Source organism: Streptomyces sp. L-9-10 (assembly GCF_004151105.1).
GTDB lineage: Bacteria > Actinomycetota > Actinomycetes > Streptomycetales > Streptomycetaceae > Streptomyces.
Window position 1 is genome coordinate 1 of record NZ_PHRF01000096.1, and the last position, 56464, is coordinate 56464.

Below are 56464 nucleotides of genomic sequence, written 5' to 3' on the forward strand. Positions count from 1 at the left end.
GGCCCGAGGCCGCCGGGCCCGAGGCCGCCGGGCCCGAGGCCGCCGGGCCCGAGGCCGCCGGGCCCGAGGCCGCCGGGCCCGAGGCCGCCGGGCCCGAGATCTTCGAGTCCGTGAGGGAGGAGGGGCGCGACCCCGGCCACGGTCCTGCCGCCTCGGCGCGCTCGGCGGCGCGGCGGCAGCGCGGGCAGTCGTCGACGTGCCGGACCAGCTCGCGCCGGAGCGCGGCGGAGAGCAGCACCTGATGGTCGCCGGTGAGCCGGGCGACGGACGGGCAGCCGCCGGTGTCGACGACGGCGAGCGCGGCGCGGGTGCGTTCCACCTCGCAGGCGGCGGAGGCGAGCAGCTCACGGGCCGCCGTCGGCTCCATGGACAGCACGGCGGCGACCTCCACCGGGCCCAGCTGGTGGCGTACGGCCAGCTCCAGGATCTCGCGCTGCTCGGGCGTCGTGCCGGCGGCTTCCGGCCAGGCCAGCAGGGCGAGTTCACGCCGTCGGCGCTCGGCGGTCTCCGGCGGGAGCGCCTCCGCCGGGGCGGGCTCGGGCTCGCGCTGGGCCGAATGCGCCCCCAGCCGGCTGCGGCGCTGCTCGGTGAGTCTGCGCAGACAGGACCAGCGGGCGAGCGCGTACAGCCAGGCCTTGCGCTCCCCGGCACCCGAGGGGCAACGGCCGTACTGCCGCTCGGAGATGGACAGCACCTCGCCGAGCACCTCGGTCGCGACGTCGTGGTCGCACAGCACGGAGAGGCAGTAGGTGAACAGACCGTCGAGGTACGGCTCGTAACGTGCGGCCTGGCGGTGCGGCACCGGATGGGGCGCACGACGGGGCGCGCGGTGTGCGCCGGTGGTGTGCGTGGAGGTGTCGGGGCTGCTGCTCATCACCCGGCGACGTTAGACAGAGGGACCCACAGCCTTCACACCTCTTGAGCACATTTAATCCTTACGGGTGAAGGTATCCCTCAAAAGGGGACAGGAATCGCACGCTCCGATGAACTCCCCCCGCTCCCGGGCCGCTGCCTCCCGTGGTCGGCGCTGTCGGTGGGCCCCTATACGGTGACGCCATGGCTGCCCGTACGAAATCCGCCAAGGACAGGCCGTCCTACCGCTGCACCGAGTGCGGTTGGACGACCGCCAAGTGGCTCGGCCGCTGCCCCGAATGCCAGGCGTGGGGCACGGTCGAGGAGTACGGCGCGCCCGCGGTACGGACCACTGCGGCGGGCCGGGTCTCCACCGCCGCGCTGCCGATCGGCCAGGTCGACGCCCGTACGGCCACCGCGCGCTCCACCGGCGTGGACGAGCTGGACCGGGTGCTCGGCGGCGGGCTGGTGCCGGGCGCCGTCGTGCTGGTCGCGGGCGAGCCGGGCGTGGGCAAGTCGACGCTGCTGCTCGACGTCGCGGCGAAGTCGGCCAGCGACGAGCACCGCACGCTCTATGTGACGGGCGAGGAGTCCACCAGCCAGGTGCGGCTGCGCGCCGACCGGATCAAGGCCATCGACGACCATCTCTATCTGGCCGCGGAGACGGATCTCTCCGCGGTCCTCGGTCACCTCGACGCGGTCAAGCCGTCGCTGCTGATCCTGGACTCCGTCCAGACCGTCGCCTCGCCGGAGATCGAGGGCGCGCCGGGCGGTATGGCCCAGGTCCGCGAGGTCGCGGGCGCGCTCATCCGGGCGTCCAAGGAGCGCGCCATGTCGACGCTCCTGGTGGGGCATGTCACCAAGGACGGCGCGATCGCGGGGCCGCGGCTGCTCGAACACCTTGTGGATGTCGTGCTGTCGTTCGAGGGCGACCGGCACGCCAGGCTGAGGCTCGTCCGGGGGATCAAGAACCGCTACGGGACGACCGACGAGGTCGGCTGTTTCGAGCTGCACGACGAGGGGATCACCGGTCTCGCCGACCCGTCCGGACTGTTCCTCACCCGGCGCGACGAGCCCGTCCCCGGCACCTGCCTGACCGTCACGCTGGAGGGGCGCCGGCCGCTCGTCGCCGAGGTGCAGGCGCTGACGGTCGACTCGCAGATCCCCTCGCCGCGGCGCACCACCTCCGGCCTGGAGACCTCCCGGGTGTCGATGATGCTCGCCGTGCTGGAGCAGCGCGGCCGGATCAGCGCGCTCGGCAAGCGCGACATCTACAGCGCGACGGTCGGCGGGGTGAAGCTCACCGAGCCCGCCGCCGATCTCGCGATCGCCCTCGCGCTGGCGTCCGCGGCCAGCGATACGCCCCTGCCGAAGAACCTGGTCGCGATCGGGGAGGTCGGGCTCGCGGGCGAGGTCAGACGGGTTACGGGCGTCCAGCGGCGGCTGGCCGAGGCGCACCGTCTCGGCTTCACGCAGGCGCTTGTTCCCACCGATCCGGGGAAGATCCCGGCCGGTATGAAGGTCACGGAAGTCGCCGACATGGGTGATGCTCTCAGGGTGCTGCCGCGCCGCGGTCGTGCGGACGCCCCACGGGAAGACAACGCTCGCCGGTAGACTTTGCCCTGGTCTCGCCCATCCGTACGAGCCGGAGGAGTGCAGTGGCAGCCAACGACCGGGCATCAGCGCCCGGAAAGTCCGGCGCGGGCTCCGGCAACGAAGCGCTGATGCGCGCCTCCCTGAGCGCTGTCGCGCCGGGCATGGCGCTGCGCGACGGCCTGGAGCGGATCCTGCGCGGCAACACCGGAGGTCTGATCGTCCTGGGCATGGACAAGACCGTCGAGTCGATGTGCACGGGCGGTTTCGTGCTGGACGTGGAGTTCACCGCGACCCGCCTGCGCGAGCTGTGCAAACTCGACGGCGCGCTCATCCTGGACAAGGACATCACCAAGATCCTGCGGGCCGGCGTCCAGCTGGTCCCCGAGTCGTCCATCCCCACGGAGGAGACGGGTACGCGGCACCGCACGGCCGACCGCGTGTCCAAGCAGTGCGGCTTCCCCGTCGTCTCCGTCTCGCAGTCGATGCGGCTGATCGCGCTGTACGTGAACGGGGAGCGCCGGGTCCTGGAGGAGTCGGCGGCGATCCTGTCGCGGGCGAACCAGGCGCTGGCGACCCTGGAGCGGTACAAGCTCCGTCTCGACGAGGTCGCGGGCACGCTCTCCGCGCTGGAGATCGAGGACCTGGTGACGGTCCGGGACGTGACGGCCGTCGCCCAGCGTCTCGAGATGGTGCGCAGGATCGCCACGGAGATCGCCGAGTACGTGGTCGAGCTGGGCACCGACGGCCGGCTTCTCTCTCTCCAGCTGGACGAGTTGATCGCGGGCGTGGAGCCGGAACGGGACCTGGTCGCACGGGACTACGTCCCCGAGCCGACCGCGAAGCGCTCCCGTACGGTCGGCGAGGCGCTCGGCGAGCTGGACTCGCTGAGCCATCCCGAGCTGCTCGAACTGCCCATCGTGGCAAGGGCGCTGGGCTACAGCGGCGCGCCGGAGACGCTCGACTCCGCGGTCTCGCCGCGCGGTTACCGGCTGCTGGCCAAGGTGCCTCGGCTGCCGGGCGCCATCATCGAGCGGCTCGTCGAGCACTTCGGCGGGCTCCAGAAGCTGCTGGCGGCGAGCGTCGACGATCTTCAGACGGTGGACGGCGTCGGCGAGGCGCGGGCCCGCAGCGTGCGCGAGGGGCTCTCGCGGCTGGCGGAGTCCTCGATCCTGGAGCGGTACGTATAGCGGCGTCTGCGCACGGCGTCTGCGCACGGCGCCTTCAGCGGCGTACGTACGTGAGCGACGACGGCACGTGAACGACAGCGGCATGTGAACGACGACGGCGCCCCGGCCCACTCCCGGGCCGGGGCGCCGTCTCATGCGCCGGTGCGGACGGCTGTCAGTCCTTCTCCAGGCGAATGGACGCCTGGCCCTGCTTCACCGAGGCGCGCGAGGTCTTGGCCTCCACCAGGTACGTTCCGGGGCCCACAGCCCGCGCGGGCGGTGTGGCGCAGCCCGGCGCGCTGCGACCGCGGTTCCACTCGATCGTGCGCGTGATCGCTCCGCCCGCCGGGACCTCGTAGAGCACCCCGCCGGTCTTCGGGCAGTGCTCGGACGACCAGACGTCCTCGTCGTCGGCGTCGGCGATCGTCAGCACCACGGCCTTCGGCCCGAAGTCGGCCTTGCAGGCGGTGTTCGAGGTGTTCGTGGCGGTCAGCCGGAACTCGGGCTTCTCGCCGGGCGCGTACGCGACCTTCGTCGTGGTGAGGCGCAGGGTGAGGGCGCTCGGGGGGCAGTTGGGCAGTCCGGAGCCGGCCGGTACCTGCCGGCCGGAGCTGGTGCTTCCGCCGCCGCTGCCCGCGGAACCGCCGCCACTGGCGCCGCCGGTGTCCGCCGCGCCGTCCGTACCGCCGGAACCGGCCCCGCCACCGCCGCCGGTGTCGCCGTTCTTGCCGCCGTCGCCGCCGCCGCCGGTCCCGCCGGTCCCACCGGTCCCGTTGGTCGAGCCCGACTCGTCGCGTCCGCCCGGCTGTTCACTGATGGCCGGTCCTGAACCGGAGGGGCCCGGGGTGATGGACGTCGCGGGATTGGCGCCGTCCGCTGTGTCCCCGCTGTTCTTGCCGTCACCCCCACGGGAGCTGACGACCCATACGACGAGCAACGCGAGCAGCGCGATCAGCGTCGCCGCTACTGCCCTCCGTCGCCAGTAGATGGTGGAGGGAAGCGGCCCGACCGGATTGCGCAAAGATCCCACGGCGCAAACTGTACGAGAGATCGGCGCCAACTCCCGCCCCCCATGCCGCCCGTCTCGCAAGTTTTACGGATCATCATCACGGATCGGCCCGTCGGCGACCGGGACTTCCTTCCTTTCGTCAGGGGTTCACCCCGGCCTTCGGGTGAGGGGAACTCCCGATGATCTCTGTACGTTCTTCCCATGAACAGCAGCGCAACGAGCGATCTCTATCGCGACATCACCGACTTCGCCCGTACGACCCCCTCCTGGTTCCAACACCTGGCAGAGCTATGGACCGAGGCCGGACTGCTGTTGTTCGGCGTGCTCTTCATAGCGGTCTGGTGGTACGCGCGGTCGGCCGGTCCACGCGCCGTGGCCGTGGCGGTCCTCGCCCCGCTCGCGACCGCCGTCGCGTACGTATGCAGTGAACTGACCAAGTCGGCGCTGACCGAGGAGAGGCCGTGCCGGGCGGTCGCCGGAGCCGGGGCCTCGCTCATCCCCTGTCCGCCGGTGGGCGACTGGTCCTTCCCCAGCAACCACGCCACGATCGCCGGAGCGGCGGCGATCGCGCTGGCAATCGCCCGTCCCCTACTCGCCTACCTCACCGTCCCGATGGCGCTGCTGATGGCGTTCTCCCGGGTCTTCGTCGGGGTCCACTATCCGCACGACGTGGCGGTGGGGCTGGTGTTCGGCGGCGTGGTGGCGACGGTCGTGGTCCTGGCGGCGGCACGGCCCGTGGGCACGCTGGTCCGGACGATGCGGACGAGCCGGTCGGGTCTGGCCCTGCTGCTCGCCGGGCCGGGGCGGCCACGCACCGTCGATCACACGGGCGCGACAGAGCGGGCGTGACCGAGCGCGTGGGACCGAGCGCGTGGGACGGGCGGGCGGGGGTGAACAGGGGGCGTGCGCGGGACCGGGCGCGTGACACCTCGGCCCCGCCCGCGCCTGCCGCACCCTCCACGGCCCGGGACATGCCAGGATCGGTGGTGCCATGACTGCTACCTCCGCGCACTCCGCGTCCTCCCCGACCGCCGTCGATCCGGCCGCCCTCCACACCCCCGTCATCGCGTGGTTCGACTCGAACGCGCGCGATCTGCCCTGGCGCCGCCCCGAAGCGGGCGCCTGGGGGGTGATGGTCAGCGAGTTCATGCTCCAGCAGACCCCGGTGAACCGGGTGCTCCCGGTGTACGAGCAGTGGCTCGGCCGCTGGCCGCGCCCCGCCGATCTGGCCGCCGAGGCCCCCGGCGAGGCGGTCCGCGCCTGGGGCCGGCTGGGCTATCCGCGCCGCGCGCTGCGTCTGCACGGCGCCGCGCAGGCGATAACGGAGCGGCACGGAGGTGACGTACCGCGCGAGCACGCGCAGTTGCTCTCACTGCCCGGGATCGGGGAGTACACGGCCGCGGCCGTGGCCTCGTTCGCGTACGGACAGCGGCACGCGGTGCTCGACACGAACGTGCGCCGCGTCTTCGCGCGCGCCGTGGCCGGTGTCCAGTACCCGCCGAACGCGACCACCGCCGCCGAACGCAAACTGGCCCGCGCGCTGCTGCCCGAGGACGCCCCGACCGCGGCCCGCTGGGCGGCGTCCTCCATGGAGCTGGGCGCGCTGATCTGCACCGCGAAGAACGAGGGCTGCGTACGGTGCCCGATCGCCGACCGGTGCGCCTGGCGGCTGGCCGGGAAACCCCGGTACGAGGGCCCCGCGCGGCGCGGCCAGACGTACGCGGGCACGGACCGCCAGGTGCGCGGCAAGCTCCTGGCCGTACTGCGCGAGGCGGTCGCGCCGGTGCCGCAGGGGGTCCTGGACGCGGTCTGGGACGAACCGGTGCAGCGGGCCAGGGCGCTGGACGGGCTGGTCGCCGACGGGCTGGTCGAGCCGATGGAGAACGGGGTCTACCGGCTGCCGCAGAGCCGGGCCGAACCGCGCTGATCCGGCGCCTGCCCCCGCGCCTGCCCCCGCGCCGCGTCACGGCGGCCCGCCCCGGCGGCCGTTACACAACCGATGGACAGCCGTGCGTCCTCCGACGGCTGTCCCGCACAGCCTCGTGACAACCGCTCCGTAATTTCGGTGCCGTAAGCGAACGGCATGGATGGTCACGGGGTGGGAGGCGGTTGTCATGGCGCAGGGTGAGGTGCTCGGCTTCGAGGAGTACGTACGTACCCGGCAGGAGGCCCTGCTGCGGAGCGCCCGGCGCCTCGTGCCCGATCCCGTAGACGCGCAGGACCTGCTCCAGACCGCGCTGGCCCGTACGTTCGGGCGCTGGGACGGCATCGCCGACAAGTCCCTCGCCGACGCCTATCTGCGCCGCGTCATGATCAACACGCGTACGGAGTGGTGGCGCGCCCGCAAGCTCGAAGAGGTCCCCACCGAGCAGCTGCCCGACGCGAGCATCGACGACGGCACCGACCAGCGCGCCGACCGGGCGCTGCTGATGGACATCCTGGGGGTGCTCGCGCCCAAGCAGCGCAGCGTGGTGGTGCTGCGGCACTGGGAGCAGATGAGCACGGAGGAGACGGCTGCCGCGCTCGGCATGTCGGCGGGTACCGTAAAGAGCACGCTGCACCGCGCGCTGGCCCGGCTCCGTCAGGAGCTGGAGAGCCGGGAGCTGGCCGGCCAGGGCCTGGACGTCCACGCGCCGGAGCAGTCGGATCTCCGTCGCGGCAGGAGCGGCGGAAGTAGCGGGAGCGACAGGGGTGACGGCCGGGGCGCTCGCGGCATACGCGGCGGCCACGGCGGTCATGAGGAGCGGGGGCGGGAGAGGTGCGCGGCCTGAAAGACCAGGGGCGGCCGGGAGGCGGACCCTTCGCGGTGGGTACGGCACTGTCCGCGCTCGCCGCCGTCGGCCTGCTCGTGTCCGGCTGTTCGACCGGCGGTACGGGGACCAGGGACGAGGGCGCGGCCGTGACCTCCCCCGTGGAGCGCGGCGCGCCGGCCCCCAGGGTGTCCGCGGAGACCCCCGCCAAGACCGTCAACGCGGTGGCGCTGCTCCGGAAGGACCCCGCGGTCAGCCCGCGGGTCAAGGCGGACCTCAAGCCATGCGGCGAGGACGCGTACCCGGTGGACACGTCGTACGGGAATCTGACCGGCGGTACCGCGCCCGATCTGGTGGTCAACGTGATGACGTGCGGCGACTCGGTGGGCGTCGGGACGTATGTGTACCGCCAGCGGAACGAGGAGTACCAGAACGTCTTCGCGGCGGAGGAGCCCGCCGTCTACGCCACGATCGACCGCGGTGAGCTGGTCGTCACCCAGCAGGTGTACGCGAAGGGCGATCCGCTGTCCTTCCCCTCGGGCGAGGACGTCGTGACGTACAGCTGGGCCGACAGCAAGTTCAGTGAGCGCTACCGCGTGCGCAACGACTACAGCAGAGCGGTGGGCAACGGCGAGGGGTCCTCATCCGTCGTGCCCGCCCCGACGAGCGAGAACTGAGAGCTGAGAACCACGGGATGGCCGAGACCCATGTCCTGTTCGTCGAGGACGACGATGTCATCCGCGAAGCCACCCAGCTGGCGCTGGAGCGCGACGGCTTCGTGGTCACCGCCAGGCCGGACGGACTCTCCGGGCTCGACGCGTTCCGCGCGGACCGTCCTGACATCGCGCTGCTCGATGTGATGGTGCCGGGTCTGGACGGTGTCAGCCTGTGCCGGCGTATCCGTGACGAGTCGACCGTGCCCGTGATCATGCTGTCCGCGCGCGCCGACTCGATCGATGTCGTGCTCGGGCTGGAGGCGGGCGCCGACGACTATGTGACCAAGCCCTTCGACGGCGCGGTGCTGGTCGCCAGGATCCGCGCCGTACTGCGCCGCTTCGGGCACGCGGGCGGGCCCGCCGGGGAGACCGGCGGACCGGGCGGGCCCGATGAGAACGGGGTGCTGACCTTCGGCGATGTGGAGATCGACACGGAGGGCATGGAGGTACGCAGGGCGGGCGCGCCGGTGGCGCTGACGCCGACGGAGATGCGGCTGCTGCTGGAGTTCTCGTCCGCTCCCGGGACCGTGCTCTCCCGCGACAGACTCCTGGAGCGGGTCTGGGACTCCGGGTGGGGCGGCGACACCCGGGTGGTGGACGTCCATGTCCAGCGGCTGCGCACCAAGATCGGCCAGGACCGGATCGACACGGTCCGCGGCTTCGGATACAAGCTCAAGGCATGAAGAGGCTCACCCTGCGCACCGGAGTCCGGTGGAAGATCAGCATCGCGATCGCGGCGGTCGGCGCGCTGGTCGCGGTGGCGCTGAGCCTGGTGGTGCACAACTCGGCGCGGGTCTCGATGCTCGACAACTCGCGCGAGGTGCAGCTGGAGCGGCTGCTGTTCGCGGAGCGGATGTTCGAGTCCACGAAGGAACCCAGGCTCGGTACGAAGCTCAATGACCCCACACTCCCGCGCGATCTGCGCGTGAAGATGAACCAGGGCCGGCGCGCGACCCATGTGCAGGAGAGCGCGAACGGTGTGCCCGACGTGTGGGCCGCCGTCCCGCTGAGCAACGGCACGGTGCTCTCGCTGCACAGCAAGTTCGCCGACTCCACGACGATCATGAAGGATCTGGACCGGTCGCTGATCATCGGTTCGGTCTCGGTGGTCTTCGGGGGCTGCGCCCTGGGTGTGCTGATCGGCGGGCAGCTCTCGCGGCGGCTGCGCAGGGCCGCCGCGGCGGCGGGGCGGGTCGCGCAGGGCAATACGGAGGTGCGCGTCGGGGACGCCGTCGGCGGCGTCGTACGGGACGAGACGGATGAGCTGGCCCGCGCGGTGGACGCGCTGACCGACGCGCTGAACGAGCGCATCGAGGCCGAGCGCCGGGTCACCGCGGACATCGCCCATGAGCTGCGTACGCCGGTGACCGGACTGCTGACCGCCGCCGAGCTGCTGCCGCCGGGCCGCCCCACGGAGCTGGTACGGGACCGGGCCCAGGCCATGCGCACCCTGGTCGAGGACGTGCTGGAGGTCGCGCGGCTCGACAGCGCCTCGGAGCGCGCCGAACTCCAGGAGATCGCTCTCGGCGAGTTCGTCGCGCGGCGGGTGGGGGTGCTGGACCCCGCGATCAAGATCAAGGTCGTGCACGAGTCCTGGGTCAGCACGGATCCCCGCCGGCTGGAACGCATTCTGGGCAATCTGCTGGCCAACGCCGCCAAGCACGGCGGGACGCCCGTCGAGGTCACGGTCGAGGGCCGGGTGGTACGGGTACGGGACCACGGCCCCGGCTTCCCCGACGCCCTGCTGCGGGAGGGCCCGAGCCGCTTCCGTACGGGCGCGACCGACCGCGCGGGCCACGGCCACGGGCTGGGCCTGACCATCGCGGCGGGCCAGGCCCGGGTCCTCGGAGCGCGGCTGACCTTCCGGAACGCGACACCGGAGGGGATCGAGGGCCGGGACGGCTCGGGCGGCGCGATCGCGGTCCTCTGGCTCCCGGAGCACGCCCCGACGACGACCGGCAGCTTCCCGATACTGAGGCTGCCGGGCTGACCGCGCCTGGCCGCTCAACCGGGCCGACCACGCCCGGCTGAACGGCACCCACCGCCCCCGAGTCGGACGTACGCGCTGACACGCACCACTGACAACGGCCCCCGGCGCCGGAGCGCCAGGGGCCGTGAGCCATGCGTCACGCGTCACACGGTCATGCGGTCATGCGGTCATGCGGTCGTACGCCGGGGACTCAGGCCGACTGCGCGACCTTGCCGTCCGCCGCCGGGGCCGAGTCCGGCGCCTGGTCAGCGGCGTCGGCCGGCTTCGGCTCGGCGCCCCGCAGCGGTATCTCCTTGACGAAGAACGCCGCGACGAAGCCGATCACCGCGATCGCCGCGCCCAGCGTGAACGCCGCGTTCGTACCGGTCGACACCGCGTGCTGGTACGCCTCGCGCGCCACGTCCGGCAGCTTCGCCAGGCTCGCCGCGTCCAGCTGTGCCGACTGCTGGGTGGCGCCCGCCCCGCCCGTCCCGGCGCGGGCGGCCATCTCGTCCTGCACCCGGCTGGTGAACAGGGCGCCCATGATGGCGGCGCCGAAGGAGCCGCCGAGCGTACGGAACAGGGTGGTGGTGGACGAGCCGACGCCCATGTCCTTCATCTCGACGCTGTTCTGCGCCACGAGCATGGTGATCTGCATCAGGAAGCCCATGCCCGCGCCGAGGACGGCCATGTAGACGCCGGAGGTCAGCCGCGACGTGTCGGTGTCCATCTGCGCCAGCAGGAACAGGCCGACGACCATCAGCGCGCCGCCCAGGATCGGGAAGATCTTGTACTTGCCGCTGCTGGTGGTGATCCGGCCCGCGATCAGCGAGACGGCCATCATCGACAGGAGCATCGGCAGCAGCAGCAGACCGGAGTTGGTGGCCGAGGCGCCCTGTACTGCCTGCTGGTAGAGCGGCAGGAAGAGCACCGCGCCGAACATCACGAAGCCGGTCAGGAACCCGATCACGGACATCAGCGAGAAGTTGCGGCTGCGGAAGATGTGCAGCGGCATGATCGGCTCGGGGACCCTGGTCTGCACGAAGACGAAGGCGACGAGGGAGACCACGCCGATCGCGATCAGCTCCATGATCATCGCGGAGCTCCAGGCGTACTCCGTACCGCCCCAGGTGGTGACCAGCACGATCGCCGTGATGCCGACGGTCAGCAGCGCGGCACCGAGATAGTCGACCTTGGCCTTCGTCCGGTCCTTGGCGGGCAGGTGCAGGACGGCCGTGATCATCACGAGCGCCAGCGCGCCGAGCGGAAGGTTGATGTAGAAGCTCCAGCGCCAGCCGAGGTGATCGGTGATGGTGCCGCCGACGAGCGGTCCGCCGATCATGGCGAGCGCCATGACACCGGCCATCATGCCCTGGTACTTGCCGCGCTCCCGCGGCGGTATCAGGTCGCCGATGATCGCCATGACGCCGACCATCAGACCGCCGGCGCCCAGGCCCTGGACGGCCCGGAAGCCGATCAGCTGGCCCATGTCCTGGGCCATGCCGCTGAGCGCCGACCCGATCAGGAAGACCACGATCGAGGTGAGGAAGACGCCCTTGCGGCCGTATATGTCGCCGAGCTTGCCCCAGATCGGCGTGGAGGCGGCGGTCGCCAGGGTGTACGCGGTGACCACCCAGGACAGATGCGCGAGGCCGCCCAGCTCACCGACGATGGTCGGCATCGCGGTACCGACGATCATGTTGTCCAGCATCGCCAGGAGCATCGCGATCATGAGCGCGAGCAGCACCACGCGCACACTGCGCGGCTGTGGCGCGGATTTCTCCGCGCTTCCTGCGCTTCCTGGACTCGCTGGGCCTGCTGGACTCCCCGAGCCTTCTGGGCTTCCTGGGCTCTCCAGCTGCTCCGTCTGCTTACCGGTCGGACTCATCGTCCCCACTCCCCTGTACTTCCCCTGGTACTTACTTGCCGCCCGGCAAGTCGACTACAGTGGGACAACGTAGACCTCTACTTGCCGGGCGTCAAGTAAGTTATTTCTCGGGAGAGCACCCATGGGCAGCACACAGCACCCTCGGCGGGGGAACACCCGCCAGCGCATCCAGGACATCGCGCTGGAGCTCTTCGCCGAGCAGGGGTACGAGAAGACGTCGCTACGGGAGATCGCCGAGCGGCTGGATGTCACGAAGGCGGCGCTGTACTACCACTTCAAGACCAAGGAAGACATCCTGATCAGCCTCTTCGAGGATCTGACGCGCCCGCTCGACGACCTGATCACCTGGGGCGGCACACAGCCGCACACCCTGGAGACCAAGCAGGAGATCCTGCGCCGCTACAGCGCGGCGCTGCACGGCGCGGCCCCGCTCTTCCGCTTCATGCAGGAGAACCAGGCGACCGTCCGTGAGCTGAGCATCGGCGAGTCGTTCAAGGGGCGGATGATCGACATGCTCGATCTGATCCAGGATCCGGACGCCTCCATGAAGAACCGGGTCCGCTGCGTCAGCGCGCTCTTCACGATGCACGCGGGCATGATCGCCCTCAGAGACATCGATGGAGACCCCGAGGAGAAGCGCGAAGCCATCCTGGAGGTCTCCACCGAGCTGATGAGCCAGGCTCATCGGGTCACACCGTGACGGTCACACCTTGACGCCCACCGAGCGCAGGAACGGGACCGGGTTGACGCCCGAGCCGTAGTTCGGGGTCGTACGGATCTCGAAGTGCAGGTGCGGGCCGCTGGAGTTACCGGTGTTGCCGGAGAGCCCGATCACCTTGTCGGTCTTGACCTGCTGCCCCACGTACACCTTGACCTGGGACAGGTGCGCGTACTGCGAGTACGTGCCGTTCTTGTGCTTGATCACTATCGCGTTGCCGTACGCGGGGCCGTCACCGGCGCCGTTCGGGCCGGCCTTGACGACGGTGCCGCCGTGGACGGCGTGGACCGGCGTGCCGGTCGGAACCGCGAAGTCCTGGCCGGAGTGCTTGCTCGCCCACATGCCACCGCCGAGGCCGAAGCCGGCGCTGAGCTTGTAGTGCTTGACCGGGTCGGTCCAGGAGACGGCCTTCTTGGCGTTCGCCTTGGCCTTCGCGGCCTTCGCCTTGGCGTCGTCCGCCTTGGAGGCGGGCTTGGCGTGGGCGGCGGCCTGGTGCGCGACAGTCGAGTCGGTGGCCGCGGCGCCGGTGGTCGCGTCACCACCGGTCGCGGCGAAGGCGGCCCCGGTTCCGGCCGCCAACGACACTCCGAGTCCGGCAGCCAGGACACCGGCACGGGTACGAAGGACGGACGGTCGGGACAGACGGGACAGCTTGCGCTGCGACATACGGGTAAACCTCCGGGCATCAAGGGACCCGGCACACGAGCGCCGGGCTGGCCTCACCTTGGTAACCCGGACCCCACCTCATCCCAAAACACCCCATCTACGGCATCACGTCGTAGCGATCCCCCCAGCCCTCCGCCTCTTGACGCCCTCGGCCGGCGCACCACAGACGCGCTTTATAAGACGATTTCAACCTGTTTAACCGCACGTGGAGCACCATGGGACCGGCGACCGGTCCCGGTAAGCGGCGCACCCGACGCCACCCCGCCGAAAGCCCCGCCCGCGACAGGGCCGAACGTCCCCGCCGACGCCCGGCGCCGCCACTACGACGGCTAGTAGGGTCGGAAACGCCTGTGCTGCTTGTCACGGCCACCGGGTAGGAATGCCTTCCGATTCGGGACCAAAGTCCCGGTTACCCCGACCGATCTCCGGCAGGCACCAACGGCCGCGTACGGCGGGAATCCCGCCCCGGGGACACGGCGTATCCGGGCCCGGAGGCGGGTCAGCGAGACGGGCTCGTCCCCTGCCCCGCGAAATCGGCGGCCCGGAGTCCATTTCCCCTCGCGCGTCCGTACACGCCGCACGAAAGCGCTTGTGCGGTCGCCGTTCGCGACGAGCTGGAGCCGATTCCCGGCGGAGGAGTACGCGCTGGAGGTTCCGGCCCGAATACCATTGGCCGGCACGATGCTTCCTCGTGACTGGTGTCGACCAATTGCGGCGCCTTCGCGGACTGCCCGCCATCGAAACTGTTGTGCCCCGCCGGCAGTTGCCACGGGGCACAACTCGGCTCTTTTCTCAAGGGCGTTGCCTTCGGGAGCTGCTCGTCCTCTCCGACGAGAATTGGGACGAGCTGTCGTGACTCCGTGAACTGCCGCGGCTGAACATACGGAGGTTGTCCGCCTGTTCAGCCTGAAAGACCTCTCGGCATTGCGGCTCACCTACGGAGATTCGCCGCTTCCGACCGTGCGCGGCTAAGACAGGGCACGCGCGAAAGGGGCTGCCCCGGACCGTGAAAACACAGTCCGGGGCAGCCCCTTCGGTCACTCACCCCAAGGGCGTGAGTCTCACACGTCCTTCGTCAGGTTCGGGCCGCCGCCGGCCGCCTGCTCGATCGGAGGGACGTCCGGCAGAGGCGACTTCTCCTCGCCGCGGAAGGTGAACTTCTTCGCCTCACCCTCGCCCTCGGTGTCCACGACCACGATGTGACCGGGGCGCAGCTCTCCGAAGAGGATCTTCTCCGAGAGGACGTCCTCGATCTCGCGCTGGATCGTCCGGCGCAGCGGCCGGGCGCCCAGGACCGGGTCGTAACCCTTCTTGGCCAGCAGCGACTTGGCGTTCGGGCTGAGCTCAAGGCCCATGTCCCGGTCCTTCAGCCGCTCGTCCACCTTGTCCACCATGAGGTCGACGATCTGGATGATGTCTTCCTCGGTGAGCTGGTGGAAGACCACCGTGTCGTCGACGCGGTTGAGGAACTCCGGCCGGAAGTGCTGCTTCAGCTCTTCGTTGACCTTGTTCTTCATCCGCTCGTAGTTGGTCTTGGTGTCGCCTTGGGCGGCGAAGCCCAGGTTGAACCCCTTGGAGATGTCCCTGGTCCCGAGGTTGGTCGTCATGATGATGACCGTGTTCTTGAAGTCCACGACCCGGCCCTGGGAGTCGGTCAGCCGACCGTCCTCCAGGATCTGGAGCAGGGAGTTGAAGATGTCGGGGTGGGCCTTCTCGACCTCGTCGAAGAGGACGACGGAGAACGGCTTCCTGCGCACCTTCTCGGTGAGCTGGCCGCCCTCCTCGTACCCCACGTAGCCGGGGGGCGAGCCGAAGAGACGCGAGACCGTGTGCTTCTCGCTGAACTCCGACATGTCGAGCGCGATCAGCGCGTCCTCGTCGCCGAAGAGGAACTCGGCGAGCGTCTTGGACAGCTCCGTCTTACCGACACCGGACGGGCCGGCGAAGATGAACGAGCCACCGGGACGCTTGGGGTCCTTCAGACCCGCTCGCGTACGGCGGATCGCCTGCGAGAGCGCCTTGATGGCGTCCTTCTGGCCGATGACGCGCTTGTGGAGCTCGTCCTCCATGCGGAGCAGCCGCGAGGACTCCTCCTCGGTGAGCTTGAAGACCGGAATGCCCGTGGCCGTCGCCAGGACCTCGGCGATCAGCTCCTCGTCCACCTCGGCGACGACGTCCATGTCGCCGGCCTTCCACTCCTTCTCCCGCTTGGTCTTCGCGGCCAGCAGCTGCTTCTCCTTGTCACGGAGAGACGCCGCCTTCTCGAAGTCCTGGGAGTCGATGGCCGACTCCTTGTCACGGCGGACGCCCGCGATCTTCTCGTCGAACTCGCGGAGGTCCGGCGGAGCGGTCATCCGGCGGATACGCATCCGGGAGCCGGCCTCGTCGATCAGGTCGATCGCCTTGTCCGGCAGGAAGCGGTCCGAGATGTACCGGTCGGCGAGCGTCGCGGCGGCGACCAGGGCGGAGTCCGTGATGGACACGCGGTGGTGCGCCTCGTAACGGTCGCGCAGGCCCTTGAGGATCTCGATCGTGTGCGGCAGCGACGGCTCCGCGACCTGGATGGGCTGGAAGCGGCGCTCCAGGGCCGCGTCCTTCTCCAGGTGCTTGCGGTACTCGTCGAGCGTTGTCGCACCGATGGTCTGGAGCTCGCCACGGGCCAGCATCGGCTTCAGGATGCTCGCCGCGTCGATCGCGCCCTCGGCGGCACCCGCACCCACCAGGGTGTGGAGCTCGTCGATGAACAGGATGATGTCCCCGCGGGTGCGGATCTCCTTCAGGACCTTCTTCAGCCGCTCCTCGAAGTCACCGCGGTAGCGGGAACCGGCGACGAGCGCGCCGAGGTCGAGGGTGTAGAGGTGCTTGTCCTTGAGGGTCTCGGGCACCTCGCCCTTGACGATGGCCTGGGCCAGCCCCTCGACGACCGCCGTCTTACCGACGCCGGGCTCGCCGATGAGCACGGGGTTGTTCTTCGTACGGCGGGACAGCACCTGCATGACCCGCTCGATCTCCTTCTCGCGCCCGATGACCGGGTCGAGCTTGGATTCGCGGGCCGCCTGGGTGAGGTTCCGGCCGAACTGGTCGAGGACCAGGGACGTGGAGGGCGTGCCCTCGGCAGGACCGCCCGCTGTGGCGGCCTCCTTGCCCTGGTATCCGGAGAGCAGCTGGATGACCTGCTGCCGCACCCGGTTGAGATCGGCGCCCAGCTTCACGAGGACCTGGGCGGCGACGCCCTCGCCCTCGCGGATCAGGCCGAGCAGGATGTGCTCCGTGCCGATGTAGTTGTGGCCCAGCTGAAGAGCCTCGCGGAGCGACAGCTCCAGGACCTTCTTGGCACGGGGGGTGAAGGGGATGTGGCCGGACGGGGCCTGCTGCCCCTGCCCGATGATCTCCTCCACCTGCTGGCGGACCGCCTCGAGCGAAATCCCGAGGCTCTCCAGGGCCTTAGCGGCGACACCCTCACCCTCATGGATAAGGCCCAGGAGGATGTGCTCGGTGCCGATGTAGTTGTGGTTGAGCATCCGGGCTTCTTCCTGAGCCAGGACGACAACCCGCCGCGCGCGGTCGGTGAACCTCTCGAACATCGTTAATCGCTCCTCAGAGCGGTCAGGCAGTAAAGGGGTCGGTCCCCTCCCTGTCCTTCCGCAGCTTAGTCCCGCAAGCGGGGACCGCTCATTCCAACTGCCGACTACCTGTCCCAGGCTCCCAGCCCCGAACGCCGGACAACAGCTCCAACCCGATGGTGCGAGACGATGTTCCCGCAGGCCAGGCATATACCCCCACCATCAGTACGCCGATGGCGAACGTGAGACGCCCGGATACCGCGTGTCGCCCCTTCCCACTAGGAATGTCTTACCCGCAAGCAGTGACACTCCATGCGGCGCACCCCGGTTCCCTCCGCTACGGGCGAACACCCTTGCGCTCCCGAACGCGCTCACGCGCCCCCACATCGGGAACTCTCCGCCATCGGACGCGGACCCAGCGTAACTCCGGGCGGGGTTGGGGAGTTGCCCCGGGTATGTCCCTCACCGTTCCGCTCCCCCGCGCCCCGCTCGAAGGGGGCCGCGCGCAGTCGCACGCCCAGGCGCACGACGCGAGGGCGCCCGAGGGGCCTTCCGGGGCGTCGTCCGCGGCGCCGTACGCGGGATCGTTCGCGTGGTGGTACGAGAAAGGGCTGGGCTGGGCGACCGTCGCGGGGCCGCCGGTCCAGCTGCTCACCGGGCTCCGCTTCGACGTGCTGGAGCTGCCCGCGGACGCGGGGGACGCCGTGCTGCGGCGGACGGCCGCGACGGGGCCGGTGGCGCTCCACGGGGAGCGGATGGCGTTTCTGGTGGCCGCGGGGAGCGCCGACGAGGTGCCGGGGCTGCTCGACTGGCTGGAGTGGGGCGGGATCGCCCTGGGCCTGACCGCGTTCGGCGCGGACGGACGGATGCCGGCCCCCGAACCGCCCCGGTGGCCGTGCGCCACGGGAGCCGCCGCGCAGGGGGCCGCTGTCTGGTTGCGGCCCCCCGAGCCCGGACGCGAGGTGGAGCCGACACTGCCGGCGCTCGCACCGTTCGGGTACGAAGGCGGTGACGGGGGCAGCGGTGGGGGTGCCCCCGATCTCGTACGACTCGTGGACGCGGCGGCGACTGAGTGCCACCGGGCCCGTTTGCTGCGCGGAAATACTCTTCGTACGAGAACTCAGCCGTTGGCCTTCTCGTAGGCTTCACGGATCTCGGCGGGAACACGGCCGCGGTCGTTGACGCTGTAGCCGTTCTCCTTCGCCCACTTGCGGATTTCCGCGGTGTCCTTGTTACCGCCGACGGCGACACGGCCCTTGCCACGGCTGCCCGCGGCGCGACCACCGGTGCGCCGGCCACCCTTGGTGTAGGGATCGAGCAGACCCCGCAGCTTGTCCGCATTGGCGGTCGTGAGGTCAATCTCGTAGGTCTTGCCGTCCAGAGCGAACGTCACCGTCTCGTCCGCCTCGCCGCCGTCGAGGTCATCGACAAGAAGGACCTGAACCTTCTGTGCCACCGGATTTCCTTTCATCGAAAATGCAGTACGCGGAAAGGAAACCGCTTTTCTCAGGAAAACACAAACCCCCGGCAGAGGTTCAGTGCAGCGAGAACACGGGAAACGTGCGCGATTCGGACATAGGGTCTGGTGTCTTCCCGGCGATCACAGGTGCAGAAGCATCCGGCTGTTGCCCAAGGTGTTCGGCTTCACCCGTTCGAGACCGAGGAACTCGGCAACACCCTCGTCATAGGAACGCAGCAGCTCTCTGTACACATCTCCGTCGACCGGCGTCTCGCCGATCTCCACGAAGCCGCGCTTCGCGAAGAACTCGACTTCGAAGGTGAGACAGAATACGCGCCGCACTCCGAGCCAGCGGGCGGTCTCCAGCAGCTTGTCCAGTAGTTGATGCCCGGCGCCGGTGCCCCTGACGGCGGGATCCACGGCGAGTGTGCGCACTTCGGCGAGGTCTTCCCACATCACATGCAAGGCACCGCACCCGATGACACTCGCGTCCTCGTCGCGTTCCGCGACCCAGAACTCCTGGATGTCCTCGTAAAGCGTCACCGGCGCTTTGTCGAGCAGGATGCCTTCGCTCACGTAAGGGTCCACGAGACGGCGGACCGCCGGTACATCCCTGGTCCTGGCCCGTCTGACGGTGAGGGCATTTGCTGGGGCATTGGGAAGCGGAACGGCTGACGGCATGACTGGACGCTATCGCCCCGACTCGCGCCCGGCGTCGGCGCCCTCGGCCGGCTCTTCGGACGCGTCCGGCCCTTCCCGCCCTTCCGGTTCTTCGCGGTCTTGTTCCCGGTCTTGTACACCGGCCCCTTCGTTACTGACCGCTTCCGTTTCTGTACTGATCGCTTCCGAATCGGCTTCTTCGGCGGCGACTTCTTCCGCGGGGCCCTCTTCCGTACGGTCGCCTTCCGCACGGTCGCCTTCCGGCCGGTCACCTTCCGGCCGGTCCCGGTTCACCAGGTGGACCGCGTCCTCCAGTGACTGACGCTGCTCGGGCGACATCATGCCGAAGAAGGCGACAAGCGCGGCGGCGGGGTTGTCGCTCTTCGACCAGGCCTCGTTCATCAGGGCCGCGGCGTAGGCGGCGCGGGTGGAGACCGCTGTATATCGATAGGCGCGGCCGTCGACTTCCCTGCGCACCCAGCCCTTCTGATGGAGATTGTCCATTACGGTCATGACGGTGGTGTAGGCGATGGACCGCTCCTGCTGAAGGTCTTCGAGGACTTCCCGGACGGTGACCGGACGGTTCCATTGCCAGACGCGTGTCATGACGGCGTCTTCCAGGTCTCCCAATTGTCGGGGCACAGCGTCACCATAGTGCGAGATGTCCGAATGGCCGGTTATTGACGTAACAAAAAGGACGTACGACTGGAATCAGTCGTACGTCCTGGTCATATGGTGAGCGCCGCGCGTACCTCAGGCTTTGTGCGGACCCGGGGTACCGCCCTGCTGCTGGGCGGCTTCCGCGCGGGCCATCGCCGCGTCGACGGCGGCGTCCTCCTTGGACTTGTTGGGACCACCCTGGCTCTTGACGATCGTCACGACCAGGCCGGTGAAGAAGGCGGCCATCACCACGGGGGGCAGGAGCGCGGATACGTAGTCCATGCCGTCCAGAGTAGCTATCCGGCGGCGCGCTCCTCCGGCGGGGGCGAGGGTCGGCGGCGCGGCGGGAAGACCTCGGACGGCTTGGGCATCGGCCGGTCCTTCTCGGGGCGCTCCGGCCGGCCGGGCCCGCGGGGCTTCTGGGGTTTATGGGGCTCGCGGGGCTCCCGGGCCGGTTCGTCGGCGGCGCGACCGCCGGGGAGCGCGAGGAGGCGGGTGCGGGGCGCGGGGGTCCTGACGGCGGGCACACCTGTCAGTCCCGCACGCGCCGACCGGTCCACGAGCCGCCGGCAGCGGTCGAGCAGGGCCGCCGCGACCGGATTGCCGCGCAGGGCGCGCAGCGCCGCGAGATCGTCGGGCCGGGGGCGGTAGCCGGCCGCCAGGGCGTCCTGGAGCAGCTCCAGATAGCCCGTGAGAGACCCGGGAAGCGCTTCCCGGTACCTGGCGAGGTCGGCCTGGAGAAAGGCCCGCAGGCGCCCGGCCTCGCGCACCGCCTCGTCCACGGACTCGGCGAGGGCCAGGCAGGCCCGGACGTCCTCGTTCGGGAGCGGGGCGGGATGGAGGGCAACGGCGAGGGCACGTCGGAGCACACTCAGCTCGTCCGCACCGAAGGCCATGCCGCCGCGGGATCCGTATGGCGTGGGCATGCGGCGACACTACGCGCCAAAGGGACAAAATCCGCTTAATGCCCCTCTTCTGGCGCGGCCCGCCCGCCGAACGAGGGACGGGCGAACGAGGGACGGCGAACGGGCTACGACGGTGCTCACCGCCCCGTTCAGCGCCCCGCGACCGCCCCGTTCCGCCTCCGGGCGCTCACATACGCGAGACGTTGCGCTCGTACACCAGGCGCAGCCCGATCAGGGTGAGCCAGGGCTCGTGCTCGTCGATCACGGACGCCTCGCCCAGCACCATCGGGGCGAGGCCGCCGGTCGCGATCACCGTGACCTCCTCGGGGTCCTCGGCCAGCTCGCGTGCCATCCGCGCGACCACCCCGTCGACCTGGCCCGCGAAGCCGTACAGGATGCCCGCCTGCATCGCCTCGACCGTGTTCTTGCCGATCACGCTGCGCGGCCGGGCCAGCTCGATCTTGCGGAGCTGCGCGCCCTTGACGCCGAGCGCCTCCACCGAGATCTCGATGCCGGGGGCGATGACACCGCCCGCGTACTCGCCGCGCGCGCTGACCGCGTCGAAGGTCGTCGCCGTACCGAAGTCGACGACGATCGCCGGGCCGCCGTACAGCTCGACCGCCGCGACCGCGTTGATGATGCGGTCCGCGCCGACCTCCTTGGGGTTGTCCATCAGGATCGGCACGCCCGTCTTGATGCCGGGCTCCACGAGGACGGCGGGGACGTCGCCGTAGTAGCGGCGGGTCACCTCGCGCAGTTCGTGCAGGACGGACGGGACCGTCGAGCAGATCGCGATCCCCTCGATGCCGTCGCCCAGTTCGTCGCCGAGCAGCGGGTGCATCCCCATCAGTCCCTGGAGGAGCACGGCGAGTTCGTCGGCGGTGCGGCGGGCGTCGGTGGAGATGCGCCAGTGCTCGACGATCTCCTCTCCGTCGAACAGACCGAGGACGGTATGGGTGTTGCCGACGTCGATGGTGAGCAGCATCAGGCGCCGGCCTCTCGCAGGTCGAGACCGATGTCGAGGATCGGGGAGGAGTGGGTGAGCGCGCCGACCGCGAGGAAGTCGACGCCCGTCTCCGCGTAGGCGCGCGCGTTGCCGAGGACGAGCCGGCCCGAGGACTCCAGCACCGCGCGGCCCGCGACGATGCCCACGGCCTCCGCCGTCTCGGCCGGGGTGAAGTTGTCCAGCAGGATCAGGTCGGCGCCCGCGTCCAGGACTTCGCGGACCTGGTGGAGGGTGTCGACCTCGACCTCGATCGGTACGTCGGGGAACGTGTCCCGTACGGCCTTGAACGCCTCGGCGACCCCGCCCGCCGCGACGACGTGGTTGTCCTTCACCAGGGCCGCGTCGGAGAGCGACATCCGGTGGTTGACCCCGCCGCCGCAGCGCACCGCGTACTTCTCCAGGGCGCGCAGCCCGGGGGTGGTCTTGCGGGTGTCGCGGACCTTGGCGCCGGTGCCTTCGAGTACGTCGGCCCACGCGCGCGTGGCGGTCGCGATACCGGAGAGCCTGCACAGCAGGTTGAGCGCGCTGCGCTCGGCGGTGAGCAGATCGCGGGTGCGGGTGGTGACGCTGAGCAGCTTCTGGCCGGCCTCGACGCGGTCGCCGTCGGCGGCATGGCGCTCGACGGCGAACTCCTCCGTACAGACGAGGGAGAGCACGGCCTCGGCGATGTGCAGACCCGCGACCGTACCGCTCTCGCGGGCGGTGAAGTCGCCGGTGGCGACGGCGTCCTCGGGGACGGTCGCGACGGTCGTCACGTCCACGCCGTGGTCGAGGTCCTCCGCGACGGCGACATGCGCGATGTCCTCGACCTGGACGGGGTCGAGGCCCGCGTCGGCGAGCAGCTCGGCGAGGGCGGGGTCGAGGCCGCACTCCAGGTCGTCGGGGCCGTAGCCGTCCTCGCCCGCGGAGCAGCCGCAGCCGTCGCCGCAGCCGCCCTGGGGGGCCGGTGTCGCGGCCGGGGCGCCGATCTGGATGAGCGGTACGTCCACGGGCTCGGGGCGCGGACTGTCTTCGGGCGTGCTCACGGTTACGGCTCCCTGGGGGCGTCGGCGGGGGGTGGGGTTGCGGGGCTGGATACGGCGGGGGACGCGGAGCCCGGGTCCACGGGGCCGGGGTCCACGGGCGGGAACGCGGCCGTGGCCGTGCGGCGCAGTACCGGCCGGCGGTCGGGCGTCAGGCTGATGACGAGATGGCGGGCCCAGTCGGTGTCGTCGCGCTCCGGACGGTCCTCGCGCCAGTGGCAGCCGCGGGTCTCCTCGCGCTCCAGAGCGGCGGCGACCAGGACCCGGGCGACACAGAGCAGATTCGAGGTCTCCCAGGATTCGACGCCGGGGACGGCGGCCTTTCCGTGGCCGGGGCCGTCCTGGTCACGGTCCTGGGCCCGGTCCTGGTCCTGGGCCTGCTCGTACACGGTCTCCAGGGCCGCCGCGGCCGTGGACAGGGTCGCGGCGGATCTGAGTACGCCCGCGCCCTCGGACATGATCCGCTGGATCGCGGTGCGGGCTTCGGGGGCGATGAGCGGCAGCGGGACGGTGCAGTCCGGGTCGGCCGGTTCGGGCCGGAGGGCGGCGGGACCGGACGCCACCGCGGCGACGTCCTGGCTGTTCGCCGCGATGTCCGCCGCTATCCGTTCGGCGAAGACCAGGCCCTCCAGGAGGGAGTTGGAGGCCAGCCGGTTCGCGCCGTGGACTCCCGTGCAGGCCACCTCGCCGCACGCGTACAGCCCCGGTACGGTCGTCCGCCCGCGCAGGTCCGTACGGACTCCGCCCGACGCGTAGTGGGCGGCCGGCGCCACCGGGACCGGTTCCGTGACGGGGTCGATGCCGTGCGCCCGGCAGGCCGCCAGGATGGTGGGGAAGCGGGTCTCCCACATCGCGGCGCCGAAGTGCCTGGCGTCCAGGTACATGTGCTCGGCGCCCTGCTCCCGCATCCGGCGCATGATCGCCTTGGCGACGATGTCGCGCGGGGCCAGCTCCGCCAGTTCGTGCTGTCCGAGCATGAACCGGACACCGTCGGCGTCGACGAGATGGGCTCCCTCGCCCCGTACCGCCTCGGAGACCAGCGGCTGCTGGCCCTCGGCGCCGGTGCCGAGGAAGAGCACCGTCGGGTGGAACTGGACGAACTCCAGGTCGGAGACCTCCGCGCCCGCGCGCAGCGCCAGCGCCACCCCGTCGCCCGTGGAGACGGCGGGGTTGGTCGTCGCCGAGAAGACCTGGCCCATACCGCCGGTGGCCAGGATCACCGCGGGGGCGCGGACCGCGCCGACGCCGTCGTGCTGGCCCTCGCCCATCACATGGAGGGTGACACCCGACGTATGGCCGTGCTCGTCCGTCAGCAGGTCCAGGACCAGCGCGTTCTCGACCGTGCGGAGCGCGGCGTCGCGGACCGCCTCGACCAGGGCGCGGGAGATCTCGGCGCCGGTCGCGTCGCCGCCCGCGTGGGCGATACGGCGCCGGTGGTGGCCGCCCTCGCGGGTGAGCTGGAGCTCGCCGGTGGCGGAGGTGTCGAAGTGCGCGCCGGTGCCGATCAGCCGCCGTACGGCCGCGGGGCCCTCGGTGACGAGCGTGCGGACCGCTTCCTCGTCGCACAGGCCCGCGCCCGCGACGAGGGTGTCCGCCAGATGCTGTTCGGGGGTGTCGCCCTCGCCGAGCGCCGCGGCGATGCCGCCCTGCGCCCAGCGCGTGGAACCGTCGTCGAGCCGGGCCTTGGTGACGACGACCGTACGGAGCCCGGCGGCGGTGCAGCGCAGGGCCGCGGTGAGACCGGCGACGCCGGAGCCCACCACGACGACATCGGCGTCGATGGCCCACCCGGGCGCGGGGGCGGTCAGCCGTATACCGGTTCCGGTCACTGGGAGGCTCCGAAGGTCAGCGGGATGTTGTCGATCAGCCGCGTGGTCCCGACGCGCGCGGCGACGGCGAGGACCGCCTCGCCGGTGTGGTCGTCGGGGACCTCGGTGAAGTCGGCGGGGTCGACAAGGGCCAGGTAGTCGAGGGTCAGCGGCGGTACGGTCCTGGTCGCCTGGTCGAGGACGGCGCGGGCCGCCGCCCGTACGCCGTCGGCCCCGTTCCAGTCCTCGCCCGCGCTGCCCGCGGCGGCCACCGCGTGGGCGTCGGCCGCGAGCCGGGCCTCGCCGAGGGCGGAGAGGGCGGCGGCCCGCGCGCCGGGCGTGGGCGCGTACTCGGCGCGGGCGCGCAGGGCCTGCTGGGCGCCGAGCCGGTCGCGGGCGGCGAACAGGGCCCCGGACAGCGCGAGGGCGGTACGGCGCTCGGGGACGGACAGATAGCGGTTCCGGCTGGAGAGCGCGAGACCGTCGTCGTCACGGACCGTCGGTACGCCGACGATCTCGGCCGGGAAGTTCAGATCACGGGCCATCCGGCGGACCAGGGCGAGCTGCTGGGCGTCCTTCTGGCCGAAGAAGGCGGCGTCGGCGCGGGTGAGGTGGAGCAGTTTGGCGACGACGGTCAGCATCCCGTCGAAGTGTCCCGGGCGCGAGGCGCCTTCGAGGCGCGCGCCCATGGGGCCCGCCGTGACCGTGACCTGGGGGGCGCCGCCGGGGTAGACCTCGTCGGCGGACGGCGCGAAGACGGCGTCGGCGCCCGCCTCCGCCGCGGTCTTCAGATCGGCTTCGAGCGTGCGGGGGTAGCGCTCCAGGTCCTCGCCCGCGCCGAACTGGAGCGGGTTGACGAAGACGGTGACCACGACGAACCCGTCGGGCCCGGCGTGGGCGCGGGCGGCCCGTACGAGGCTCGCGTGCCCGTCGTGGAGCGCGCCCATGGTCATCACCACCGCGACACGGCCGGGGGCCGGGCGCCTCTCCAGGAGGCGGTCGAGGTCCGCGCGCGTGGGGGCGAGTTCGAGGCTCATCGGATGGTCTCCACGTCTCTCTCCACGTCTCCAGGATGCGCGTGCGCGGTCGTCTTCGGGATACGGGTCAGGACGGGGACGGGCGTCAGGACGGGGACGGGCGTCAGGACGGGGGTGCGCGTCAGGAGGTCGGGACGCGTACGCGTGGTCATCGGGTGCCCCCGGCGCCGTCCCCGCGGGCGTCCCCGAGGGTGTCGCCGTCGGCGAGGACGTCGAGGAGGTCCTCCGCCAGCTCGGGCTTGAGCAGCCCGTGCGCCAGCGCCCGGTCGGCGGTCGTACGGGCCATCGCGAGATACCCGGCCACGGCGCCGGGCGCGTGCGCGCGCAGCTCGGCGACATGCGCGGCGACCGTACCCGCGTCCCCGCGCGCGACCGGCCCGGTGAGAGCGGCGTCCCCGGAGCGCAGCGCGTTGTCCAGAGCGGCGCCGAGCAGCGGGCCGAGCATCCGGTCGGGCGCCTCGACCCCGGCGGTGCGCAGCAGCTCCATCGACTGGGCGACCAGCGTGACCAGGTGGTTCGCGCCCAGGGCCAGGGCCGCGTGGTAGAGCGGACGGGATTCCTCCGCGATCCACTCGGGCTCGCCGCCCATCTCGATGACCAGCGCCTCGGCTGCCAGGCGCAGTTCCTCGGGAGCGGTGACGCCGAAGGAGCAGCCGGCCAGCCGCTGGACGTCCACGGACGTGCCGGTGAACGTCATCGCGGGGTGGAGGGCGAGCGGCAGGGCGCCGGCGCGCAGGGCCGGGTCGAGCACCTTCGCGCCGTACCGCCCCGAGGTGTGCACGAGCAGTTGCCCCGGCCGTACGGCGCCGGTCTCGGCGAGGCCGTCGACCAGTCCGGGCAGGGCGTCGTCGGGAACGGTCAGCAGCACCAGGTCGGCGCGCGCGAGGACTTCGGCGGGGGTGACGATCGGGATGTCGGGCAGCAGCGCCGCCGCCCTCCGTACCGAGGCGTCGGATACGCCCGAGACGGCGACCGGACGGTGCCCGGCGAGCCGCAGGGACGCGGCCAGCGCGGGGCCGACACGGCCCGCTCCGACGACACCGACCGTGAGCCGCGCGGGGCGGTCCCGGGGATCGAAGGGTTCCTGTGCTGTGGAGTTCACGCGGTGGGGCCTTCCGTTCCAGTCCGCGGTGGGTACCGGACGATTTCCCGCCATGCTACGCCAGCGTCGCGCCCCGTCACTTGACTGTCCACAGGCTGTGGGCAGGGCGCCGCGCGTGGGCAATGATCGGTCCATGGGAGAGACAAGTGAGCAGGCCGGTGGAGCCGATCGGGCCGAACGGCTCCATGAGGCCGGACCGGACGGCGAGAAGCTCCGTCCGGCCGTACCGGACGGCGGGGAGCCTCATGCGCCGGGACCGGACGGCGGGACGACCGCACAAGCCGCGCGGCGGCGCAGGCTGGCCGCGTGGCGGGCGTCGGAACGCGTGCTGGTCCGTGCGCCGATGGACCGGCCGATGGGCGAACAGCTGACCGCCCTGGCCGCGGACGCCGGGTCCGTGTACGGCATGGACGGACATCCGGACGTGTACGGCGACGGGATCGTCGCGGAGCTGGAGCGGCGGGTGGCCGCGCTGCTCGGCTTCCCCGCCGCGGCCTTCTTCCCGACGGGCACGATGGCGCAACAGGTGGCGCTGCGCTGTTGGGCGGGGCGTACCGGCAACAGCACGGTGGCGCTGCATCCGCTCGCCCACCCCGAGGTGCACGAGGCCGGTGCGCTGCCGGTGGTCAGCGGGCTGCGTACGGTCCACCCGACGAAGGAACCGCGGCTGCCGACCGCCGCGGAGATCCAGGACCTGGCCGAGCCCTTCGGCACGCTGATGCTGGAACTGCCGCTGCGCGACGCGGGGTTCGTCCTGCCGTCCTGGGACGAGCTGGTGGCGGCCGTGGACGCGGCGCGGGAGCGGGACGCCGTGGTGCATGTCGACGGCGCGCGGCTGTGGGAGTGCGCCCCGCACTTCGGGCGCCCGCTCGCCGAGATCGCGGGGCTCGCGGACAGCGTCTACGTGTCCTTCTACAAGTCGCTCAACGGGCTGTCGGGCGCGGTGCTCGCCGGTCCCCCGGAGCTGGTGGAGGAGGCGCGGGTCTGGCGGCACCGCTATGGGGGCCAGGTCTTCCAGCAGTACCCGGCGGCGCTGGCGGCCCTCCTGGGGCTGGAGCGCGAACTGCCCAGGCTGCCCTCGTACGTGGAGCACGCGCGCGTGGTGGCCGCGGCGCTGGCCGAGGGCTTCGCGGCGTCGGCCGTCCCGTGGTTCCGCGTACACCCGGAGCCGCCGCACACCCATCAGTTCCAGGTGTGGCTGCCGTACACACCGGACGTGCTGAACGAGGCGGCGGTGCGGCAGGCGGAGGAGACGAAGACGGCGCTGTTCCGCGTCTGGTCGGCCCCGGCCGCCGCCCTTCCCGGTGTCTCCTACACGGAGGTCACGGTGGCGGAGCCGGGGCTGGAGTGGACGGCGGAGGAGGTACGGGCGGCGGTCGAGGAGTTCGTGACGCGGGTGCTGGAGGCGCAGTCCTGAGGGGTGCCCCCACTCAGGACACGCGAGCTCTGCCCGTGAGCTTCACCTGTTGTGCTTTACCTGTGTGCTTTACCGGCAGGCTTTACGGGCCGACCGCCGCGCCGGGCGTGCCCGTCGTACCCACCGGGCCCATCGCGTCAGCGCCGTACGGACGCGGGCCCGTCCCGGCGGGCGGGGCTCGGGCTCGGGCTTCGGGCGGAGGCGCCGGTACTCCCGGATCGTGCGCAGGGTCTCGCGGTCGTAGCGGCCCGGCGGAGGCGGGGCCTGCTCGCCCCGCCGGGCCGCGCGGTAGCTGTCGAGCAGGTGCTGCTGGAGGGCGTCCATGCGCTCACCCTGCTTCCGGCCACGCCCCGCGGTGGCACCGTTTGACGCGGGCCGTCAATCGGCGGACCGGTTGTCAGTGGCAGCGTGCACCATGGCTCCATGAGCGTGTTCATCGACATCACCGGCCTGCCGCCGGAGCGGATCGCCTTCGGCCCGTCCCCGCTGGCGGAGCTGGGTGCCGCCCTGCACACGCTCTCCGAGCCCGCCCACCACGCCCGGCTGCACGGCTGGATCACCACCACCTCCGCCGCGCTCAAGCCCGAGCTGGCCGACCGGCTGCACGAAGCGGACTTCCTGTGGCGGTCGATCCGCGCCGACATCCTGCTGCCCGCCACTCCCCGGGAAACGCTCGCCGAGGAGCTGGACGACCTCGATCTGATGGACGACGAGAAGTACGTGGCGGCGGCGCTGGAGATCTCCTGCTCCAGCCCGTACGGCGAGGGGCTGCCCTCGCCGCTCGTCGACGCGGGCGTGCGGCAGCGCGCACTGGAGCTGGCGGCGGTCCGCGGTCCACGCCAAGCCGCGTTCGTACGGCAGATGCTGGCCGATCCGCCCGGGGTCAGAGCCTGGATACGGCGGCTCCTCGAGGACTGCGACGAGGCGTTCTTCGCGGACACCTGGCGGCGCGTCCGGTTCCAGCTCGCCGCCGACGCCCGGCACAAGACCGAGATGCTGCGCCACAAGGGCCTCGCGGAGGCCGTCGCCGCCGTCTCCCCCGCCATCACGCTGGAGGAGGACGGGCCGCGTACGAGGATCGTGGTGGACAAGCTGTCCGATGCCCGTACGACCGCGACGGGACGGGGGCTGACGTTCCTGCCGACCGCCTTCGGCCGGCCCCATCTGCTGGCGCTGGCCGCGCCCGGCTGGCAGCCCGTCGTGCAGTACCCGGTCTCCACGCGGGAGCTGACGGACGCCACCCCCGTCGACACGGTCCGGCTGCGTCTGGAGGCGGTCGCGCACCCCATGCGGATGCGGCTGTGCCGGAGTCTGGCCCGCGGCTCGTACTCGACGGGCGAGCTGGCCGATACGTACGGGATCACCGCGCCCGAGGTCTCCCGGCACCTGGCGGTGCTGCGGAAGGCGGGACTGCTGACGACCCAGCGGCGCGGACGCTATGTGCTGCATCAGCTGGACGTCGCCGTGGTGGCCCGGCTCGGCAGCGACTTCCTGGAGGGAGTGCTGCGCTGACGGCACGCCACCTCCGGAAGCCTCTGAGCGGTCAGGAGCGTACGGCGGTCCTCGGCCGAAGCGGACCCGGCTCGGCCCTGCCGCCCCCGGCGGCCGTCCCGGCGACCTGAGGGACGGTCGGCCGGAGGGACGGTCGGCCGGTCTCCTTCGTCGGGATCAGGCCGGCCCGCCGCCCCCGGCCCGCACCAGTCCCGTCTCGTAGGCGAGGACGACCACCTGCACCCGGTCGCGCAGTCCGAGCTTGGTGAGGATCCGGCCGACATGCGTCTTCACGGTCGCCTCGGAGAGCACCAGCCGGCCGGCGATCTCCCCGTTCGACAGCCCCTGCGCGACCAGCATCATGACCTCGCGCTCCCGGTCGGTCAGCCGGTCCAGCTCCTTGTGCCGCGGCTTGCCCGCGCTGGGCAGCATCGGCGAGAAGCGGTCCAGCAGCCGCCGTGTGGTGGACGGGGCGACGACGGCGTCACCGCTGTGCACCGAGCGGATCGCGCTGAGCAGTTCGCTCGGCGGCACGTCCTTCAGCATGAATCCGCTCGCCCCGGCCTTGAGCCCGGAGAACGCGTACTCGTCCAGGTCGAAGGTGGTCAGGATGAGCACCTTCGGAGCGTCGGGCTCCGCGCAGATCCGGCGGGTCGCCTCGACGCCGTCCAGCCGGGGCATGCGGACGTCCATCAGGACGACGTCGACGGCGGTGGAGCGGAGGTTCTCGATCGCCTCCGCGCCGTCCCCGGCCTCCGCGACGACCTCCATGTCGGGCTGCGCGGCCAGCACCATACGGAATCCGGTGCGCAGCAGCACCTGGTCGTCGACGAGCATGACGCGGATCGACATCTGCGGGGTCCTTGTCCGGTAGTCCGATAGCGATAGAGGGGGGTGGCAGCCGGTAGAGGGAGTGGCAGCCGTTAGAGGGAGGTGGCAGGTAGAGGGAGCGGTAGCGGCCGGTGGGCGTGACGGCGGAGGCCCATGCGCCCCCGCGCGCCTCAGTTCGCCGGTTTCAGCGGCAGCAGCGCGCTGATCCGGAAGCCGCCGCCGGGTCGCGGCCCGGCGTCCAGTGTGCCGCCGACCATACCGACCCTCTCCCGCATGCCGATGAGCCCATGCCCGCGCCCGTCGGCCCCGCCATCCTCGTACAGCTCGTGGGCCGCGCCCCGCCCGTCGTCCTCGACGAGCAGTCCGAGCCCGTCGTCGAAGTAGACAAGACGCACGCTGGCGCCCACATCGGGTCCGCCGTGCTTGCGGCTGTTGGTGAGGGCCTCCTGCACGATGCGGTACGCGGTCAGCTCCACCCCGCTGGGCAGCGGACGCGGGGTGCCCTCGATCCGGAAGTCCACGGCCAGGCCGGCGTCCCGTACCTTCTCGACCAGATCCTCTATCTGCCCGACATCGGGCTGCGGTACGTACTCGCCGCTCTCCTTGCCGTCCCCGGTGCGCAGCACGCCCAGCAGTCTGCGCATCTCGGCGAGCGCCTGCCTGCCGGTGCTCGAAATGGTCTCCAGGGCCTGCTTGGCCTGGTCGGGCGCGGCGTCCAGCACATAGGCGGCGCCGTCCGCCTGGACCACCATCACCGAGACGTTGTGCGCGACGACATCGTGCAGCTCACGGGCGATCCTGGCCCGCTCGGCGGCCACCGCCACCTTGGCCTGCGCCTCGCGCTCCTTCTCCAGCCGGGTGGCGCGCTCCTCCAGCTGGTCGAAGTAGGCGCGGCGGGTACGGATGGAGTCGCCCAGCACCCAGGCGAGGGCGAACGGCACGCCCATGACGATGGCGTAGCCGACCCGGCCCGCGATGCTGATGCCCCCCTCGGGCCAGCGCACCTGCGACAAGGGCGCGGCGAGCAGCCCGCCGATCAGCGCGAGCCGCGAGGCCCAGCGCGGCCCGCCCTCCGCGGCGACGGTGTAGATGATCACCATCATCGCGAAGTCGGCCGGGTTGGGCTCCACGTCCAGGGCGAGCTGGGCGAGGCCCAGGCCCAGCATGAGCAGCAGCATCTTCTCGGGCGCGCGGCGGCGCAGCGCGACGGAGACGCTCAGGAGCAGGACCAGGGGGATGGCCACCACGCCCTGGTTCTCCTGGACCACCCACAACAGGGAAAGCCCGAAGAGCAGGACGGCCCAGAAGCCGTCGACGCCCGTCGGGTGTCCTCGGAGAAAGTCGTAGAAGCGCTGCACGTAACCCAGCGTAGTGAGGCGGAAAAGGAGGAGGGTCAACCGGAGGGCCGATCCGGTCGGCGGAATCGTACTCCCCAAGGTGGAGACTTGACGCCGTGACGGATGAGACGGGTAAGTCGCGCGGGGTGCCGGGTACGCCGCGGGGGGCGAAGGACGGCCGGTGCGACGCCGGACCGCTCCGGTGGCGTACGGCCGCGGAGCGCGCGCTGTACGGCCCGGACGGCTTCTATCTGCGCCCCGAGGGACCGGCCGGGCATTTCCGTACGTCGGTACACGCCTCGCCGCTCTTCGCCGCCGCCGTCGCCCGGCTGCTGGCCCTGACCGCCGAGCGGCTGGACACGGACGAGGTGGCGCTGGTCGATGTCGGCGCGGGCCGCGGCGAGCTGCTCTCCGGAATCCTGGCCGCGGTCCCCGACGGGCTCGCGGTGCGGCCGTACGCCGTCGAACGCGCGCCGCGCCCGGCGGGCCTGGATCCCCGTATCGAGTGGTGTACGGAGCCGCCGGCCGGGGTCAGCGGGCTGCTCTTCGCGAACGAATGGCTCGACAACGTCCCCGTCGACATCGCGGAGACCGGCCCCGACGGGGTCGTACGGTACGTCCTGGTCCGGCCGGACGGCTCCGAGGAGCCGGGCGAACCGGTCGGAGGACCCGACGCCGAGTGGCTCGCCCGCTGGTGGCCGCCGGCCGGCCCCGGCACCCGCGCGGAGATCGGCCGGCCGCGCGACGAGGCGTGGGCGGCGGCCGTCGCCACCCTGGAGCGGGGGCTCGCGGTCGCGGTCGACTACGCGCATGTACGGGACGCCCGGCCGCCCTTCGGCACCCTGACCGGCTTCCGGGCGGGCCGGGAGGTGCCTCCCGTACCGGACGGCGGCTGCGATCTCACCGCCCATGTGGCACTGGACGCCTGCGCGCTGCCCGGCGCGGAGCTACTGGCCCAGCGCGAGGCCCTGCACCGGCTGGGGGTGAGCGGCGAACGGCCGCCGCTGTCCCTCGCCACCACGGATCCGGCGGCGTACGTACGGGCGCTCGCGGCGGCCGGGGAGGCGGCGGAGCTGACGGCCCGGGGCGGCCTGGGGGACTTCCGCTGGCTCATGCAGCCCGTCGGCCTCCCGGGGCAGGGGGCCTTCCCGGCCTGAGGAGACCTTCCCGGCTTGAGGGGTCCTTCCCGGCTTGAGGGGTCCTTCCCGGCCTGAGGGGTCCTTCCCGGCCTGAGGAGGCACGGGGCCGGGGAGCACGACAGGCGCTCTGAGAGACTGTCGCCCATGACGGAGACCACCCGGACGACGGTCGGTATCGGCGGCGCGGCGGAGAGCACGGACATGGTGCTCAATATCGGCCCGCAGCACCCCTCCACCCACGGGGTGCTCCGGCTCCGCCTCGTGCTCGACGGCGAGGTGATCCAGCAGGCGGAACCGGTCATCGGCTATATGCACCGGGGCGCGGAGAAGCTCTTCGAGGCGCGCGACTACCGGCAGGTCCTGGTCCTCGCCAACCGCCACGACTGGCTCTCGGCGTTCTCCAACGAGCTGGGCGTGGTGATGGCCGTCGAGCGGATGCTCGGCATGGAGGTGCCCGAGCGCGCCGTATGGACCAGAACGCTGCTCGCCGAGCTGAACCGGGTGCTCAACCATCTGATGTTCCTCGGCTCGTACCCCCTCGAACTGGGCGGTATCACCCCGGTGTTCCACGCCTTCCGGGAGCGCGAGGAGCTTCAGGGCGTGATGGAGGAGATCTCCGGCGGCCGGATGCACTACATGTTCAACCGGGTCGGCGGCCTCAAGGAGGACCTCCCCGCGGGCTGGCAGGGGCGCGCCAGGGCCGCGATCGCCTCGGTGCGCTCGCGGATGGACGTGTACGACCGGCTGGTCCTCGGCAACGAGATCTTCCGGGGCCGTACCCGCGGGGTCGGGGTGCTGTCGCGGGAAGCGGTCCACGCGTACGGGGTGTCGGGGCCGATCGCCCGCGCCTCGGGCGTCGACTTCGATCTGCGCCGCGACGAGCCGTATCTCGCGTACGGCGAACTGCGCGACACGCTCACGGTCGTGACCCGCGAGGAGGGCGACTGCCTGGCGCGGTTCGAATGCCTGCTGGAGCAGACGCACAACGCGCTGGCCCTGGCGGACGCCTGTCTGGACCGGATCGCCGAGCTGCCTCCCGGGCCGATCAACCAGCGGCTGCCGAAGGTGCTGAAGGCGCCCGAGGGGCATACGTACGCGTGGACCGAGAACCCCCTCGGGATCAACGGCTACTACCTGGTGTCGAAGGGCGAGAAGACGCCGTACCGGCTGAAGCTGCGCTCGGCCTCGTTCAACAACATCCAGGCGCTGACGGAGCTGCTGCCCGGGACGCAGGTCGCCGACATGGTGGCGATCCTGGGCTCGCTGTTCTTCGTCGTCGGCGACATCGACAAGTAGCCGGTTCCGGGCGGCCGTTCGCGCCCGGCGAAAGCTCGGGACAGGCTCTTGGCACTGTCCGGGCAAGCCTGGCCGACTCGCGCGTCCGGCAACCGCCCGTGATCAGCCGCTGACCGCGTTGCGCAGCTCGCCCAGTTCGAGCGGCTCGGTCTCGTCGTGCGCGGTCAGATCGATGACCTGCCCGATTCCGCGCTCCTCGGCCCTGCGCCGCTCGGCGAGAGCCTCCTCGCCCACCACGTCGGCGAGGTCCTCGCGTTCGACGCGGGCCAGTTCGGCGGCCGGCGCGAGCTCGTCCGTACCGTCCTCGGCCGCCTTCCTGAGCCCGCCGCCGGCGTTCCGCGCGGCGGCCTGCGCACCGAAGAAGTCGAAGCCGCCCTCGAAACGGCGGGCGCTCCGGCCCGCCGGGGCGTACGGGACGATCGCGGACGCCGTGGGCACGCGCGTGGCGGGAAGGGCGGACGACGGGCGGCTGTGCTGCTCGGCCCCGGCGCCCGCCGCGTGCTTCCCCCGCGACTCCCCCGCCTCCGTGGCCCGTTCCGCGAGATCGCGCGCGCGGGCCGCCTCGACCGTCCGCCTCGCCTGCTGGACCGCGGCGTTGCGCGGCAGTTCGTCCAGGGCACGCGCGGCGCTGACATACGCGGCCTTGCCGGGCGCACCGCCCGCGGGCAGCGCCTTGGGCTCGGCCGCCGCCTCCAGCGCGAGCCGGCGCCGGCCCTCCAGCGCGGTGGCGCGCTCGGTCTCCGCGGTGGCGTAGCGGCGCAGCAGCGCGGCGTGCTCACCGCGCAGCCCCGCCAGCTCGATCCGCTTGGCGCGCAGCTTGGCTTCGAGCTTGAGGCGCAGCTCGCGCGACTCCTCGACGTCCGCTTCCAGTTCGGCTATGCGCTCCTCGGCCTTCCAGCCGTCGCTCTCCCGCACGCGCGTCAGCTCGGCGACCCGGCGCCCGGCGGCGCGGTCCCAGCCACGCATGAAGCCCGCGCCGGTGACCGCCGCGGCGGCCGCCACCGCGACCAGACCGCGGAGCACCACGGGCTCCGCGAGGAACCAGGCGCCCGCGGCACAGAGAACCGCGGCTCCGGCGACCGCCGTCGGCGGCAGAAGCTTGTGGAGGGGTGGGGAATGGCGGTGGCGTCCACGTGGCATGGCCTGAAATTTACCGTGCGTGGAGACCGAATGGGGGGCCGGTCGGACAATCTTTCTCGGCCCGTTGCCGGCCCTCCTCCCCTTCCACTCCTGTTTCCTCTACAGAACTCCGTTTTGCCTGGCGCCGGTTACCGAACCGATGCCGTCCGGCCGCTACTTCTTGACCAGACCTTTGGACTCCAAGTACTCCTTGGCGACATCCTCCGGCTTCGCCCTCTCGGCATCGACCTTGAGGTTCAGCCCCGCGAGATCGTCCGTCGTCAGCGCGTCGGTCAGCTTGCCCAGGACTTCGGCTATCTCCGCCGAACCGGCGTCCTTCGCATTGACCACGGGCAGTACGTTGTCGGCGTTCTGGAGCTTCTTGTCGTCTTCGAGCACGACCAGTCCGAAGCTGTCGAGCGTGCCGTCGGTGGTGCTGCTCAGGACGACCTGGTCCACACCGTCCTTGACGGCCTGCTTGGACTGCGGGGTGCCGACTCCCTTGGGGTCGATGCCCGCCACGTCGATGCCGTACGTCTTCTTCAGGCCCGGGGCGCAGAACGGCCGCACCTCGCACTCGTCGCCCGCCGCGATCTTCACCTTGAGCTTCGACTTTCCAAGATCGGAAAGGGTCTTCAGCTTGTTCTTCTCGGCGAATTCCTTGGTGACCGCGAAGGCATTCTGATCAACCGCCTGACCGGCGGGCAGCACCTTCAGTCCGCGCGGCTCGGCGAGCTTCTTCAGCTCGGCGACCGTCGCGGCGGAGTCGCTGGACGCGAGCGGCTTCTCCTCCGCCGCCTTGGCGCCGTTCACCTTGGCGTTGAGGAATTCCGTGATCGTCGCGGCGTATTCGGGCACCACGTCGATCTCGCCCTTCTCCAGGGACGGTTCGTACAGCTCACGGTTCTTCACCGTGGTGACGGACGTGGAGTAGCCGGCGTCGCCCAGGATCTGGGCGTAAAGCTCCGCCAGCACCTTGGACTCCGTGAAGGCCGCCGCGCCGATGACGAGCGAGCCCTTCTTCCCCGAGCCGGAGCCGGAGCCGGAACCGGAGTCGGCGGAGCCGCCCTTGTCCTTCTCCAGGCTGTCGCCGCCGCACGCGGCGAGCGAGGTGGTCAGGGCCACCACTCCCAGTACGGCACCCGCGAGGCGCGAGGTCTTGCTCATGAGGTTCACCATCTCCAAGAAGCCAAAAGGTCGGTCGTCACACGGGGTCGGACACACGGGGTCGGTCGTCACACGGGGTCGGTCGTCACACGGTCGTGCCGGAGGGACGGGCCGCCGGCGAGGGCGCCGGGTCGATGACCCGGTCCAGCGCCACCAGCACACCTTCGACGAGCAGCGCGAGCAGCGCGACGAGGAGCGCACCCGCGACCACCTGCGGGGTGTTGTACGTGTTGAAGCCGGCGGTGATGATCCGGCCGAGGCCGCCCTGTCCCACCATCGCCGCGATGGTGGCGGTGGCCACCACCTGCACGGAGGCCGAGCGCAGCCCGGTCATGATCAGCGGGTACGCGAGGGGCAGCTCCACCCGTACGAAGAGCTGGCGCCCGGACATACCCATCCCCCGGGCGGCCTCCACGACCGCGCTGTCCACCTCCCGCATCCCGACGTAGGCGTTGGTCAGCAGGGGCGGCACGGCGAAGAGCACCAGCGCGATGATCGTGGGCACCGAGCCCGAGTTGCGCAGGGGCGAGACCATGAACAGGGCGAGCACGGCGAACACCGGCACCGCCCGGCCCACATTGGAGATATTGATCGCGAGAGCGCCGCCCTTGCCGATATGGCCCAGATAGAGCGCTATGGGCAGGGCGATGACACACGCCAGCGCGAGCGCGACCCCGCTGACGAACACGTGCTCCTCCAGCCGCCGCCACACCCCGCTGTCGCCGGACCAGTTGGCACCGGTCGTCAGCCAGCCGACCGCTTCTCCCAGAACTCCCATGGTCAGCCCACCGCCTTCACGGCATCGGCCGGCGCGGTCCGCGCGGCTTTACGGCCTGCCGTACGCGCCGGACGTATCCGCGTCCAGGGCGTCAGCAGCCGCTGCACTCCGAGCAGCAGCAGATCGGCGACGACCGCGAGCAGCACGCACAGCACCGAGGCCGTCAGCACCTGCGCCTTGAAGAAGCTCGGCAGCGCGTCCTCGATGAGATTGCCGAGCCCGCCCCGGCCCACGATCGACCCGACCGTGGTCAGCGCGACCGTCGACACCGTCGCGATGCGCAGGCCCGCCATCAGCGCGGGCAGCGCCAGGGGCAGCTCGACCTCCCAGAGCAGCCGCCCCGGTCCGTATCCCATCCCGCGGGCCGCCTCCCGTGCCTCTTCCGGCACCGATTCGAGCCCCGCGATGATGTTCCGCACGAGAATGGTCAGTGAATAGAGCACCAGGCCGGTGATCACCAGCCCCGCGGAGAGCCCGAAGACCGGCAGCAGCAGCGAGAACATCGCCAGCGACGGAATCGTGTAGAGCAGCGTCGTCAGCCCCAGCACAGGCCCGGCGAATGACGGCCTGCTCCGCGCCAGCAGGGCCAGCGGAAATGCCACCAGCAGCCCTATGACGACCGACACCGCGGTGATCCACACATGCTGGACCGTGGCGTCGATCAACTCCTGGCTACGGGAGCGGAGATATTCCCCGCAGATCCAGTCGTTGGCCGCCAGGCACCCTTGCGTACTCATCCATCCCCGCCTCCCCCGTCTTCCCGAACGTATGTCTGGCTCTATGTCCTGGCGACCCTAACCCCGACCACTGACATTCGCGGAAGCCCGCCACATTCCAGCAACATGGCCTTCACACAACACGCCGCACAATGGGGAACCATGATCCGATTCGAGCACGTCACCAAGCGGTACCCGGACGGCACGACCGCCGTCGACGACCTCTCCTTCGAGGTCCCCCAGGGCGAACTGGTCACGCTCGTCGGACCTTCCGGCTGCGGCAAGACCACGACCATGAAAATGGTCAACCGCCTCATCGAACCGACCGAGGGACGCATATTCCTCGACGGGGACGACATATCCGCCATCGACCCGGTCCAGCTCAGGCGCCGTATCGGCTATGTCATCCAGCAGGTCGGCCTCTTCCCGCACAAGACGGTCCTGGAGAACACCGCGACCGTCCCGCATCTGCTGGGCTGGCAGCGCGGCAAGGGCCGTGAGCGCGCCGCCGAACTCCTCGACCTGGTCGGCCTCGACCCGTCCGTCTACGGGGACCGCTACCCCGAGCAGCTCTCCGGCGGCCAGCGCCAGCGCGTCGGCGTGGCCCGCGCCCTGGCGGCCGACCCGCCCGTCCTGCTGATGGACGAGCCCTTCGGCGCGGTCGACCCCGTCGTACGCGACCACCTGCAGAGCGAGTTCCTCAAGCTCCAGGCGGCGGTCCGCAAGACTGTGCTGTTCGTCACGCATGACATCGAGGAAGCGGTCCGGCTCGGCGACCGTATCGCCGTCTACGGCCAGGGCAGGATCGAACAGTTCGATGCCCCCGCCGCCGTTCTCGGCACACCCGCCACCCCGTACGTCGCCGATTTCGTCGGCGCGGACCGCGGCCTGAAGCGGCTCTCCGTCACCTCCATCGAGGAGGGCGACCTCGAACAGCCGCCCCTCGTCCATCTCGACGACTCGCTGGGGCGCGCCGCGGCGAAGCTCGCCAAGGAGGGCGCGCGCTGGGCCGTCGTCCTGGACTCCGCCGACAATCTGCACGGCTGGATCTCCACCGAGCAGACCGGCGCCTCCGGGACCGTACGGGAGCACGCCCGCCGGATGGAGGCGTGGCTGCCGGTCGGCGCCTCCCTGAAGCAGGCGTTCGCCACGATGCTCCAGCACGACGCGGGGTGGATCGCGGTGATCGACAAGGAGGAGACCGGACGCTTCCTCGGGGTCCTCACACCGGCCAGGCTGCACGAGGCGCTGCGCCGCTCGATCGACGCGGACGCGCAGGCCATCCCCCGTACGGAGGTGGAGCTGGAGACGGTCAGCAAGGTCGCCTCCGCCTGAGGGCCGCCGCCTCCGCCTGAGGGCAGCCTCCGTGCGAGGACCGCCGCCGACTTGAGGACCGCCGTCTGAGGACCGCCGCCGCCCGTGGCACGCGACCACGGCCAGGACCTGGGCCTCAGTTCGAGTAGAGCCGCCCGCTCATCCACTCCAGGGCCGGCGGGATCTCCCGGCGCCAGGTGTTGAAGTTGTGCCCGCCGCTGTCGAGGATGATCGACGACACGTGCGAGGGCGCCTTGACCTTGCTGATGAACGTCCGCGTGGCCCTGAGATTTCCCTCACCCTTCTTGGACGAGGTGACCAGGAAGGACACCCTGCCCTGCGGCCGGTTGTCCAGACTCCACAGCAGATCCGAGTCGTTCCGCAGCTGCTTGTCGCCCCGGAAGAGATCACCGGTCGTCGGGTCGACGGGCGCCTTGTAGTACGCCGAGAGCCCGACGCCCACGGAGTAGCGCTCCGGATGGTGCATGGCGATCTTCAGCGCGCAGTAGCCGCCGGTGGAGTTGCCCATGATCCCCCAGCTCTTCGGCTCACGCCCGACCCGGTACGTGCGGGACACCGCCAGCGGCAGGTCCTTGGCGAAGAACGTCTCGGTCTGCGGCCCTCGGGGGATGTCCACGCACTCGGTGTCACGCGGCGGCGCCACGGTGGGCCGCAGCATCACCAGCACCATCGGCTGCATCTTGCCGTCCTGGGCCAGCTGCCACGCGGTCTTCGGATAGTTCAGCCCCTTGATCAGGTTCTCCGCCATCCCCGGATAGCCGGTGAGCACCACGGCGACCGGGAAGGTCCGGTGCACGAACCCCGGCCGGAAGTACTCGGGCGGGAGATAGACGTACGCGGTGCTGTCGATCCCGGATTTCGGGCCGCTGACGACGATCCTCTGGACCTGGCCCGCCACCGAGGGCACCGAACCGCCCGGCGTGGGCGTCCGCTGTGTGTCCATCACCGTCACGTGATTGCCACTGGCCGAGTGGTCGACGACCGCCCCCAGGTCCTGCTTCCGCCCGAACAGGTCGGACCACGAACCGTAGAAGAGGAAGGAGTTGTTGGCGACGAGACCGACCGCCATGAACACCGCCACCTGCGTGGAGAACAGCAGTCCGACCCGGCCGAGCACGACACGCGGCGTACTCCGCGACAGCCGCGGCCAGAGCCAGATCGTCACGACGAACAGCGCAACAGCCAGCAGGACGGCCAAGGCCAGGACTTTACGGCTGGTAAGACCCATGTCGACCGAGCTTTCTCCTGTGAGATTTTCCGAAACGCTGATGAACCCGACCTCCGAAACCCGCGTCCTAGAGATCGCAAAATGTCCGGCCCGCGAAGAAGAAGCGGACTCGGGCACCACACTCTCTCGCGGAACCATGGGAAGCGATGTCTGTGACGCTAGATGGGGATAAATCGGGATCGGTTCCGGGCCGGTCCCAGCACAGCACGCCCATACCCCCCAAGCCACTGACACGCCGTCTGTTCCGCGGGACCCGCCGTCTGTTCCGCGGCCCGCGCCCCGAATCCGTCCCCGCGCTGGTCGGCACCGCCTGCACCCTCATCGGACTGCTGGACATCGCCGCCGGGGTCTTCCCCCGCTTCCGCCACAGCCGGATGCACGCCTTCGCCGAAGTACTGCCGGGGGCGCTCGGCCCGCTGTCCGCCGCACTCTCCATCAGCGTCGGCGTCCTCCTGCTGCTGCTCGCGCACGGCCTGAAACGCCGTAAGCGGCGCGCCTGGCGAGCCGCCGTCATCCTGCTGCCCGCGGGCGCCGTGGCGCAGTTCGGCTACCGGCACTCACTCCTCGGAGCCCTGCTCTCCGTACTGCTGCTCACCCTGCTGCTGCGCCACCGCGGGGAGTTCGCCGCCCTGCCCGACCCGCGCAGCCGCTGGAAGGCGCTGGCCAACTTCTTCCTGATGGGCGCGGGCTCCATCGGCCTCGGGCTGATCATCGTCAGCGTCCATCCGCGCCGGACCGTCGGCAACCCCGGCCTGGCCGAACGGCTCGAACACGTGCTGTACGGCCTGTTCGGCCTCGACGGCCCCATCGACTACAAGGGCATCGTCAGCGGCACCGTCGGCGACTCCCTCGGCGCGCTCGGCCTGCTCACCGCCCTGACCACCTGCTATCTCGCCTTCCGCCCCGAACACCCCGCCGCCCGCCTCACCGAGGACGACGAACAGCGGCTGCGCGCCCTGCTCGCCCGGCACGGCGGCCGCGACTCCCTCGGCCACTTCGCCCTCCGCCGCGACAAGGGCGTGGTCTTCTCCCCCAGCGGCAAGGCCGCCGTCTGCTACCGCGTCGTCTCCGGGGTGATGCTCGCCAGCGGCGACCCGATCGGCGACGTCGAGGCCTGGCCCGGCGCCATCGAACGCTTCATGGACGAGGCCAAGGCCCACTCCTGGACCCCCGCCGTCATGGGCTGCAGCGAGACGGGCGGCGAGGTCTGGACCCGCGAGACCGGACTCGACGCGCTGGAACTCGGCGACGAGGCGGTGGTGGACGTGCCGGATTTCTCCCTGCACGGACGCGCCATGCGGAACGTACGCCAGATGGTGAAGCGCATCGAGCGCGCCGGCTACGAAACGCGGGTACGGCGCGTCCGTGATCTGTCCGACGGCGAACTGGCCCGGATCCGCCGCGCCGCCGACGACTGGCGCGGCACCGACACGGAACGCGGCTTCTCCATGGCACTCGGCCGGATCGGCGACCCCGCCGACGGCGACTCCGTGCTCGCCACGGCCCACAAGCCCGGCGAGGACGCGACCGGCCCGTACGGCGATCTGAGGGCCGTCCTCCACTTCGTCCCGTGGGGTACGGACGGGATGTCCCTCGACCTGATGCGCCGCGACCGCTCCGCCGACCCCGGCATGAACGAACTGCTGATCGTCGCCTCGCTGCACGCCGCCCCCGCGCTCGGGGTGGAGCGGGTCTCCCTCAATTTCGCGATGTTCCGCTCGGCGCTCGCCCGCGGCGAACGGCTGGGCGCGGGACCCGTCCTGCGCGGCTGGCGGGGACTGCTGGTCTTTCTCTCCCGCTGGTTCCAGATCGAGTCGCTGTACCGCTTCAATGCCAAGTTCCAGCCGCGCTGGGAGCCGCGCTACGTGGTCTTCCGCAGCACCGGCGAACTGCCCAGGATCGGCTTCGCCGCGATGCGGGCCGAAGGCTTCGTCACCCTCTCGCTGCCACGCCCCCTGCGCCACCTCGCCCGCGACCGCCACCCCCGCCCCTGCGCCCACGACATCGGAACCCCGCCCGACCACGAGATCCGTACGGCCTAAACGAGCGCACCCGGTCCGTCGGAGAAGACCCTGTCCGGCGCCCGTCACGCGCCCGTCGCACGGATCCGGCCGGGCCGCCCGCCTCCGTGCGGACCCCCTAGGGTGGGCGTATGAGTACGTTGCGCGCGCGGGGCACGGTCGAGGGGCTGCCGGAGTGGGACCGCTGTGCGGTGATGGGGGTCGTCAATGTGACGCCCGACTCCTTCTCCGACGGTGGCCGCTGGTTCGACACCACCGCCGCCATCAAACACGGCCTCGACCTCGTCGCCGAGGGCGCGGACATGGTGGACGTCGGCGGTGAGTCGACCAGGCCCGGCGCCACCCGCGTCGACGAGGACGAGGAGCTCAGGCGCGTGGTCCCCGTCGTACGGGGCCTGGCGGCCGAAGGCGTCACCGTCTCCGTCGACACCATGCACGCGTCCGTCGCCGAGCAGGCGGTCGCGGCCGGCGCCGCGCTGGTCAACGATGTCAGCGGCGGACTCGCCGACCCGGCCATGGTCCCCGCCGTCGCCGCCATGGGCGTGCCCTTCGTGGTGATGCACTGGCGCGACTTCAGCGACCGGATGAACAGCCGCGCCGTCTATACGGACGTCGTCGCGGAGGTCGTCGACGAACTGCGCGCGCGGATGGACGCGGTGATAGCCGGAGGCGTCGCCCCCGAGCGGCTCGTCATCGATCCCGGCCTCGGTTTCGCCAAGCAGGCCGAGCACGACCTCGCGCTCCTCGCGCACCTCGCCGAGCTGCGCGCCCTGGGCCGGCCGCTTCTGGTCGCGGCCTCCCGTAAACGCTTCCTCGGACATGTCCTCGCCGGCGGCGACGGCTCCCCGCCGCCCGCCCGCGAGCGCGACGCGGCCACCGCCGCCGTCTCCGCGATCGCCGCCCACCAGGACGCCTGGGCGGTCCGCGTCCATGAGGTACGGGCGACCGCCGACGCGGTACGGGTGGCCCGCGCCGTCGAGGGAGCCCAGTGACCGCGCGTACGGACAACGAACAGGTCGAGGTCGCCAACACCACGTTCTACGAGGCCATGGAGCGCGGCGATTTCGACGCGCTGTCCGAGCTCTGGCTGGATGGCGACGACGACGGGATCTCCTGCGTCCACCCGGGCTGGCCCGTACTCACCGGCCGCGGCGAGGTGCTCCGCTCGTACGCGCTGATCATGGCGAACACCGAGTACATCCAGTTCTTCCTGACCGATGTCGCGGTCTCGGTCTGCGCCGACACCGCCCTCGTGACCTGCACGGAGAACATCCTCAGCGGCGGCCCCGCCGAGGAGAGCGGCGAGCTCGGACCGCTCGTCGGCCAGTTGGTCGTCGCCACCAACGTCTTCCGCCGCACACCCGAAGGGTGGAAAATCTGGTCACATCACGGCTCACCGGTTCTGACCGAAACCGATGAGGAAACGGACGACGAGACACCCGCGTGAGTGGGTAGGCAGCCCCTGCGGACCGATCGGCGGGCCCAGGGCGGGGGCGGCGGCCGGGCAACCCCGCACCTGTCCCTCACCCCCGCGCCACAGCACTGTCCGTGCCCGCGGGTAGATTCACATGAGGACACCGAGCCGCCCGCACCGGCCGGGTGCCCGACGACCAACGACAGCAGGAGTGATTCGCGTGGATCGTGTCGCGCTGCGCGGCCTCAAGGCCCGCGGGCATCATGGCGTCTTTCCCCGGGAGCGCGAGGAGGGCCAGACCTTCATCGTGGATCTGAGGCTCGGCCTCGACACCCGCCCCGCGGCCGCCGACGACGACCTGGCGAAGACCGTGCACTACGGGATCGTGGCCGAAGAGGTCGTGGAGGTCGTCCAGGGAGAGCCGGTCGACCTGATCGAGACGCTGGCGGAACGGATCGCCCAGCAGTGCCTGAAACACGACGGCGTCCAGGAGGTCGAGGTGGTCGTGCACAAACCGGACGCCCCGATCACCGTCCCCTTCGACGATGTGACCATCACCATCACCCGGAGCCGAGTATGAGTGTGTTTTCCGCCAGGGGTCCCCAGGGCGACCCGACCGTACAGCCGGTACCCGCCTCCGTGGTCGCGCAGGTCGACGCCGCGGACACGACACTGTCCAACCCGAAACGCGCCGTGGTCTCCCTCGGCTCCAACCTCGGCAACCGCCTGGAGACGATCCAGGGCGCGATCGACGCCCTGGAGGACACCCCGGGACTGCGGGTCAAAGCGGTCTCCCAGGTGTACGAGACCGAGCCCTGGGGCGTCGAGCCCGGCTCCCAGCCGTCGTACTTCAACGCGGTCGTCGTGATCAAGACGACGCTGCCGCCGTCCTCGCTGCTGGAGCGCGGCCAGGCCATCGAGGAAGCCTTCGACCGGGTCCGCGAGGAGCGCTGGGGACCGCGCACCATCGACGTGGACATCGTGGCGTACGCGGACGTCGTCTCGGACGACCCGCTGCTCACCCTCCCCCACCCCCGGGCCCATGAGCGCGCCTTCGTGCTCGCGCCGTGGCACGACGTGGACCCGGAAGCGCAGGTCCCGGGCCATGGCCCGGTCGCCGAACTGCTGGCGGACGTCGACCGCGGCGGTGTCCGGACCCGGACCGATCTGGAACTCCGCCTGCCCGAGTAGTGGTTAGGCTCACGGAGTCGGTACGGCGAAGGCCGGTACGGCGCGTGTCAGCACGGCGAGGGTCGGTACAGCGAGGCGAAGGGCTTTCTCGGTGAAGCAGTTGCGGATCGGCGTCCTCGCCGGCCTGTTCGTGGTGGCGGGCGTGCTCTCCTGGGGCGCCGCCCGGCTGTGGGACTCCGTCGGCACGCTGCCGAGCGTCCCCCTCGCGGCGCCGATCGTGCTCGCGGTGATCGCCGTCGTCCTGGCCGCGACGGCCCTCTCGCTGCGCGCCCGGCTGAAGGCCCAGCGGGAGCGCCGCCCCGGCGCGCAGGGCGTGAACCCGCTGATGGCGGCCCGCGCGGTCGTCTTCGGCCAGGCCAGCGCCCTGGTCGCGGCCCTCGTCTCCGGCATGTACGGCGGCACGGGCGTCTTCCTGCTCGGCTCCCTCGACATCCCCGCCCGCCGCGACCAGGCCATCTACGCGGCCTTCTCCGTCCTGGCGGGCATCGCGGTGATCATCGCGGCCTTCTTCCTGGAGCGGGTCTGCAAACTCCCGGAAGACCACGACAAGAACGGCACGGCCCCCGCGGGCCCGGCCGCCTGAGCGGACACGTCCCCCTGGGCGGGCGCGCCCCGGACGCCCCGGGTCAGCGCGCCATTATCAGACTCATCGCCTCCGCGCGGGTGGCCGGAACCCGCAACTGGCCGCGGACGGCCGACGTGATCGTCTTGGCGCCCGGCTTCCGTACACCCCGCATGGTCATGCACATGTGCTCGCACTCGACGACCACGATCACCCCGCGCGGGTCCAGGATCTCCATCAGCGAATCGGCGATCTGTGTGGTCAGCCGTTCCTGGACCTGCGGCCGGCGGGCGAACACATCCACCAGTCTGGCCAGCTTGGAGAGCCCGGTGATCTTCCCGTCCGAGGACGGGATGTAGCCGACATGAGCCACCCCGACAAAGGGGACAAGATGATGTTCACACGAAGACATCACTTCGATGTCCTTCACCAGGACCATCTCGTCATGGCCGAGGTCGAACGTCGTGGTCAGCACCTCTTCCGGCGTCTGCCAGAGCCCCGCGAATATCTCCCTGTACGCCCGCGCCACCCGGCCGGGAGTGGCCCGCAGACCCTCGCGGTCCGGGTCCTCCCCGACCGCGATCAGCAGCTCGCGCACGGCATTCTCGGCCCGCTTCTCATCGAATTCGCGGATGGGGCTCTCCCCGTCCAGCATCACCGGGTCGGTCATGTGTGCCTCGTTCCTGTGCCGTCCTGTGGGCGGGCAGACGAATGCCGCGCACCCACAGGCTAAAACCTGGGGGGCGCGGCATCCATTCCGGGCCAGGTGAGGCGCCGGGATCAGCTCTCGGGGCGCTCCTCGGGGACCGCCTCGGTGGGCGTCTCGCCGCTCGTCACGGCGGGCATGCCGTTCGAGCCGGAGGCGCCGTTGGTCAGTGCCAGTTCCTTGGGCGAGAGCACCGGCGGCCGCGTCGACGGTGTACGTCGCGAGGAGCCGGTCCACGCCGGACGGGACGGGCGCTTCACGATGGTCGAGAAGATCTCGGCGATCTGTTCCTTGTTCAGCGTCTCCTTCTCCAGGAGGGCCAGGACCAGATTGTCGAGCACGTCGCGGTTCTCGACGAGAATCTCCCACGCCTCGTTGTGCGCGGTCTCGATGAGCTTCTTGACCTCTTCGTCGACCAGCGCCGCGACCTCTTCCGAGTAATCGCGCTGGTGCGCCATCTCCCGGCCGAGGAACGGTTCGGTGTTGTCGCCGCCGAACTTGATCGCGCCGAGCCGCTCGGTCATGCCGTACTGCGTGACCATCGCCCGAGCCGTGGCCGTGGCCTTCTCGATGTCGTTGGCCGCGCCCGTCGTCGGGTCGTGGAAGACGAGTTCCTCGGCCGCGCGCCCGCCCATCATGTAGGCGAGCTGGTCCAGCATCTCGTTGCGCGTGGTCGAGTACTTGTCCTCGTCGGGCAGAACCATGGTGTAACCCAGGGCCCGGCCGCGCGACAGGATCGTGATCTTGTGCACCGGGTCGGAGTTCGGAGACGCCGCGGCGACCAGGGCGTGACCGCCCTCGTGGTACGCGGTGATCTTCTTTTCCTTCTCGGACATGATCCGGGTCCGCTTCTGCGGGCCCGCCACGACGCGGTCGATCGCCTCGTCCAGGGAGTGGTTGTCGACCAGCTTCTTGTCGCTGCGCGCCGTCAGGAGCGCCGCTTCGTTCAGCACGTTCGCCAGATCCGCGCCGGTGAAGCCGGGCGTACGACGGGCGACAGCGCCCAGATCGACGTCCGGGGCGACCGGCTTGCCCTTCTGGTGGACCTTCAGGATCTCCAGCCGGCCCTGCATGTCCGGGCGGTCGACGGCGATCTGCCGGTCGAAGCGCCCCGGGCGCAGCAGCGCGGGGTCGAGGATGTCGGGCCGGTTCGTGGCGGCGATCAGGATGACGCCGCCCTTCACGTCGAAGCCGTCCATCTCCACGAGCAGCTGGTTCAGCGTCTGCTCGCGCTCGTCGTGGCCGCCGCCGAGGCCCGCGCCGCGGTGCCGGCCGACGGCGTCGATCTCGTCGACGAAGACGATCGCCGGGGCGTTCGCCTTGGCCTGCTCGAAGAGGTCACGGACGCGCGAGGCGCCGACGCCGACGAACATCTCGACGAAGTCGGACCCGGAGATCGAGTAGAAGGGCACCCCGGCCTCACCCGCGACCGCGCGGGCGAGCAGCGTCTTGCCCGTACCGGGCGGGCCGTAGAGCAGCACGCCCTTCGGGATCTTGGCGCCGACGGCCTGGAACTTCGCCGGCTCCTGGAGGAACTCCTTGATCTCGTGGAGCTCCTCGACCGCCTCGTCGGACCCCGCCACATCGGCGAAGGTCGTCTTCGGGGTGTCCTTGGTGATCAGCTTGGCCTTGGACTTCCCGAACTGCATGACACGGGAGCCGCCGCCCTGCATCTGATTCATCAGGAACAGGAAGACCACGACGATCAGGACAAAGGGGAGCAGCGAGAGCAGCACCGAGACGAACGGGCTCTGCTTCGACGGCGAGACCGTATAGCCCTTGGTGATGTCGCCGTTCTGGAACTTGGTCTGGAGCGTCTTGGCCAGCGTCGCACCCTGGCTGCCGATATAGCTCGCCTGGATCTTGTCGCTGCCATTGATCTTCTGGCCGTTCTTGAGATCGACCTTGATGATCTGTTCGTCGCCGGTGGTCAGTCTGACCTGCTCGGCCTGGTTCTTGTCGATCGCCTGGACGACCTCGCCGGTGTCCACCGTCTTGTAGCCGCCCGACGAGCCGACGACCTGCATCAACACGACCACGGCGAGGACGGCCAGCACGATCCACATGACCGGCCCACGGAAGTATCGCTTCACGTCCATCCATACGGAGCGAAGTCGCCCCGTCCCTCCTGCCCGTAGGTAAATGCTGCTGTGAGAAAAGACTGTTCTTCGGACGGTACCCCAGCATTGTGGCCCGCGACCGCACGGGACGGGTGACAAACCCGTCTTCCCATGCTCCAACGGCGCGAGGGGGTCTGGGGTTCCCGGCCGCGGCGAAGCCTTTCCGTGGAACCTCGCCGCTCTTCGGAGCGCTCAGCTGCGCCGAGGCGCGCTCTAACCGCCGTACACATGCGGAGCGAGCGTCCCGACGAAAGGCATGTTGCGGTACTTTTCCGAGTAATCCAGGCCATATCCCACGACAAACTCATTGGGAATGTCGAAGCCGATCCATTTGACGTCGATCGCGACCTTTGCGGCATCCGGCTTACGGAGCAGGGTGCAGACTTCGAGCGAGGCCGGCTCCCGCGAACCGAGGTTGGAGAGCAGCCACGACAGGGTCAGACCCGAGTCGATGATGTCCTCGACGATCAGTACGTGCCTGCCCTTGATGTCGGTGTCCAGGTCCTTGAGGATCCGGACCACGCCGGAGGACTGTGTGCCCGCCCCGTACGAGGAGACGGCCATCCAGTCCATCGTCACGGGGGTGGACAGCGCCCGCGCCAGGTCCGCCATGACCATGACGGCGCCCTTGAGGACTCCGACGAGAAGCAGGTCCTTGCCCGCGTACTCCGCGTCGATCTTCGCGGCCAGATCGGCCAGCTTCGCGTCGATCTCTTCCTTGGTGATGAGCACCGACTGGAGGTCGTTGCCCATGTCCTTGTCGTCCACCCGCATCACTTTCGTCGTCGGCCGGGGGTCCGGGGCCAAGGCACTGGCGGCCCGGGAGACACAGCCGTAAGTGCATCAGCGCTTCAGCCCTGCCGGATGACCAGTCTGCCACCCTGCCTCCGGGCCTCTACGCGGCCGGGCAGGTTGATGGCTCCCTGGCCGCGCCAGCCGGTGATCAGGCGGTCGACCTCTTCGATGTGACGGGCGAACAGCGAACCCGCGGGGGCGCCCGCGGCGATGACCGCGCGGCGCAGTACGCGGCGGCGGACGGCGGCCGGGAGGACGTACAGCTTGGCGCACTGCAATTGTCCTGATTCGTCCCGTACGGACTCCTCGACGGTGGCCGCCCAGGTGTCCAGGGCGTCGGCGTCGTCGCGGGAGAGCTGTGCCGTACGGGCCAGGGCCTCGACGACGCCCTTGCCGAGCGCCTTCTCCAGGGCCGGCAGTCCTTCGTGGCGCAGTCGTGAACGGGTGTACGCGGGGTCGGTGTTGTGCGGGTCGTCCCAGACGGGGATGGACTGGACGAGGCAGGCCTTGCGGGCGGTCTGCCGGTCGAGCTGGAGGAAGGGGCGCCGGTAGCGGCCGGACGCCCCCGAGACGGCGGCCATGCCGGACAGCGAGCGCGTGCCGGAGCCGCGGGCGAGCCCGAGGAGCACCGTTTCGGCCTGGTCGTCGCGGGTGTGGCCGAGCAGGACGGCGGCGGCGCGGTGGCGCTCCGCGGCGGCGTCGAGCGCGGCGTAGCGTGCGTCGCGTGCGGCTGCCTCGGGACCGCCCTCCCGGCCGACGGTCACGGCGACGGATTCGACGGGGTCCAGGCGCATGGCGCGGAGTCGGGTGACGACTTCGGCGGCGCGGACGGCGGAGCCGGCCTGGAGTCCGTGGTCGACGGTGACGGCTCCGGCGCGGACGGAAAGTTTGGGGGCCTCGAAGGCGAGGGCGGAGGCGAGCGCCATGGAGTCGGCGCCGCCGGAGCAGGCGACGAGCACGAGCGGCGGCTCACCGAGGGGGACGGGCGGGGCGGCGGAGTAGTTCTCCGCCCGGTCGGTGAGGACGTCGTGGAGTACGCGGCGGACCGCCAGGCGTATCGCCGCGACCGCAGGATGGGGACCCATATCCGGTGCCCTTCGTGATGTTATTTGGGGGGTGCCTCGGTCGGAGTAAGGACGGAGAACGTCACTCAGAGTGCGTCGATGGTGACAGAACCGAGCCATTACCCGAGCATTGCACGCCTATCCCTCACCCACGGTCCCTCGGATGGGTGATACCTGAGGCGTACTTCTGCCGTGAGCCGCGCCCGTCTCAGGAGTCCGCCCTGCGGTGCACCCGTGCGATCCAGTCCGCCGGTTTAGCGATCTCCGCCTTGGTCGGGAGGGTGTTCGGCGAGGTCCAGACCCGGTTGAAGCCGTCCATGCCGGTCTCCTCGACCACGGCCCGTACGAACCGCTCACCGTCCCGGTACTGGCGCAGCTTGGCGTCGAGGCCGAGCAGTTTGCGCAGGGCCTGGTCGAGGCGGCCGGCGCCGCGGGCCCTGCGCTGCTGGAACTTCTCGCGGATCTCGGCGACCGACGGCACGACGGCCGGTCCCACGCCGTCCATCACATAGTCGGCGTGGCCTTCGAGCAGGGACATCACGGCGGTGAGCCGGCCGAGGATCTCGCGCTGCCCGGGGGTCTGCACCAGTTCGACGATGCTGCGGCCGTCCTCGTCCTCCTCGCCCTCCGGGCGCCCGCCCGCGAGCGACTGCGCGGCTTCGCGGAGCCGTTCGACGAGGGTCATCGGGTCGACCTCGGTCTGGTCGAGGAATGACTGGATCTCGCCCTGGAGGTGGTCGCGCAGCCAGGGCACGCCGGTGAACTGGGTGCGGTGGGTCTCCTCGTGGAGGGCGACCCAGAGCCTGAAGTCGTGGGGGTCCACGTCCAGTTCGCGTTCGACGTGGACGATGTTGGGGGCCACGAGCAGCAGCCGCCCGCCGCCGTCCGCGGCGGCGGGGAGATCGCGGGTGGCGGGGGCGAACGTCTCGTACTGGCCGAGGACGCGGGACGACATGAACGACAGGAGCATGCCCAGCTCCACGCCGGTCACCTTGCCGCCGACCGCGCCGAGCACGGCGCCACCGGGACCGCCGGGGCGGCGGTCCTGCATCTTCGACAGGAGGGGCCCCAGCAGCTCGCGGAATCCGGCGACGTTCGCCTTGACCCAGCCGGCCCGGTCCACGACCAGGACGGGGGTGTCGGGCGGCTCGTGGCCGTCGGGGACCATGCGCGTGTACGCGCGGACGTGCTCTTCCGAGGACTTCGCGTGCCGCCGCAGCTCGGCGACGATCTCTCGCGCCTCGTCGCGGGTCACTTCCGGTCCCGGCCGCACGAGGCGGGTCGCGGTCGCCACCGCGAGATTCCAGTCGACCATCTGGGCACCACCGATGCTCGTCATGCGTCAACCGTACGTGCTCAACCTGGGGAGCGGTGGGGTGTGGGTGGCCCGGTTCTTCCCCTACCGGGCCCTTAAGGGGCGCGGCGGACCCTCAGGGGGCCCGCCGGGGCGGGCCCCGGGGGCCGGCGGGGCGCTCGTTACGGGACGAGCGCCGCGGAGAGCCGGTCCAGGGCCTTCTGGGCGGTGCCGGGGGCGGGGGTGGAGCCCGCCATGAAGGCGAAGGCCAGCAGCCGGCCCCGGGCGTCGACGACCGTGCCCGCCAGGGCGTTCACCCCGGTGAGCGTGCCTGTCTTGGCGCGGATGAGTCCGGCGGCGGGCCCGGCGTCCGCGTACCGGCCGCGGAGGGTGCCGTTGAACCCGGCGACCGGCAGCCCGGTGAGCACGGGGCGCAGTTCGGGGCGCGCGGGGTCGGCCGCGCGGGCCAGCAGGGCGGTGAGCAGGGCGGCGCTGACCCTGCCCTGGCGGTTCAGGCCGCTGCCGTCGGCGAAGCGGGCGCCGGTGACGGGCAGTCCGAGCTTCTTGAGCTCGGCGCCGACGGCCCGGCCCGCGCCCTCGAAGCTCGCGGGTTCACGGGCCGCGATGGCGGTCTGCCGGGCCAGGGACTCGGCGATGTCGTTGTCGCTCTCGGTCAGCGCGCGTTCGACGAGGTCGGAGAGGGGACGGGAGTAGGTCCTGGCGACGGTCTCCGAGCCCTTGGGCGGCTTGCCGGGCTCGGGCGGGGCCGAGGTACGGATGCCGCGTTCGCGCAGCAGTCCGGCGAAGAAGCGGGCGGCGTCGCCCGCCGGGTCGCCGCTGCGGGGAGCGGGTCCGCCGCGGGATGTGTTCAGCCGGCCCTGATCGGCCATCAGGGCGACGACGGGGGCGATGTTGTCGTTGGGGCCGATCGGGTGTTCGCGGCGGCCGGAGTAGAGGGAGGTGTCGTAGCGGAACTCGACCTTGGTGACGCCGCGGTCGCGCAGCGCGCGGGCGGTGTCGTCGGCGAGGGCGCGCAGTCCCGCCCGGCCGAGGGTGGCGTCGCCGCCGCCGACCAGGGTGATCCTGCGGGCGTCCGGGGTGGAGGTGACCGTGGTGGCGATGCGGTGGTCGGGGCCGAGCGCGGAGAGCGCGGCGGCCATCGTCGCGATCTTGACCGTGGAGGCCGGGGTCATCGGGGTGCCGGCCGCCCGCCCGTAGAGCGGTTCGCCGGTGGCGACGTCGATGACGGACGCGGAGCGGGCCTTGCCGAGCGCGGGGTCGTCGAGGAGCGGTCCGAGCTTCTTCCTGAGATCCACGGAAGCCGTTCCGGCATTCGGGGGCGCGGCACCGGGTGCGGAGAGCTCGGAGAGCACGCCGGCGGCGCTGGGGGCGGGCGCGGGTGTACGGGGGGCGGACGGGCCGTGATGTGCGCCACCCGTACGGCTCTGCGCGACCGCCCACTCCCGCTCGGCCCTACGCTGACCGGAGTCCCAGGGGCCGGCCGCGGCCACCGCCGCGGCGGCGAGCGCCATGCCGACCACGACGGAACCCGCCGTGAGCTGCCACACTTTCGGCTCAAGCATGGTTGACCAGCCCCTTTCGCGATCACACTGCTGCGTGGGGGACACTTAATCACTGCGCCTTGCGACGAGCATGGCACCCCGGCCAGCAGTGGGCTCTTCGTCCGCTCCCGGACGGGGGGTCTCCTGCGTGAAGACGCAGCACCACTGACAAATGTGTTGATCATGGAGGAGCCACCCGTGGAGTTCGACGTCACCATCGAGATCCCTAAGGGTTCGCGGAACAAGTACGAGGTGGACCACGAGACCGGTCGGATCCGTCTTGACCGTCGTCTCTTCACCTCGACCAGCTACCCCGCGGACTACGGATTCGTCGAGAACACCCTCGGCGAGGACGGCGACCCGCTGGACGCGCTGGTCATCCTGGACGAGCCGACCTTCCCGGGCTGTCTCATCAAGTGCCGTGCCATCGGCATGTTCCGGATGACCGACGAGGCCGGCGGGGACGACAAGCTGCTGTGTGTCCCGGCGTCCGACCCCCGGGTGGAGCACCTGCGCGACATCCACCACGTCTCGGAGTTCGACCGCCTGGAGATCCAGCACTTCTTCGAGGTCTACAAGGACCTGGAGCCCGGCAAGTCCGTCGAGGGCGCCGACTGGGTCGGCCGCGCCGAGGCCGAGGCCGAGATCGAGGCCTCGTACAAGCGACTTGAGGCCCAGGGCGGCGCGCACTGACCAGACGCTGAACCGAACACCGGCCGCGCGCTCGCGCGTGTGACCGGCCGGCCGCCGGGCGATGACAGGCGGATGACGGGCGGCGTACCCCCGGAGGGTGCGCCGCCCGTCCGCGTGTGTGGTTACCCATGTCCATGCCCATACTGGGCAGACGTGTGGCTGCGCGGCGCCGAGATCCGGCCCCAGGAACGAGGGAGCAGAGGGTGGTGGCGGAGTCCGACGGTCCCGAGGACCGGAAGCCTCAGACGGACGAGGCGCACAGCGCCTTCACCCCGCCGTCCGGGATGGAGCAGCCGCCGTTTCCCGAGGACGACCATCCGACGTCGGAGTTCGCGCTTCCCGAGGGACTGAGTACGGAACAGCAGGCCGAGCCGGAGGGCTCGGCCTTCGATCTGCCGGGCGGTACACCGGCCGGCGCGGCCGGCGGCCGGCAGTCGTCCCCCGCGTACACCCCCGCCCGGGGCGTCCCGGTGGTCCGGCTGAGCAAGGAAGCCCCCTGGCAGGACCGGATGCGCACCCTGCTGCGGATGCCGTCCGGCGAGCGGCCCGTACCGGAGAGGGTCCAGCGCCACGACGACCAGGGGCCCGCCGTACCCCGGGTGCTCGACCTGACGCTCCGTATCGGTGAGCTGCTGCTGGCCGGCGGCGAGGGCGCCGAGGACGTCGAGGCCGCCATGTTCGCCGTCAGCCGCGCGTACGGCCTCGACCGCTGCGAGCCGACCGTCACCTTCACCCTGCTGTCCATCTCCCATCAGCCGTCGCTGGTGGACGACCCGGTGACGGCCAGCAGGACCGTACGCAGACGGGGTACCGACTACACCCGGCTGTCCGCCGTCTACACACTCATCGACGACATCACCACCGAGGACACGGACGTCACGCTGGAGGAGGCGTACCGGCGCCTCGCGGAGATCCGCCGTAACCGGCACCCGTACCCCGGCTGGGCGCTGACCGTGTCGAGCGGGCTGCTGGCCGGGGCGGCGTCCGTGCTGGTCGGTGGTGGCGTGGTGGTGTTCGCGGCGGCGGCGCTCGGCGCGATGCTCGGCGACCGGCTGGCCTGGTTGTGCGCCGGGCGCGGGCTGCCGGAGTTCTATCAGTTCGTGGTGGCCGCGATGCCGCCCGCCGCGATGGGGGTGGCGCTGACGCTGCTGGGCCCGCTCGTGTCGTGGGAGGGCCGGCCCTCGGCGGTGATCACCGGTGGTCTCTTCGCGCTGCTGCCGGGGCGGGCGCTGGTGGCGGGGGTGCAGGACGGGCTGACGGGCTATTACATCACCGCCGCCGCACGGCTCCTGGAAGTCATGTACTTCTTCATCGCGATCGTCGTCGGGGTACTGCTCGTGCTCTACCTGGGCGTGCAGCTGCACGCCCAGCTGACGCCGGAGGCGGCGCTGCACAGCGACGTACGGCCGGTGGCCCAGACGCTCGCGGCGGTGACGCTGAGCTTCGCCTTCGCGATCCTGCTCCAGCAGGACCGCTCGACCGTCCTGATGGTCGCGCTCAACGGCGGTGTGGCCTGGATCGTCTACGCGGCGATGCATGACGTGGGCGGTATCTCGCCGGTGGCCGCGACGGCGGTCGCCGCCGGTCTGGTGGGACTGTTCGGGCAGCTCTTCTCGCGCTACCAGTTCGCTTCCGCGCTGCCCTACATCACGGCGGCGATCGGACCGCTGCTGCCGGGCTCGGCGACCTACTTCGGGCTCCTGGGCTTCGCGCAGAACGAGCCGGCCCGCGGGCTCACGTCGCTGTCCCAGGCGGTGGCGCTGGCGCTGGCGATCGCCGTCGGGGTGAACCTCGGCGGGGAGATCGCCCGGCTGTTCCTCACGGTGCCGGGGGCGGGCCAGGCGTCGAGCCGCCGCGCGGCCAAGCGGACGCGCGGCTTCTGACGGGTTCCGGGGCGGGTCAGCGCTTGGCGTGACGGCCGCGGCCGCCGCTGCCGGGGGCGCCCGGCGTACCCGGGCCGCCCTGGGCGCCGGGCGGCGTCATGGGAGCGCGCCCGTCCGTCGCGGCCGTACCCGGGCCGACCGGACCGTCGTCGACGCCGGGCTGCCGCGCGGCGGCCTTCTTGGACTTGGAGCGCGCCCGCAGGAACTCGATCACGATCGGCAGCACCGAGAGCACCACGATGCCGATCAGGATCATCTCGATGTTCTTGGTCACGAACTCGATCTTGCCGAGCGCGGCCCCCAGCAGCGTGACGCCCGCGCCCCAGAGCGTGCCGCCGACGATGTTGTACGTGATGAACGAGCGGTAGTTCATCCGGCTCACACCGGCGATGATCGGCGTGAACGTACGGACGACGGGCACGAAGCGCGCGAGGACCAGCGACTTCGGGCCGTACTTCTCGAAGAACTCGTGCGCCTTCTCGACGTTCTCCTGCTTGAAGAGCTTGGAGTCCGGGCGCTTGAACAGCGCGGGACCCACCTTCCGGCCGAAGAGATAGCCGACCTGGTCACCGATGATCGCGGCGAACACGATCAGCAGGCAGACCAGCCAGAGCGGGGTCTTGAGGGTGCCGGCCGTCACCAGCAGGCCGGTGGTGAAGAGCAGCGAGTCGCCCGGCAGGAAAAAGCCGATGAGCAGGCCCGACTCGGCGAAGACGATGACCAGAACGCCGATCAGCCCGAAGGTCCCGATCA

The 56464-nt window shown here is 71.0% G+C and carries 54 protein-coding genes (1 of these 54 cut by a window edge); 23 read left to right on the top strand and 31 right to left on the bottom strand.

Translation table 11 applies throughout. From position 1 onward, the window contains the following. The coding region (locus tag CU044_RS24685; RefSeq protein ID WP_240045825.1) for a sigma-70 family RNA polymerase sigma factor at positions 1-874 on the bottom strand (874 nt) is incomplete at its 3' end. Positions 875-1056: 182 nt separating this feature from the next. Here CU044_RS24685 and radA point away from each other — a divergent pair. Together radA and disA are read left to right on the top strand one after the other, a co-directional pair. Beyond that, a complete protein-coding gene (gene radA, locus CU044_RS24690) occupies positions 1057-2466 on the top strand; it encodes a DNA repair protein RadA (RefSeq protein ID WP_129770942.1) in 1410 nt (469 codons plus the stop codon). A gap of 44 nt (positions 2467-2510) precedes the next feature. Further along, complete coding sequence (gene disA / locus CU044_RS24695; protein WP_129770943.1) at positions 2511-3635, top strand: DNA integrity scanning diadenylate cyclase DisA; 1125 nt, start codon at positions 2511-2513, stop codon at positions 3633-3635. A gap of 154 nt (positions 3636-3789) precedes the next feature. On the opposite strand, the gene CU044_RS24700 is transcribed toward disA, so the two are convergent. Next, positions 3790-4644, bottom strand: coding sequence for a hypothetical protein (locus CU044_RS24700; protein ID WP_165371964.1), 855 nt, complete (start codon positions 4642-4644; stop codon positions 3790-3792). A gap of 180 nt (positions 4645-4824) precedes the next feature. Between CU044_RS24700 and CU044_RS24705 the strand changes: the two genes are divergently transcribed. The 6 genes from CU044_RS24705 to cseC all read left to right on the top strand — a co-directional run bounded on the left by CU044_RS24705 (position 4825) and on the right by cseC (position 10079). Then, positions 4825-5472, top strand: coding sequence for a phosphatase PAP2 family protein (locus CU044_RS24705; protein WP_129770944.1), 648 nt, complete (start codon positions 4825-4827; stop codon positions 5470-5472). Between the two features lie 142 nt (positions 5473-5614). After that, complete coding sequence (locus CU044_RS24710) at positions 5615-6550, top strand: A/G-specific adenine glycosylase (RefSeq protein ID WP_129770945.1); 936 nt, start codon at positions 5615-5617, stop codon at positions 6548-6550. 187 nt (positions 6551-6737) lie between these two features. Continuing rightward, complete coding sequence (locus tag CU044_RS24715) at positions 6738-7394, top strand: SigE family RNA polymerase sigma factor (RefSeq protein WP_129770946.1); 657 nt, start codon at positions 6738-6740, stop codon at positions 7392-7394. Then, a complete protein-coding gene (locus CU044_RS24720) occupies positions 7382-8050 on the top strand; it encodes a hypothetical protein (RefSeq protein ID WP_240045826.1) in 669 nt (222 codons plus the stop codon). The genes CU044_RS24715 and CU044_RS24720 overlap by 13 nt, the downstream gene beginning before the upstream one ends. Positions 8051-8067: 17 nt before the next feature. Further along, complete coding sequence (gene cseB, locus CU044_RS24725) at positions 8068-8772, top strand: two-component system response regulator CseB (RefSeq protein WP_129770947.1); 705 nt, start codon at positions 8068-8070, stop codon at positions 8770-8772. Beyond that, complete coding sequence (gene cseC / locus CU044_RS24730) at positions 8769-10079, top strand: two-component system sensor histidine kinase CseC (RefSeq protein WP_129770948.1); 1311 nt, start codon at positions 8769-8771, stop codon at positions 10077-10079. The genes cseB and cseC overlap by 4 nt, the downstream gene beginning before the upstream one ends. 190 nt (positions 10080-10269) lie before the next feature. Here cseC and CU044_RS24735 read toward each other — a convergent pair whose 3' ends face one another. After that, complete coding sequence (locus CU044_RS24735) at positions 10270-11814, bottom strand: MDR family MFS transporter (RefSeq protein WP_240045827.1); 1545 nt, start codon at positions 11812-11814, stop codon at positions 10270-10272. A 253-nt stretch (positions 11815-12067) separates the two neighbouring features. Here CU044_RS24735 and CU044_RS24740 point away from each other — a divergent pair, with 253 nt between their 5' ends. Further along, positions 12068-12646, top strand: a complete 579-nt coding sequence (locus tag CU044_RS24740; protein ID WP_129770950.1) for a TetR/AcrR family transcriptional regulator — start codon at positions 12068-12070, stop codon at positions 12644-12646. Between the two features lie 3 nt (positions 12647-12649). On the opposite strand, the gene CU044_RS24745 is transcribed toward CU044_RS24740, so the two are convergent. Then, entirely contained in the window at positions 12650-13330 is a 681-nt protein-coding gene (locus CU044_RS24745) for a M23 family metallopeptidase (RefSeq protein ID WP_129770951.1), read from the bottom strand. Positions 13331-14391: 1061 nt separating this feature from the next. After that, the gene (locus CU044_RS24750) at positions 14392-16914 is read right to left on the bottom strand and encodes an ATP-dependent Clp protease ATP-binding subunit (RefSeq protein ID WP_030354442.1); all 2523 of its coding nucleotides are present in this window, start codon (positions 16912-16914) and stop codon (positions 14392-14394) included. 434 nt (positions 16915-17348) lie between these two features. On the opposite strand from CU044_RS24750, the gene CU044_RS24760 reads away from it, so the two are divergent. Continuing rightward, positions 17349-18035, top strand: coding sequence for an SCO3374 family protein (locus CU044_RS24760; protein WP_129770952.1), 687 nt, complete (start codon positions 17349-17351; stop codon positions 18033-18035). On the opposite strand, the gene CU044_RS24765 is transcribed toward CU044_RS24760, so the two are convergent. From CU044_RS24765 to CU044_RS24810, 11 genes are all read right to left on the bottom strand, one after another. Continuing rightward, positions 18014-18349 (bottom strand): Lsr2 family protein, encoded by a 336-nt coding sequence (locus CU044_RS24765; protein WP_129770953.1) that lies wholly within the window; start codon positions 18347-18349, stop codon positions 18014-18016. The genes CU044_RS24760 and CU044_RS24765 overlap by 22 nt on opposite strands. Positions 18350-18493: 144 nt before the next feature. Continuing rightward, on the bottom strand, positions 18494-19033 hold the full coding sequence (locus tag CU044_RS24770) for an amino-acid N-acetyltransferase (RefSeq protein ID WP_129770954.1): 540 nt from the start codon (positions 19031-19033) through the stop codon (positions 18494-18496). Positions 19034-19042: 9 nt separating this feature from the next. After that, positions 19043-19642: a BlaI/MecI/CopY family transcriptional regulator gene (locus CU044_RS39725; protein ID WP_275670219.1), complete on the bottom strand. Its 600-nt coding sequence runs from the start codon at positions 19640-19642 to the stop codon at positions 19043-19045. 123 nt (positions 19643-19765) lie between these two features. After that, positions 19766-19954, bottom strand: coding sequence for a hypothetical protein (locus CU044_RS24780; RefSeq protein WP_129770955.1), 189 nt, complete (start codon positions 19952-19954; stop codon positions 19766-19768). A 14-nt stretch (positions 19955-19968) separates the two neighbouring features. Next, positions 19969-20568, bottom strand: a complete 600-nt coding sequence (locus CU044_RS24785) for a hypothetical protein (protein ID WP_129771013.1) — start codon at positions 20566-20568, stop codon at positions 19969-19971. A 196-nt stretch (positions 20569-20764) separates the two neighbouring features. Continuing rightward, positions 20765-21562: a type III pantothenate kinase gene (locus CU044_RS24790; protein WP_129770956.1), complete on the bottom strand. Its 798-nt coding sequence runs from the start codon at positions 21560-21562 to the stop codon at positions 20765-20767. Continuing rightward, positions 21562-22608, bottom strand: a complete 1047-nt coding sequence (nadC, locus tag CU044_RS24795; protein ID WP_129770957.1) for a carboxylating nicotinate-nucleotide diphosphorylase — start codon at positions 22606-22608, stop codon at positions 21562-21564. Before nadC ends, CU044_RS24790 begins: the two co-directional genes overlap by 1 nt. 2 nt (positions 22609-22610) lie before the next feature. Then, entirely contained in the window at positions 22611-24434 is a 1824-nt protein-coding gene (locus tag CU044_RS24800; protein ID WP_129770958.1) for an L-aspartate oxidase, read from the bottom strand. Beyond that, positions 24431-25450: a pantoate--beta-alanine ligase gene (panC, locus tag CU044_RS24805; RefSeq protein WP_129770959.1), complete on the bottom strand. Its 1020-nt coding sequence runs from the start codon at positions 25448-25450 to the stop codon at positions 24431-24433. Before panC ends, CU044_RS24800 begins: the two co-directional genes overlap by 4 nt. Continuing rightward, complete coding sequence (locus CU044_RS38725) at positions 25447-25602, bottom strand: hypothetical protein (protein ID WP_165371965.1); 156 nt, start codon at positions 25600-25602, stop codon at positions 25447-25449. Before CU044_RS38725 ends, panC begins: the two co-directional genes overlap by 4 nt. Next, entirely contained in the window at positions 25599-26552 is a 954-nt protein-coding gene (locus CU044_RS24810; RefSeq protein WP_193564061.1) for a DUF2520 domain-containing protein, read from the bottom strand. The genes CU044_RS38725 and CU044_RS24810 overlap by 4 nt, the downstream gene beginning before the upstream one ends. A gap of 133 nt (positions 26553-26685) precedes the next feature. Here CU044_RS24810 and CU044_RS24815 point away from each other — a divergent pair, with 133 nt between their 5' ends. After that, positions 26686-27969 (top strand): beta-eliminating lyase-related protein, encoded by a 1284-nt coding sequence (locus CU044_RS24815; RefSeq protein WP_129770961.1) that lies wholly within the window; start codon positions 26686-26688, stop codon positions 27967-27969. A 69-nt stretch (positions 27970-28038) separates the two neighbouring features. Here CU044_RS24815 and CU044_RS24820 read toward each other — a convergent pair whose 3' ends face one another. Beyond that, positions 28039-28293, bottom strand: coding sequence for a hypothetical protein (locus CU044_RS24820; RefSeq protein WP_129770962.1), 255 nt, complete (start codon positions 28291-28293; stop codon positions 28039-28041). Positions 28294-28392: 99 nt separating this feature from the next. Here CU044_RS24820 and CU044_RS24825 point away from each other — a divergent pair, with 99 nt between their 5' ends. Then, positions 28393-29481, top strand: coding sequence for a DUF5937 family protein (locus CU044_RS24825; RefSeq protein ID WP_129770963.1), 1089 nt, complete (start codon positions 28393-28395; stop codon positions 29479-29481). A 156-nt stretch (positions 29482-29637) separates the two neighbouring features. On the opposite strand, the gene CU044_RS24830 is transcribed toward CU044_RS24825, so the two are convergent. Then, the gene (locus CU044_RS24830) at positions 29638-30312 is read right to left on the bottom strand and encodes a response regulator transcription factor (protein ID WP_129770964.1); all 675 of its coding nucleotides are present in this window, start codon (positions 30310-30312) and stop codon (positions 29638-29640) included. Between the two features lie 149 nt (positions 30313-30461). Beyond that, positions 30462-31649, bottom strand: coding sequence for a sensor histidine kinase (locus CU044_RS24835; protein ID WP_129770965.1), 1188 nt, complete (start codon positions 31647-31649; stop codon positions 30462-30464). A gap of 125 nt (positions 31650-31774) precedes the next feature. Here CU044_RS24835 and CU044_RS24840 point away from each other — a divergent pair, with 125 nt between their 5' ends. Further along, positions 31775-32785: an SAM-dependent methyltransferase gene (locus CU044_RS24840; RefSeq protein ID WP_129771014.1), complete on the top strand. Its 1011-nt coding sequence runs from the start codon at positions 31775-31777 to the stop codon at positions 32783-32785. Positions 32786-32911: 126 nt separating this feature from the next. After that, positions 32912-34063, top strand: coding sequence for an NADH-quinone oxidoreductase subunit D (locus tag CU044_RS24845; RefSeq protein ID WP_129770966.1), 1152 nt, complete (start codon positions 32912-32914; stop codon positions 34061-34063). Positions 34064-34165: 102 nt separating this feature from the next. Here CU044_RS24845 and CU044_RS24850 read toward each other — a convergent pair whose 3' ends face one another. The 4 genes from CU044_RS24850 to CU044_RS24865 form a co-directional block, all read right to left on the bottom strand. Further along, positions 34166-35203, bottom strand: a complete 1038-nt coding sequence (locus CU044_RS24850; protein WP_193564062.1) for a hypothetical protein — start codon at positions 35201-35203, stop codon at positions 34166-34168. Between the two features lie 153 nt (positions 35204-35356). Further along, a complete protein-coding gene (locus CU044_RS24855; protein ID WP_129770967.1) occupies positions 35357-36349 on the bottom strand; it encodes an ABC transporter substrate-binding protein in 993 nt (330 codons plus the stop codon). An 85-nt stretch (positions 36350-36434) separates the two neighbouring features. Continuing rightward, positions 36435-37127, bottom strand: coding sequence for an ABC transporter permease (locus CU044_RS24860; RefSeq protein WP_129770968.1), 693 nt, complete (start codon positions 37125-37127; stop codon positions 36435-36437). Positions 37128-37129: 2 nt separating this feature from the next. After that, positions 37130-37864 carry an ABC transporter permease gene (locus tag CU044_RS24865; protein ID WP_129770969.1) on the bottom strand — a complete coding sequence of 245 codons (735 nt, stop codon included), beginning with the start codon at positions 37862-37864 and terminating at the stop codon, positions 37130-37132. A gap of 141 nt (positions 37865-38005) precedes the next feature. Here CU044_RS24865 and CU044_RS24870 point away from each other — a divergent pair, with 141 nt between their 5' ends. Further along, positions 38006-39178, top strand: coding sequence for a betaine/proline/choline family ABC transporter ATP-binding protein (locus tag CU044_RS24870; protein WP_129770970.1), 1173 nt, complete (start codon positions 38006-38008; stop codon positions 39176-39178). A gap of 115 nt (positions 39179-39293) precedes the next feature. On the opposite strand, the gene CU044_RS24875 is transcribed toward CU044_RS24870, so the two are convergent. Then, a complete protein-coding gene (locus CU044_RS24875) occupies positions 39294-40406 on the bottom strand; it encodes an alpha/beta hydrolase-fold protein (RefSeq protein ID WP_129770971.1) in 1113 nt (370 codons plus the stop codon). 146 nt (positions 40407-40552) lie between these two features. Here CU044_RS24875 and CU044_RS24880 point away from each other — a divergent pair, with 146 nt between their 5' ends. The 6 genes from CU044_RS24880 to CU044_RS24905 all read left to right on the top strand — a co-directional run bounded on the left by CU044_RS24880 (position 40553) and on the right by CU044_RS24905 (position 45615). Continuing rightward, positions 40553-42448, top strand: coding sequence for a phosphatidylglycerol lysyltransferase domain-containing protein (locus CU044_RS24880; RefSeq protein WP_129770972.1), 1896 nt, complete (start codon positions 40553-40555; stop codon positions 42446-42448). A 110-nt stretch (positions 42449-42558) separates the two neighbouring features. Next, complete coding sequence (gene folP / locus CU044_RS24885) at positions 42559-43419, top strand: dihydropteroate synthase (protein ID WP_129770973.1); 861 nt, start codon at positions 42559-42561, stop codon at positions 43417-43419. Then, positions 43416-43874, top strand: coding sequence for a nuclear transport factor 2 family protein (locus CU044_RS24890; RefSeq protein ID WP_129770974.1), 459 nt, complete (start codon positions 43416-43418; stop codon positions 43872-43874). The genes folP and CU044_RS24890 overlap by 4 nt, the downstream gene beginning before the upstream one ends. A 187-nt stretch (positions 43875-44061) precedes the next feature. After that, positions 44062-44421, top strand: coding sequence for a dihydroneopterin aldolase (gene folB, locus CU044_RS24895; RefSeq protein ID WP_129770975.1), 360 nt, complete (start codon positions 44062-44064; stop codon positions 44419-44421). Continuing rightward, a complete protein-coding gene (folK, locus tag CU044_RS24900; RefSeq protein WP_129770976.1) occupies positions 44418-45032 on the top strand; it encodes a 2-amino-4-hydroxy-6-hydroxymethyldihydropteridine diphosphokinase in 615 nt (204 codons plus the stop codon). Before folB ends, folK begins: the two co-directional genes overlap by 4 nt. Positions 45033-45123: 91 nt before the next feature. Continuing rightward, positions 45124-45615 carry a DUF3180 domain-containing protein gene (locus CU044_RS24905; protein ID WP_129770977.1) on the top strand — a complete coding sequence of 164 codons (492 nt, stop codon included), beginning with the start codon at positions 45124-45126 and terminating at the stop codon, positions 45613-45615. A 43-nt stretch (positions 45616-45658) separates the two neighbouring features. Here the strand turns inward: CU044_RS24905 and folE are convergent, their stop codons facing one another. From folE to dacB, 6 genes are all read right to left on the bottom strand, one after another. Then, positions 45659-46264: a GTP cyclohydrolase I FolE gene (gene folE / locus CU044_RS24910; RefSeq protein WP_129770978.1), complete on the bottom strand. Its 606-nt coding sequence runs from the start codon at positions 46262-46264 to the stop codon at positions 45659-45661. Between the two features lie 110 nt (positions 46265-46374). Next, positions 46375-48399, bottom strand: a complete 2025-nt coding sequence (ftsH, locus tag CU044_RS24915; protein ID WP_129770979.1) for an ATP-dependent zinc metalloprotease FtsH — start codon at positions 48397-48399, stop codon at positions 46375-46377. 234 nt (positions 48400-48633) lie between these two features. Continuing rightward, entirely contained in the window at positions 48634-49194 is a 561-nt protein-coding gene (gene hpt, locus CU044_RS24920) for a hypoxanthine phosphoribosyltransferase (protein ID WP_129770980.1), read from the bottom strand. 77 nt (positions 49195-49271) lie between these two features. Continuing rightward, complete coding sequence (tilS, locus tag CU044_RS24925) at positions 49272-50300, bottom strand: tRNA lysidine(34) synthetase TilS (RefSeq protein ID WP_129770981.1); 1029 nt, start codon at positions 50298-50300, stop codon at positions 49272-49274. Between the two features lie 187 nt (positions 50301-50487). Then, complete coding sequence (locus tag CU044_RS24930; RefSeq protein WP_129770982.1) at positions 50488-51618, bottom strand: zinc-dependent metalloprotease; 1131 nt, start codon at positions 51616-51618, stop codon at positions 50488-50490. A 137-nt stretch (positions 51619-51755) separates the two neighbouring features. Further along, positions 51756-53156, bottom strand: a complete 1401-nt coding sequence (dacB, locus tag CU044_RS24935) for a D-alanyl-D-alanine carboxypeptidase/D-alanyl-D-alanine-endopeptidase (RefSeq protein ID WP_129770983.1) — start codon at positions 53154-53156, stop codon at positions 51756-51758. A 177-nt stretch (positions 53157-53333) separates the two neighbouring features. Between dacB and CU044_RS24940 the strand changes: the two genes are divergently transcribed. Next, positions 53334-53828: an inorganic diphosphatase gene (locus tag CU044_RS24940; protein ID WP_003968257.1), complete on the top strand. Its 495-nt coding sequence runs from the start codon at positions 53334-53336 to the stop codon at positions 53826-53828. Positions 53829-54031: 203 nt separating this feature from the next. Next, on the top strand, positions 54032-55711 hold the full coding sequence (locus CU044_RS24945; RefSeq protein ID WP_129770984.1) for a threonine/serine exporter family protein: 1680 nt from the start codon (positions 54032-54034) through the stop codon (positions 55709-55711). A gap of 16 nt (positions 55712-55727) precedes the next feature. Here CU044_RS24945 and CU044_RS24950 read toward each other — a convergent pair whose 3' ends face one another. Then, positions 55728-56464, bottom strand: partial view of a VTT domain-containing protein gene (locus tag CU044_RS24950; RefSeq protein ID WP_129770985.1) — the 3' portion only. It continues 46 nt past the right edge of the window; 737 of the gene's 783 nt are visible here — the last part of the coding sequence; its start codon lies beyond the right edge, outside the window; it ends in the stop codon at positions 55728-55730.

What these genes read in the sequence shown, in the direction of transcription:
- CU044_RS24820 (WP_129770962.1), bottom strand. Translation starts at nt 28,293, where the DNA reads ATGGACGCCCTCCAGCAGCACCTGCTCGACAGCTACCGCGCGGCCCGG.
- CU044_RS24815 (WP_129770961.1), top strand. Translation starts at nt 26,686, where the DNA reads ATGGGAGAGACAAGTGAGCAGGCCGGTGGAGCCGATCGGGCCGAACGG.
- CU044_RS24830 (WP_129770964.1), bottom strand. Translation starts at nt 30,312, where the DNA reads ATGTCGATCCGCGTCATGCTCGTCGACGACCAGGTGCTGCTGCGCACC.
- CU044_RS24875 (WP_129770971.1), bottom strand. Translation starts at nt 40,406, where the DNA reads ATGGGTCTTACCAGCCGTAAAGTCCTGGCCTTGGCCGTCCTGCTGGCT.
- hpt (WP_129770980.1), bottom strand. Translation starts at nt 49,194, where the DNA reads ATGCGGGTGGACGACAAGGACATGGGCAACGACCTCCAGTCGGTGCTC.
- folE (WP_129770978.1), bottom strand. Translation starts at nt 46,264, where the DNA reads ATGACCGACCCGGTGATGCTGGACGGGGAGAGCCCCATCCGCGAATTC.
- CU044_RS24745 (WP_129770951.1), bottom strand. Translation starts at nt 13,330, where the DNA reads ATGTCGCAGCGCAAGCTGTCCCGTCTGTCCCGACCGTCCGTCCTTCGT.
- radA (WP_129770942.1), top strand. Translation starts at nt 1,057, where the DNA reads ATGGCTGCCCGTACGAAATCCGCCAAGGACAGGCCGTCCTACCGCTGC.
- cseB (WP_129770947.1), top strand. Translation starts at nt 8,068, where the DNA reads ATGGCCGAGACCCATGTCCTGTTCGTCGAGGACGACGATGTCATCCGC.
- CU044_RS24930 (WP_129770982.1), bottom strand. Translation starts at nt 51,618, where the DNA reads ATGACGAGCATCGGTGGTGCCCAGATGGTCGACTGGAATCTCGCGGTG.
- CU044_RS24715 (WP_129770946.1), top strand. Translation starts at nt 6,738, where the DNA reads ATGGCGCAGGGTGAGGTGCTCGGCTTCGAGGAGTACGTACGTACCCGG.
- panC (WP_129770959.1), bottom strand. Translation starts at nt 25,450, where the DNA reads ATGAGCCTCGAACTCGCCCCCACGCGCGCGGACCTCGACCGCCTCCTG.
- folP (WP_129770973.1), top strand. Translation starts at nt 42,559, where the DNA reads ATGAGTACGTTGCGCGCGCGGGGCACGGTCGAGGGGCTGCCGGAGTGG.
- CU044_RS24880 (WP_129770972.1), top strand. Translation starts at nt 40,553, where the DNA reads ATGTCTGTGACGCTAGATGGGGATAAATCGGGATCGGTTCCGGGCCGG.
- tilS (WP_129770981.1), bottom strand. Translation starts at nt 50,300, where the DNA reads ATGGGTCCCCATCCTGCGGTCGCGGCGATACGCCTGGCGGTCCGCCGC.
- CU044_RS24770 (WP_129770954.1), bottom strand. Translation starts at nt 19,033, where the DNA reads ATGCCGTCAGCCGTTCCGCTTCCCAATGCCCCAGCAAATGCCCTCACC.
- CU044_RS24845 (WP_129770966.1), top strand. Translation starts at nt 32,912, where the DNA reads ATGACGGAGACCACCCGGACGACGGTCGGTATCGGCGGCGCGGCGGAG.
- folK (WP_129770976.1), top strand. Translation starts at nt 44,418, where the DNA reads ATGAGTGTGTTTTCCGCCAGGGGTCCCCAGGGCGACCCGACCGTACAG.
- CU044_RS24750 (WP_030354442.1), bottom strand. Translation starts at nt 16,914, where the DNA reads ATGTTCGAGAGGTTCACCGACCGCGCGCGGCGGGTTGTCGTCCTGGCT.
- dacB (WP_129770983.1), bottom strand. Translation starts at nt 53,156, where the DNA reads ATGCTTGAGCCGAAAGTGTGGCAGCTCACGGCGGGTTCCGTCGTGGTC.
- CU044_RS24865 (WP_129770969.1), bottom strand. Translation starts at nt 37,864, where the DNA reads ATGAGTACGCAAGGGTGCCTGGCGGCCAACGACTGGATCTGCGGGGAA.
- CU044_RS24790 (WP_129770956.1), bottom strand. Translation starts at nt 21,562, where the DNA reads ATGCTGCTCACCATCGACGTCGGCAACACCCATACCGTCCTCGGTCTG.
- CU044_RS24780 (WP_129770955.1), bottom strand. Translation starts at nt 19,954, where the DNA reads ATGGACTACGTATCCGCGCTCCTGCCCCCCGTGGTGATGGCCGCCTTC.
- CU044_RS24740 (WP_129770950.1), top strand. Translation starts at nt 12,068, where the DNA reads ATGGGCAGCACACAGCACCCTCGGCGGGGGAACACCCGCCAGCGCATC.
- CU044_RS24760 (WP_129770952.1), top strand. Translation starts at nt 17,349, where the DNA reads ATGTCCCTCACCGTTCCGCTCCCCCGCGCCCCGCTCGAAGGGGGCCGC.
- CU044_RS24710 (WP_129770945.1), top strand. Translation starts at nt 5,615, where the DNA reads ATGACTGCTACCTCCGCGCACTCCGCGTCCTCCCCGACCGCCGTCGAT.
- CU044_RS24785 (WP_129771013.1), bottom strand. Translation starts at nt 20,568, where the DNA reads ATGGCCTTCGGTGCGGACGAGCTGAGTGTGCTCCGACGTGCCCTCGCC.
- CU044_RS24850 (WP_193564062.1), bottom strand. Translation starts at nt 35,203, where the DNA reads ATGCCACGTGGACGCCACCGCCATTCCCCACCCCTCCACAAGCTTCTG.
- CU044_RS24855 (WP_129770967.1), bottom strand. Translation starts at nt 36,349, where the DNA reads ATGAGCAAGACCTCGCGCCTCGCGGGTGCCGTACTGGGAGTGGTGGCC.
- CU044_RS24870 (WP_129770970.1), top strand. Translation starts at nt 38,006, where the DNA reads ATGATCCGATTCGAGCACGTCACCAAGCGGTACCCGGACGGCACGACC.
- CU044_RS38725 (WP_165371965.1), bottom strand. Translation starts at nt 25,602, where the DNA reads ATGACCACGCGTACGCGTCCCGACCTCCTGACGCGCACCCCCGTCCTG.
- CU044_RS24825 (WP_129770963.1), top strand. Translation starts at nt 28,393, where the DNA reads ATGAGCGTGTTCATCGACATCACCGGCCTGCCGCCGGAGCGGATCGCC.
- cseC (WP_129770948.1), top strand. Translation starts at nt 8,769, where the DNA reads ATGAAGAGGCTCACCCTGCGCACCGGAGTCCGGTGGAAGATCAGCATC.
- CU044_RS24705 (WP_129770944.1), top strand. Translation starts at nt 4,825, where the DNA reads ATGAACAGCAGCGCAACGAGCGATCTCTATCGCGACATCACCGACTTC.
- ftsH (WP_129770979.1), bottom strand. Translation starts at nt 48,399, where the DNA reads ATGGACGTGAAGCGATACTTCCGTGGGCCGGTCATGTGGATCGTGCTG.
- CU044_RS24860 (WP_129770968.1), bottom strand. Translation starts at nt 37,127, where the DNA reads ATGGGAGTTCTGGGAGAAGCGGTCGGCTGGCTGACGACCGGTGCCAAC.